This is a genomic window from Azotosporobacter soli, from assembly GCF_030542965.1.
In the GTDB taxonomy this organism is placed as follows: Bacteria; Bacillota; Negativicutes; order SG130; family SG130; genus Azotosporobacter; species Azotosporobacter soli.
In genome coordinates, this window is record NZ_JAUAOA010000011.1 from 1 (window position 1) to 57,671 (window position 57,671).

The window sequence follows — 57,671 nt, forward strand, 5'->3', positions numbered from 1 at the left end:
TGAACTGCACCCCCAAAGTTAGACAGTATAGTATACTGAAAATAACTTTGGGGGTGATTTTATGCCAAAAGGGATACCGAATCAAAAATACACTGGGGAATTTAAACTAAATGTTGTAGAAACAATGCATCGAGAGAAATTAAGTTATCGCGAGATAGCACTGCAATTTGGTATAAGTAGTCACAAGCGTGTCTCCAACTGGGAACGAATCTATCTGGAAGAGGGACCTGAGGGACTTTTCATAGAACGTCGAGGGCGTGGAAGCAAAGGTCGTCCTATCGGGTTACCAAAAAAAACAGAAGAAGACTTACTTGCTGAAGTCCAACGGCTGCGAGCGGAGAATGCCTATTTAAAAAAGTTGAAGGCCTTGGTTCTAGAAGAGGAACGCCAAAGCAAAAGGCGCAAGTGATTTGGGAACTGAGGCATGAACATAAGATTTCTCTGCTGCTTGAAGTATCCAGTCTGCCGCGCGCTACCTATTACTATTATGCGAAAAAAAGTACGGCAGTTGATAAGTATAGCGCGGTTAAAGAACAGATTACTGCAATCTACACGGAAAACAAAGGTCGCTATGGCTATCGACGTATCACGAATGAACTGCACAATCGCGGATATGTCATTAACCATAAGACAGTACAACGGTTGATGAAAGAACAGGGTATCGTCTGTCGGGTTCGGATGAAAAGATATTGCTCCTACAAGGGCGAGGTTGGCAAAATAGCTTTCAATCTTCTCGAACGGAATTTCGAGGCTGCAAAACCGAATCAGAAGTGGGTTACTGACGTTACAGAGTTCAAGTTATTTGGGCAGAAGCTGTATCTGTCACCGATACTGGATCTATGCAGTCGTGACATTGTCAGCTATGTTATTTCAGATCGCCCGGCACTCTCTATGGCACTGCGTATGCTGGATAAAGCATTTGCCAAGATTCCAAACAACTCGAATCTCATTCTTCACTCAGATCAAGGCTGGCAATACCAACACAAACGCTATCGGCACGCACTCAAAGAAAAGGGCATTTCCCAAAGTATGAGCCGAAAAGGGAACTGTCTGGATAATGCCGTTATGGAAAACTTCTTCGGAATACTAAAGAGTGAACTTCTGTATCTACAGGAGTTTGACTCAGTTGAACATTTCAAGTCGGAGTTGATCGATTATCTCGACTACTACAACAACCGACGCATCAAGACAAAGTTAAAGGGTTTGCCACCCGCTCTACACAGGCAGCAAACCCTTATGGCTGCTTAAAATAAATAGTTGTCTAACTTTTTGGGGTCACTTCACAAGTTTAGGGTTGTTTTTCAAAATACTTTTGAGATCACGGATATACGAGTGCGTAACTTGGTTCAACTTGCGTTGATGAAGTTGTTACCCGAAGCGGACAAGGCCTGCAAAGATCTTTCTAGGATGTTTTATGGTGGAAAAGAAGTGATTTTCCATGATTATGGGGCGACAATTGATGTTGCGCGGCTTCTTTTAAGTTTATGTGAATACTTGACTGTTAGCGATAATAAAAACTATGCGACCAGTATAAAGAGATTTTGCCAACGAATTGGCTTGGATATGTTGAATGGTTTACCTTATATTGAAATACTTTCAGATGAAGAAAGTAAGGAAATCCCACCTGAACTATATAAATATAATAGAAAAGTTGGCGTTTCCTTACAAAATGCAGAAGAACAAGTGGTTCTTCATTTTAATGAAAATCTTACTGAACTGAAAGCCAAATCGATGGGAGAAGGTAAGTTCGCTAAGGTTGATATTAATGCGAATGAGCAAAGTCGTAATATTATTAAGCATTTTGATTTTGCAAAGCTTTCGGAAAGATGCAGACTCTATGCGGAGATACGGAGTGGGGATTACTGGGGGTTCTATCCTGAGCTTTTTGGTCTTGCAACAAATCTGATGACTGTTGAAGGTGGAAAGACTAAATTTATGAATGCGATTGGCGCTCATCCTAACTACTATGATTTGCGCAAATGGGAATATACCATGACTTCTATAAAAAAGTTAGGTTATTTACCTTCAAATTGCAATAATTTCTGTCCTTTTAAAGATGACTGTGAGCATTCGAAAAATGTTATTGAAACTGTCAAGCTTATTCGGGGCAGAGTTAATATAGTTGAACCGCTCAAAGCAATGTCGCTAGAAGAGGCGGAACAAAAACTTAAAGAAGCGTTTGAGAAAGCGTTAGCGTCTCAAGACAATAAAGTGTTTGTTATAAAAGCACCGACAGGAATAGGAAAGACGGAGTTATATTTGACTCTTGAAAATACGACAATTGCATTGCCGAGACATGACTTAAAAGATGAAGTAGCGAAAAGGATGAAAGTAGAGCACAAGGTGATTCCTAAATTGTCGGAATCAAATGAAAATTTTATCGAAGAACTGGGAAAACTTTATGCGAAAGGCGATTATTGGGGCGCATCTGAATTGAAGAATAGAGTCGCCCAATATGATGATGAAGTAGCAGAATATCTGAAAACAATTGAGCTTTTTAAGAATGCGAAGGGGACTTTGCTTACAACACATGAGCGATTGATGTTTACTGATGATAATAATACCCAAGTGGTCGTAGATGAGGATGTTATATCAACGATGCTTAAAGTGACGACGGTTGATATTAAAGATATTGCAGAAATTGCAAATAAAATTGTCGGATTTGAAAAAGTCATTGAAATCATTAGGAGCAAAAAAGTAGGTGTGCTAAACTCGGTAGACTTGGAGTTTAGATGGAATATGTCGTTGTTGCCAGAAGAAAAGGCTGAATTTCTGAAAAGTCTTAAGACGATCAATTCAAATGTGGTAGATTTCTTAAGCTGTTGTTATTGGATGAAAAATCCTAATGAGACAATAAGCTATATCGTCAAGCGTGAGATGGGAAGAAGAAAAACGATTATACTATCTGCAACAGCGAACAAATTCATTTATGAAAAGCTTTTTGGGGATAGGCTAGTGTTCATTGATATCGGAGCGGTTGAAACTAAAGGAAAAATAGTTCAATACCCCCAAAGTTCTTTTAGCAGGTATCAAATAGAGCACGGAAAAGAACGCTTAAACCTAGCAAAATCTATCGTCGGGGATCAACCTGTGATTACGTTTAAGAGATATGCTTGCGAGTTTAAGAATTGTATTGCTAAATATGGAGCTCTTACAGGTACTGATGAATACGCAGGGCAAGATATGGCAATTGTAGGGACTCCGCACATAAATGCTAATGCCTATTTATTATATGCGGCGGCATTGTGTGGGGAAGAGTTTACTAATGCTGAAATGAGATATATTCCAATTAAGCACAAAGGAATGGAGTTTTACTTCAATACATTTGAGAATGAAGTGTTAAGAGAGGTGCAACTTTTTCTAATTGAAGCGGAATTGATACAGGCGATAGGGAGAGCAAGAATATTAAGGAAAGATTGCACAGTGACAGTTCTCTCGAACTTGGCGATTCCAGGGGCAAAGTTTGTTTATTTAGATAAAAGTCAAATAAAGGAACTGAGCGAGGCGTCATTCGAGGAGGTTGGTAAAGAAGAAATATGCGAATCCCCCAAAAAACATGAACGAAAACAGTTGAATTGAAAGATCTGAAATCAATAGTTTCGATGAGCGCCTCAGAAAAAACAAGTGTAAATTGTCGTGAGCAAATTACGATAGGGGTGAAGGTTATGCTGATGACAAAAGAGGTGATTGTAAAATGGACTAATAGGGTAAAAAGACATTATGAAGAAAAAGGGTACTTGTTTTCCGCGATAGGCAAGGAGTTTGTTTGCAAAGTAGAGCATCTGTCGCAAGGATCGAACGCAGGTGTTATTGTTAAATGTTCTGTTTGTGGAGATGATTGTGAAGTTAAGTTTTCCAGATATAATCAGATAGTTCAAAACCAAAGAACATATAGATGTCACCGTTGTTCTGCTCGCAGAGTTGGCAAAATGAAAAAAACCCCAATACTGATAGTAGAAGAAGCTTTTAAAAGCATGGGATATATTCTTTTGGATAAGGGGTACAAAGGAAATAGTCAAAAAATCAAATATATGTGTCCTCAACATGGTGAACAAGTGGGAACTTACGCAGGGATCAAAAAAGGGCATGGTTGCATCCGATGTGCTAGTTCTTTGCGTGCAAACAGACAAAGAGCGCCATTTAGTGAGGTTCAAAAGCTATTTGACGTTAGAGGACTTATCTTAATCTCAAAAGAGTATTTTAATGAAGATACACTGATGATATTTATTTGTCCTAAACATCCTGAAAAGGAGCAGGTAACAAATTGTGCAAAACTTCGAGCTGGCTGGGGTGGGTGTCGACTTTGCTCTAATGAAGGGCGAAGAGGCGAGAACTCATATAGATGGAAAGGTGGCATATCTAAACTTCAGGAAATTGCTAGGCATACAATGATTTATTCTTGGAAATTAGAGTCACTAGCAAAAGCGAACTATAGGTGTGATGTTACTGGTATGAATGGAAAATTAGACATTCACCACTTATACCCATTTTCAGATATCTTTGAACAGGCATTGAAAAACACTGGAATTCCCATATATGACAAAGTCAATCAATACACAGAAGCAGAATTGGAGGTGTTTTCAAAAGAACTTAGTAAAATACATTTTGAAAAGGGGTTAGGAGTGTGCTTGTTGCCTAAAATACATAAGGAGTTCCATAATATTTATGGAAAAATTGATAATAATCCAGAGCAGTATTTTGAGATAAAGCCATATTTAATGAAAAAGTATAAAGTGAGATAGAAGGCTGAAAAAGAGCATGAAGCTTATTAAGCACTAATCGAAATGTTGGAGTTATATAAAACAAGTGACTGAATGAAGGCCAAAATTGCAAATAAATTGCTTAATAGAGCGTGTTATATGAGAAGGACGAAAAGGAAATATAGACGGACTTCCTTGAATTTTAGTGGCAAGGCATGTTGAATGTTACGGTTGTGGAATAAGGACATAGCAAATGAAAGTAAACACAATCATAGCAGTGAAATTGTGATATAAAGAATGTTTTTTAACCTAGGATTACCCTCTTTTTTCATATGGATTTGATGTGTTTTGAGTCTGCTTTAGTTAAGAAAAGAAGCTTTGAGTTCTCAATGTTTTTAATAAAAAGATTGGTCAAGTGTAGTGCAAATAAGGATTTTGGTCGAACATCAGGAGCAGGTTTGTCTGTGAATGTTGGTTTGACGTTTGGATTAAAGCAACAAGTGAGGTTGTTTTGATAATCGTAAGGGGGGCGAAACACCGTAACAGGAGAAGTAAAGCCTGACTCTCCGTAATATTTTGGAGCAGTAGTGTGGAGTATGAGGGGAGGGGGTGGGGCTTCTATATGGGGCTGCCCTGTGGCTTGATGGTAGGCAATAATTAATTAGTAAGCTTTTTGCTTTTGCATTAAAAAGTCTAAAAAAGAAAGTCTAAAAAAATTTTTTTGAATTTTTAAAAGTCTCCTACAGCAATGTCATGAAGAAGTATAAGCTAAGAGGGAGCATCATTGAAGCTGAGAAATCCTTGGGGCTCAAGTCCAAAGTATTAAAGAAGAACATAGATGATCAAAGAAGTGCAGAGTGCTATATTCAACTGAGCTAGCTAACGTACATAAGAGGGGGTTGAATTATGTTAGTAATGAATGCAACAACAGCAAGGAAAAATTTATTCAAGTTGATAGATGAAGTGATCTTAACGCATGAGCATATCTGTATTACTGGGAAAAACGGAAACGTAATAATGATCTCTGAAGAAGATTGGAAGTCAATTCAAGAAAGACTATATTTATCATCTGTGTTAAATATAAAAAGGAAAATATTAAAAGGATTAAACACCCCTTTAAGTGAATGCGTGGAGGATAATGAATGAGACGGGAAGATATACTGCTATTATCATGAAGAAAATGGCTGTACTCAGATGGGCAGTAAGCAACGATAGAGAGGCTGAAAAGTTGTGTAAGATATATTGAAAGCACAAGGGGGCAACGACCTTGTGCTTTTTTGGTAGGGTAGTATGAAAATAAGGTTTTCAGAGGGTGTAAGAGCATTTTAGTCGGATAACTATATTAGAACAGGGGATGTTCACGACAAATTAATGTGGTATGAAAAAAAGATAATGCATAATAATGGAGATCGTTTTGGAGAGAAATCATTGGAAAGAGAAGGGAAATGATGATTATTAGAAGAAATGCTTAAAAAGATGCTTTGTGTAAAACAATGACAATGAAAATATAGAGAAATGATTGGGGCTTGTAAATATGAGATTAATCGGAGAAAAACCAAATGTATTTTCAGAGGATATTTTAGGAAGAGAATCAATAGCAGATGGGTTGGAGGCTGTAATTCAAGCAGGCAAAAAAAGTATAGTCCTTAGTATTGATGCGGGTTGGGGGAAAGGGAAGACTACATTCATAAATATGTGGATTAATAGATTAAGTGAAGCGAAAACATACGAAGTGCTACATTTTAATGCTTGGGAAAATGATGATAGTGGCGATCCATTGTTGGCGCTTATTTGTGAGTTTGAAGAACAGTTAAAAGGAGAAAGTGAGAAAAAGTACATAGATAAAATTAAGACGTGTGGTAGAATGCTTTTTAAAGCATCTTTATCTACAATGTTAAAGATTGTAACCAATAATACGATAAATGCAAGTGACCTAGGCATAGGCGAAGCAAATAGCAAACACCTAGTCGATGGGGCAGGAAAGCTTGGAGAAGTAGAACTGTTTCAGGCACAGAAAAAGACCAAGCGAGAGTTTAAAAAAGCTTTACAAGAATATCAAGAACATAAAAATAAAAAGATCATAATTTTTATTGATGAATTAGATAGATGTAGACCCACCTTTGCGATAGAAACACTAGAAACAATTAAGCATTTGTTTAACATTGACAATTTTATTTTTATACTTGCATTAGATAAGTCACAATTATCGTGTTCTGTGCAAACTTTATATGGAAAAGAAATCGATTCAATTGGATATTTGAGACGATTTATTGATGTGGATTTTATACTTCCAGAAGCAAATAGGACTATATATACAGATTTTCTATTTGAAAAATATAGTATGACAGGAGAAAATATTAAAATATTTAAGGATTACCTGAAATTATATATTGAGGAGTATGATTTGAGTTTGCGTGACTTGGACAAATTGTTCTACCATCTATCTTTGGTACTTCCGATGACGCCGCTAATGAATGAAACGAAATATACACATATCTATCTAGAAATGTTTAGTGTTGTTTATGCTCTTTTATCAATAGTGAAAATTAAAGAGCATAAAGGTTATCAAAGGCTGTTAAAAAAAGAAATGTTATATGGTGGTGAGCTTAAAACGCTAAGAGGCGATATGTCAAGAACAAACTATAATGAGATCATGAATCCCTTTGTAGCTTTAGTTAGTGAGCTTGCTTCAAATAGTAAAGAGTTTAATTATGATAAGCTTGAAGTCGGAAAAGGTAATTTTGGAGAAGTGATTTCTGTGATAAGTTTACTAGACACAGAGAAAAAAAACATAGTTTTCTTAAAGCAGCTTGAATTTTCCGACAATTTCAGATCTGGATGAGTGATCGAAGTACGCGTGATATGAGAATATGAGAGAAATTTAGAATGGTTTAATAAAATTGAGAGGTGTAATGAATGCTGAGCAGTGATGAAGAAAAAAAAGAGATAGATGAGATGTTTGAGAATGAAAGTGAAGAAGACCTAATAGAAGATGAAATAGCGGAATCGGATAGACGTCTTGTTACGACAGCTTATGATTTTATTGTTCGGTCACTGAAAGACCAGATTGCTGATGAGACTATTATTGTAGATGCAACATGGCAAAGGAAGTACGTATGGGATGATATTAAAGCGAGTAAACTAATAGAGTCATTAATTTTAAATGTTCCAATACCAGTATGTTATTTTGCGGAAGAAGAAAAGTCGGGGCAATATTTGGTTATTGATGGACAACAGCGCTTATGGTCGATTTTTCGTTACTTGAACAATGAATTTTCACTTAGAGGATTAATAACGCTAGGCCATTTGAATAAAAAACGATTCCATGAATTGGACACGAAATATCAACGATTAATAAGTACTAGAGCAATTCGTTGCATTATATTAACAAGTGAATGTCATCCAGAGTTGCGTTTTGATGTTTTTGAACGATTGAATTATGGGTCTGTTCCATTAAATCCACAGGAGTTAAGGCATTGCATTTATCGCGGAGCCTTTAGTGATCTATTGGCAAAATTAGTGGAAGATAGAACATGGCTTAATTTGATTGGAAAAAAAGAAAGTGACGAAAGACTTCGAGATCAGGAGTTAATTCTACGATTTTTAGCATTGCATTTCAGGCTATCAAAGTATAAACCATCCCTCAAGACTTTTCTAAACTCGTTTATGAGAGATCATAAACGAATGTCGAAAAAAGATGAGACAGACTACAAGGCTCTTTTTGATCGCACAACAAGCAACTTGTGGAAAATGTTTGGTGAAAACGCATTTAGGCGACACGTGAAAAAAAGTGGTGAGGAGAGTTATGATAAAAATATAAACAAGGCATTATTTGATTTGCAAATGCTTGTAGCAAGCCATCTTGAAATAAATTGCAGTGATTTAAAAATTGCTAAAATAAGAGACGTATTTTTCCATCTAATGCATGATGATAAATTTATTGATCTGATTTTACGAGCGACGGATCACCGAACTCGTGTTGTAAGCAGATGTGAAATGCTTAGAGAAAAATTAATTGATAATGGGATAAAGATGGAAGAATTGTTTGAAAAAATTGAATCGATGTCAAAGTTGAGCGTGGAGGCCAACTAAAATGTTTTATAAGAGATCATATGCACTGCAAAAGTATCGCGGAAGACAGCGAGAAGTTTTTGGACTATTAAAGGTTTCCAGAAAAGCATATCCTGAAGTAACATTAAGAAACTTATCTGCGCTGAAACCAATATATCGTGGTGCAATAGTGTTACTTTATAGCCATTTAGAGGGCTATATTGAAGATGTGATTGAAGAAAGTGTGGAATATCTGAATCGTGCTTGTATAAAATCAAATCAATTACCTGGACGGTTAAAGATTGCAAATTGTGAAAAAGTAATTGCAGAAATTAGCGCAACTACCGATCCAGTAAAAAAGGAACAATTAATCGAAGCTTTGATAATAAACAATTATCCTTTTTGGAGCGATGGAGAATTGCCACCGGCAAAGCTAGAGGCTGATTTTTTAACATCTGATTTTGCAAACCCATCGCCGAGGAAAATCGAAAAGCTGTTGAAGAAGATGGGGATTGAAAAAATTTTCAGTGAGATGTTTAATTTGGGTTTTAACAAACGTCGTGTAGGAACTTTAAGTACAAAGATAGAAGCTCTTGCAGAGATTAGGCATGATATTGCGCATGGGAATTTTGCTACGGCATGCACAGATGATGATTTGATTGATTACTTAAAAAGCGTTAAACTTTTTTGTAGGTGCTTAGATGCGAAAATTGGATTGCATTTGGAAGAAATAACAAAAGAATTTCCTTGGAAAAACTAAAGTCTTTATATAGTGTATTGGTAATTCAAGAAGATGATATAAAAGTAGGAGCGATTCCCAATTTGTTTTAAGGTTGGGTCGCCAGAACTCGCATTAATATGGTATAATAAACATGGACGTAGGTTAAGAAACGCTAGTGTTTATGCGCGTAGCGAGGTTTTTGTTCCCTGTTAACTCATGGCTCTTCCCAAGCCGTGGGTCGAGGGTTCGAATCCCTTTGCCCGCTCCAGGAAAATGCAGACGTGACAAGAGTCGCGTCTTTTTTATTAGGAGAGAGAAATGAGCAGACAACGACAAATTGCAAAGAAAGCCCAGAGCAAGAAACCGCAGGCGACCGACGAACCGCGTTCCTTCAAACAGACGATCGACGAGATGGAACCGATGCCGCTCTGGGCAAAGATCGTCGTCGTAATCTTGCTGGCGGGGCTGGCGTATAAGTTTTATTGAGAACGGGAAAAGACATGGCGCAGGGGTGCGGCCATGTCTTTTCTGTTTAGCGAAACGCAAAAAGGCGGAAAAAAGGAATCGGGTGGGAATGGGTGGAATGAAGAATTTAGGAGAATAAATCACTTAAAAAGATGTTTGATAGGAGACGAGACTAAATTGAATTCTTTTCTTTGTTTTCTTGAAAAATACCGCCTGCCGTATGATCTATTCATGGCTGCCTTAGCTTGTGTGATTATCACATCAATGTTTGCGCAAAACCGCATAGAACTAAGCGAACAGGAACTGTTGTTGCTTAAACGGGCGGACTTCGTTATCTTACTGATCTTCACAGTGGATTACATCGTTCGTCTGCTCCTTGCAAAAGGCAAGATTACCTTCGTTCGAGAAAATATCATCGACCTAATATCGATCATTCCGTTTGATATGATGTTCCAGGGCTTGCGTGCTGTACGTCTTTTACGTGTTCTTTATATGTTGCGTCTGTTTGTTTACACGACGCGCTTGTTCAAACGCATAACCGTCGTGATCAAAACGAATGACTTTCATCACATTATCTGGTTCACCGCATCAACGATATTTTTTGGCGCGGTTGCCATATCGTATATTGAAGACATGGCGATTGATGACGCGCTGTGGTGGTCGTTTGTAACCACCACCACAGTTGGTTATGGCGACATCGCGCCCCAGTCAGGAGCCGGACGTCTTGTCGCAGTTTGCTTGATGCTGATCGGCATCGGCTTTCTCAGCACCTTGACCGGCACGGTTGCCACCTATTTTTTATCTCAGACAAAGAAGACATACAAACATGAAGCGGTCCAAAATGCTATTGAACGACTGCACGATTTTAATTCACTCTCTGCTTCCGATCTACGAGAAATGAGCGCAGTTTTGATTGCCTTGAAAGAAAATGAAATGGAAGGGGAGGGTCAATATAAAAATAGGTAGGAGAGTTTAATAAAAAAGAGACGACTTCGATGTGTTTCCCAAGGAATAAAGCTAAAGCGAGCAAGATAATCGAACGACAGAAGCGTCCATTAACACTAACGAAAGGAACGATAAAGCAAATTGAATCTTGAAAAGCATCTAATACTTGTAAAGGGCGAGGATAAGACAGAATCGATAAGCCGTTGCGTATATGAGAAGGGTAAATGGAAGATTGAATTTGGCAAAGAAAAGACGTATTCCTATGGCTATCAGAACGTTCAGTGGTATAGAAATCCCAATTCACTCGATCCGACAACAAGTGTTGTGTTTCAAAGCAATCAAGCTTTGAAAGGGATTGAAAAATTATTCGTTTTTGAAAAGCATGTGAGAATTTTTTTCGAGACAGGATTGAAAAAAATATATGAGCGGCATGAAATAACGCTTGAGCAAAACATCATTAGCAATCCTAAAGCTGGCAATTGCTTGGAATACCTCAAACAACTGGCGAAGATTGTTGGTGTTGCCAACGGGGAAGAAAGCAGCTTTCTATATAAGCAGTATGAAAAAATAACCTGCGTAACTTCAAACAGCGTATTGGCGCAATACCTAAATCCTGCCGCAATGAACAGGCCCTCAGGTGGGAGAATGCCGATATTCCCCTTCGGTTTTAATTTAAGCCAGAAAACTGCGACAGAAAATGCCTTGAACGAACAAATTAGTGTCATTGAAGGGCCGCCTGGAACCGGGAAAACCCAGACCATCCTAAACATTATCGCCAATGCAGTTGTTAATGAAAAAACAGTTGCCGTTGTTTCCAACAACAATGCGGCAACTGCAAATGTTTTAGAGAAACTGGAAAAATACGGCGTGGCTTTTATAGCTGCATACCTAGGCAACAAAGAAAACAAAGAGAAATTTTTTGAAGGTCAACAACAGAACTATCCGGAGATGGCGACTTGGCTGATGGCTTCTCAAGAGTATGATGCCTTAGAAAAAGTGCTTGAGGCAAGTGGAAAAAACCTGATGAAGATGCTTGAAGTAAAAAACACGCTGGCCGCTTTAAAACAAGAACGATCAGCATTCGGTGTAGAAAAAGAATATTTTAATACCTATTTTAATGAAACAGGAGAAGAAATTTCAGCCTATCGTTCTTTATATAAGCACAAAGCAGACACTGTCATGGCGTTGTGGCTTGATTTTCAACAGCAGATAGAGAAAGATACGGTTATAAAGCTGAAATATAAACTGAAAAATTTGCTGCGGTACGGTATTTTAAGTTTTTCCTTTTATGATAATTCAAATGAAACGATTATCGCTTTTTTCCAGAAGTTATATTATGAACGTAAGATGGCGGAATTAAACGAAAAAATTCAGGCGCTAACGGGGCTTCTCGATAGCTATCGCTTTGACAAAGCGATAGAAGAATACACAATGAACTCAATGCGGTTGTTCAAAGCAAAATTAGCGGAACGATTCTCCAAGAATACGCAGCGAAAATTGTTTTCCAATGAATCGTTAGGGAAATATTTCGGCGCTTTCGTTAAAGAATACCCGGTTGTTTTGAGTACGACACATTCTTTACGAGGCTGTGCCTCTCCGAACTATCTGTTCGACTATTTGGTTATCGATGAAGCGTCGCAGGTGGATATTGTTTCAGGAGCGTTGGCCCTGTCGTGTGCAAAGAATGCCGTCATCGTTGGTGATGTAAAGCAATTGCCTAATGTCGTATCGGGTGAAATTTCCGAAGAAACGGATCGGATTTTTGAAAGATATGAAGTAGACCTTGCATACCAGTATTCTGCGAACAGCATGCTTTCATCAATTACGACGTTATTCAATACAGTTCCCAAAACATTATTAAGAGAGCATTATCGCTGTCATCCTAAAATCATTGGTTTTTGTAATCAAAAATTCTATAATAAGGAACTTATTGTGCTGACGGAAGAAAAGGCGCAGCAAAAACCGCTGATTGTGTACAAAACAGCAAAAGGAAATCATGCAAGGCACAATTATAATCAAAGACAAATTGATGTGATAATGGAAGAAGTCGTGCCGGATCAGATTGCAAACAATACAGACCAATCCGTGGGAATCATTTCACCGTATCGACTGCAAGCGGATAAACTTAATGAGGCTATTGGAAAACGGGACATTGAAGTGGATACGGTGCATAAGTATCAAGGACGCGAGAAGGATGTCATTATCCTTACAACCGTAGTAAATGAAATTAATGATTTCGTTGACAACCCCAATTTAATAAATGTAGCCGTTTCTCGCGCAGTGGATAAGCTGATTGTTGTTGTGTCAGACAATGAAAAAAATAGTAATTCTAATATTGGCGATCTAATAAGATACATTGAATACAATAATTTTGAGATTATTAACAGCAGCATCTACTCGGTGTTCGACTTGCTATATCATAGCTATTCTGAACGACTGCTTGCAATCAGGAAAAATAAAAAGAACGTGTCTGCCTATGAGTCAGAAAATCTAATGAATGTCATAATCGAAAAGGTTTTAAATTCGCCAGAATTCCGCGAACTCGACCATGTAATCCATCAGCCCTTAAAAATGCTTATCCGAGACCTGAACAAGCTTGATGACGCTGAGCGTAGATTTGTTATGAATGCTTTAACGCATACTGATTTTGTCATCTTTAACAAGTTGGACAAAAGCCCTGTATTGGTTGTTGAGGTCGATGGATATGCATTCCACGCCAATAATCCCAAACAGCTGAAGAGGGATAAAATGAAGGATACTATATTAGAGAAATACGGCATCCCGATTTTAAGAATCAAGACCAATGAAAGCGGCGAGGAAGGAAAGTTGCGCAACAAACTTATGCAGATTTTGAAGTTTAATGAAAAGCAGTAGGTTTGTAATATTCGCAAGCGTGAACATCGCATTGACAAATGAAAAAAGAATGGTTTCGACCGTTTCCTAAAGCATAAAGTTAAAGCAAGCAGGAAAATCGAACAACGGAGCCGTCCCATTGTTTCTGGAGCAAATGAGTTTTGGGTAGCAAAGAGCGCCGAGCGTAAAAGTTAGGCGCTTTATTTTGCATGTGCGAGAGAGGAATATCGGCACAGAGCGGGAACTTTTAAACAGTGGGAATGTAAACGGCGATAGGGGGAAGAGATATTTGCAACGGTATATATCGAAGGAACTGACTCATTTTGTAGGGCGTGGATTGCCGACAGAAGAGGATAAATACAATTTACTGGTGAAGATAATTCGCGGTGGCTGGCTAACATATCCTCCCCATGATAAGCAGGGGAAGCCACCGAAACTCACTTTTAAAAACGCCGTTCCTATTAATGAGAAGGCATCTGGAGAGGGAAAATCGTTTGAGAAAGAATTAAGATTAAGGCGAAATATAAAAGCCACGAGCTTTGAAGACAATAACTTGTATAACGCGAATATGGTTTGTTTTTGTGATATTCCGGTTGGCGACCTAGCGATACACATGAAAAAATATAGTGGATTTGGTCTTGCTTTCAATAAAGAACTGCTTGCGAAGAAAGGTGTAAGACCTGTGAATTACATTCCAATAGGGGCTAGAAATGTAGGAACAAGAGAACCCCTAGGGGGTTATTTAAATGAAATGGCGCGATTGGTGGAAAGTACAGCGGATCAATCTTCTTATCTAAGTAGAGCTGAAAGTGATTTTCCGGTCCAAGGAACAGAAATAAGTCTAGATCAAATAAAAGAAAACATTGAGAAAGGACGGCAACTGCTGCTATGGGAATGGTTTTCTTTTATCAAGTTTTTCGACGAATTACTGCCAGATGATGACGAGGGTAATTACTACTTTGAACGTGAGTGGCGTTCGCTGTATGATGTGGATTTTGCCTTTGCGGATATTAGGCGGATTATATTGCCAGAGGAATATGCAACCCGGTTTAGAGATGATCTTCCCGAGTACTGCGGGGAACTGGTTTTCAGCCATGTGCCGTAAACTATGCTGAGGACAAACAAGGAGACGGTTCCGCTGTTTCAAACGTTCTTTTCTCTTCCGTCTTATGAAAAATAATCTCGACCAATAAAAATGCGGCAAACGGAGAAAAATCGTCTGCCTCATTTTTTTGCGTCTTCGAAATCAGCGGCGTCCCTAATTCCCCGTCGTTGCGGTTTTTTCAGAACATGGAGTCCGAGGAAAGGCGGACATGGTTTGGCGGGCAAGAGCGTGGAGACGTACGACAGGGAGGTCGTACGCCGGTGGAGCAACAGGGAGGTTGCTTTCACCGGGAATGTCCGCGATCGCCGACCGCCAAGCCTTGGCCGATCCGACGGACGTGGTCGCTTCTGAAAAAATCGCGACGACGAAAGGGGCATAGCTGTCGATAGAGGGAGGCAAAATCAAGTTGGATTTGCCGAAGCAAGCAAAATCGGTTTTGGTTTAAGCAGCATCGTTTACGAAAACGGGCAGCAAGATTTCCAAGTATGGCACTCTTGCTGCTTTTTGCGTTGTGTGCGTAAAGATGAACGTGAGGAAGAATTTAGACTTTTTAGATTTTAAAAATTAAATAATATTGACGAAAAAAGCAAACCGAATATAATACAAGTACGCAATACACTTTTCTTAAAGCAGCTGTATGTTTTGCCTAAAAGGGTAATTAACGATTGCGGCAGTGTGCTTTGAAATCGCCAAGTTTTTTCTGTGAAAATTTTGATGCGGACGCGATGAATAACGATCTATATTTGGACACTTGGATCGTTAGGAGTAAATAGTGTAACCGGCCATACCATGACTAGTCATGGAGTGACCGGTTTTTTTATATTTGATGAAGTGTTTCACGGGATAACAGAATTTTATTTTCAAAGGATTAATGAAGGGGGAAGGTAACATGTTTTCGTTGCTGCATATCGATAATAATTTTTTTTACAAGGAAATTCTGCGTGATTTATCTGAACAGAATGATTTTCGATATTTCTCAGCCAAAACACCGCAAAAAGCATATGAGATTTTAGTTGCCCATGATATTGATCTTATTGTGACCGGACTGGAATTTAAAGGAGAAAATAAAGAACGCTTCATTTCCACGCTGATGCGCAAAAAAAGGGAGACGACACCGGTAATTGTTCTTTCGGCAATCAATGATATGAAGCTTAAAGCAGAGCTTTTCCAAAAGGGTATTTCCGATTATCTAACAAAAGATCACTTCATGGAGTATTTAATGACGCTGATCAAAAAAAATAAAGGGGGGGATGCGATTGCCGCAGAACTGCGAAACCTTTGGATTGCCGTTTTAGATGACAGTGTGATGCATCTGAATGGGATGCGCGCGTTTTTTGAACATAATGCGATGCCGCAGGTCGATTATTTTATAAATCCGGCTGCACTTTTGACGACAGCCAAGACATACAATATTTATTTAATTGATAACGTTTTGCCGGATATTTCAGGTGAAGAAGTGATTCGCGAAATTCGGAAACGGGATGAGTATGCGGTAATCATAGCGGTTTCATCGGTTAATAGTCATGCGGTTATTTCCAACATTTTAAGTAATGGTGCGGACGATTATATTGTAAAACCATTTTCGGAAAATCTTTTTATGGCGCGTCTTAAAGCAAATGTTCGAACCTATTCGTTAATGCAGCAGTTAAAAGAAAAAAACAGGCTTTTGGCTCAAGTGGCGCAAGAAGATGGTCTTACCGGTCTTTATAATCGTCGTGCAATAATGGAAAGGTTAAACAGGGAAATCGATTTTGCGACACGCAGTAAAGAACCGCTTACGGTGCTGATGTTTGATATTGATCGCTTTAAAATGATTAATGATACCTATGGGCATCATTTGGGCGACGAGGTGCTCAGACAGTTGGGGCAGTATTTGAAGAACGCGTTTCAGAAAAATGTCATTACGGGACGGTATGGCGGAGAAGAATTCATTTGCGTTTTTCCAGGGCTTGCGCTTTCTGGCGCGGTCGTTTACGCGGAACGTCTTCGACGCGAATGTGGCGAAATGCGTTTTAGTGAAGACGCTCTTTCCATTACTGTCAGCGGCGGGGTTGCGGCATATTCGGATGAAAACGCAGATGAATTTTTAAAACGGGTGGATGAGCTTTTATATAAGGCCAAAAAGAACGGGCGCAATCGAATGGAATACTAAAGCGATTCTTTTTTCGTTGCTCGTATGAAAAATAATGTCGATTAATAAAAGGAGGCAAACGGAGAAAAATCCGTCCGCCTCCTTTTTGCGTCTTCGGATGCAGCGGCGTTCCCTGACTCCCCGTCGTTGCGGTTTTTTCAGAACATGGAGTCACAAGGCATGGCGGACATGGTTTGGCGGGCAAGAACGCGGAGACGTACGACAGGGAGGTCGTACGCCGGCGGAGCAACACGGACGTTGCTTTCGCCGGGAATCTCCGCGAGCGCCGACCGCCAAGCCTTGGCCGGCCCGAAGGACGTTGTCGCTTCTGAAAAAATCGCGACGACGAAAGGGACGTAGCTGTCGATAGAGGGCAGCACAATCAAGTTTGATTTGCCGAGGTAATCAAAATTTTGTTTGATCGGCGGCGATCGGTATCAGCGAGTACAACAGTTGGCAGCAAGGATTCCAAGCGTGGAAACCCTGCTGCTTTTTACGTTGCGCAAGCGAGCGGAGAAGCAAGGTAACGGTTCGAAGCCACTGAAAACGATCTGATTGGCATTCCTAAAGTCAGGGGCCATTTAAATTATCGTGGATGATGAACGTATCTACGTGAATGCCGATACACAGGAAATGCACAATGGAAATAAGCGTTCCTTGGCTATGTCGGCCAAAATAAAATTTAGGGGGAATTTACATGTCTTACAATTCAAATTTACCAGTGGACAATACAGCCGATATTCGGGAAAACTTTCGGGCGCTCAAAGATGACAAGATTGTTGCGGCGGCTACGGCGATTACTGCTGAGAGTGCTGAAAAATTAGCAAATGCAAGAAAAATATCTCTTAAGGGGGATGCTACGGGTAGTACAAATTTTGATGGTTCGGCAGATGTGACGATCAGCGTAGATGTAGTTAGCGCGGATGTTTCGTCTTCATGTACCGGCAATGCTGCAACTGCAACAAAGTTAGAAACAGCACGAAATATTAATGGCGTATCCTTTGATGGCACAAAGGATATTACGATTAGAGCAGAAGCTGACGGTGGGAATGCGGATACTGTAGATGGGAAACATGCGAGTGATTTTGTATCCGCTGGATATGGTGTCCCGGTTGGTTCGGTGGTATATCTTGCACAGCAATCCGCACCAGAGGGGTGGTTAAAAGCTGATGGCTCAGCGATTTTAAGGACACAGTATGCTGATTTATTTACCGCAGTTGGTACTATGTTTGGCGCTGGTGATGGCAGCACTACATTTAACTTGCCAGACCTTCGTGGTGAATTTGTACGCGGATTTGATGATGGACGTGGAATTGATGGTAATAGAGCATTGGGGAGCTGGCAGAATGATATGTTGCGATCACACCAACATACATTTCCAGCAGGCGATGTGTCTGGCGGACCTGCATTGCAGGCTAATAGGACAATTGGATATAATACAGCGCACACTACTTTTGTTGGTGGTGAGGAAACGCGTCCTCGTAACATAGCACTGCTAGCTTGTATTAAATATTGATCAAAGAACGGAACACAACTGTCAAAAGGGCAAACAAGGGGATGGTTCCGATGTTTCAAACGTTCTTTTCTCTTCCGTCTTATGAAAAATAATGTCAGCCAATAAAAGGGAGGCAAACGGAGAAAAATCCGTTTGCCTCCTTTTTGCATCTTCGGATGTAGCGGCGATCCCTGACTCCCCGTCGTTGCGGTTTTTTCAGAACATGGAGTCCGAGGAAAGGCGGACATGGTTTGGCGGGCAAGAGCGTGGAGACGTACGACAGGGAAGTCGTACGCCGGCGGAGCAACATGGACGTTGCTTTCGCCGGGAATCTCCGCGAGCGCCGACCGCCAAGCCTTGGCCGACCCGATGGACGTTGTCGCTTCTGAAAAAATCGCGACGACGAAAGGGGCGTAGCTGTCGATAGAGAGAAGTACAATCAAGTTTGATTTGCTGAAGCAAGCAAAACCGGATTTGTTACAAGTCACAGCCTTTATAACAAAAAGCAGTGAGGCTTCCAAGCGTGGAAACTTTGCTGCTTTTTACTTTGCGCAAGCAAATGAATAATACTTGCTGCATCTCGGCAGGAGATCGGGAGTATAAATGCAATTAATAACTGTGGAATGAAAAATCGATGAAAGAGGTGACGCAGTTGAATCGATCGGCCTTTATGCTTACTTTTTCTGCAATCTGTTTGGCGATCAATCTGGTGCTTGGGATGGTGATGCAGAGCTTGAAAATTCCGCTTCTGTATCTCGATACGCTGGGGACGATGCTGGGCGCAGCTGTCTTGGGTCCTTGGTATGGTGCGGCGATCGGCGGCTTGACGAATGTGGTGCAGGGCGTGTTGACCAATCCGGTCAACATCCCCTTTGCGCTTGTGAATGTGGCGATCGGCCTGACGGTGGGCTGGGTTGCGCGGCGCTACGGTTTCGGCTGGAAAGTGGCCTTGCCGACCGGCCTTTTTCTTGCGGTGGCCGCACCGCTGGTCGGGACGCCGATTGCCATCTGGATTTTTGGCGGTTTGGGCGGCAGCGGCACCGACTTTTTGGTGTTGTGGTTATTAAAGAGCGGGCAGGGGATTTTTTCGGCGGCGTTTTGGCCGCGGATTGTCGGGAATTTGGTCGATAAGATCGGCTGTGCGCTGTTGACGGCCTTTTTGTTGAAGCGAATCCCGCTTGCGCAGCTGTTGCCCGGCAAAAGGATGCTGTGAGCGAAATGAAAAGAGGCAAAGAACTGGCGCTCGTCTGTCATTGTATATTGAATCAAAACAGCGTGGTTCATCCATTGGCGAGAAATCGCGGCGCGATGGTTGATGTGATGGCTGGATTGATGCGTAGAGGCTTCGGCATCTATCAGCTGCCCTGTCCGGAACTCTTGTACGGCGGTCTGCAGCGCTGTCCGAAAACGTATGCACAATACGACGCGGCGGAGTATCGTGCGCTGTGCGGCGAACTGGCAAAGCGTAGCGGGCAGGAACTGGAAGGTTTTGCGGCAGACGGCTGCCGGATCGGCCTCTTGGTCGGCGTTAGCGGCAGCCCAACCTGTTCGATCGGCGGACGGCAAGGGCATTTTATGGAAGCCTTATTGCCGCGCCTTGCAAAATGGGAAAAGGAAATGCGTCTGCTCGAAGTGCCGCAGGATTATGAAGAGGGAAAAGATAAACCTGTTTGGCTGCGCGACGCGCTGGGCGAAGTGTGAAAAGAAGTGTCTAAAAATTGTTGAATACGAAAAGAGGGCGGTCTTGAAATAGCGGTAACAGGCTATTTCAAGACCGCTTTGTTTTATCTCCATGCGTTGTGTGAAAAAGCTCTCGCAAAAGTTATCGACGTTTTCAATTTTAGCGTTTAATAATAGGCCTGTGCGAAATATATGTAAATGAGATCAATATCATAAATGGCATAAGAAAGTAAAAGATATTGATGATGAAAAATGGAGGAGGTAGTTATAATGGCTATTAAATGGGAAAGTCGCGAAGGCTGTGCGGTGACCGACAATGGATTGACAGCTACAACAACAGGTTATCTAATTCCGGCGGTAAGTGACACGAGTAAAAAAACAGGAAAGTGGTATTTTGAACTGAAATGGAACAATGGTTTGGCAGAAGATTTTATTGGAATTGCCGCGGCTGGGGTTACTTCGTATCATGATGCGAAGACGGTGTTGCTATACCGCAGAAACGGAGTGATCTATTCAGGGTATGTCAATGAAACAGGGCCGCTTGTTGAGTTTTCGACGTCTGATATAATGGGGATTTCGGTTGATATTGATAACAATTTGGTGACGTTTTATAAGAATGGCGTACTGTTGGGCAGTTGGAATCAGACGAATATTAAAAGCTGGGACGGCGTATATGCGTATGCGCAAAGCGGAACATCTTCTTCGGGGACTTCGGTAACCGCGAATTTTGAAGGGCCGTTCGTGTATCCGAATCCAAATGGAACTCCCCTGGAAGCGCCAAGTTTGACGGCGGTTGACGGAGATGGGAACGTTGCTCTGAAGTGGAACTCTGTGAGCGGCGCAACCGGTTATAACGTTAAACGAGCCCTAACGGCTGGCGGTCCGTATACGCTGATTGCCGGCAATGTAGCAGACGTAAATTATACCGATACGTCTGTAACAAACGGCACAAAGTATTACTATGTGGTCACTGCATTGACAAGCGGCGGAGAAAGCGCTGCTTCGAACGAAGTTTCGGCTACGCCTGCTAAGACGCCGCCGCTGACAACAAAAAGCGAACTGCTGCGCGTTACGATGCTCGATTCGAGTGAGCGCATCTATAATGTGACGTCGGCGGAGGCCGAAGGGTTCGTCGCCTGGTTCAAGCGTCCGCTGAATACGGGCGACAGTTGTTACGCGATCAGTGATGCGGTCGAGGGCGGCAAGGAATATCTGGCGTTCGACAAGATCATTAGTTTTAAGGTCTGGTCGATGAAGAAATAAGAAAATGTTCACATTTTTGACACAAAGTCGCCAATATACCGTCATGAACCCTCGCTATAATGAGATCATAGACAAAACTACAAGGGGGAATTGACATGGTAAAGAAGAGTTTGCTTGCTGCATTGGCGGCAGGAACAATTTTGGCGACGGCGGCGATCGGGTTTGCCTCTCCTCCGATGGGGCGCGATATGGGCCCGGGACCGGGCGGTGAGCGACCTTGCATGATCGATAGTGCAAACTGGACCGCTGCGCAAAAAGCGGAGTTCCAGCAGGATATGTTGCAGCAGCAGGAAAAGATGATGGAACTGCAAAAAACGTTCCTGAACCAGGAAGTGGCCAAAGGGTTAGTGTCGCGCGACTGGGCCGACCAGCAGATCAAGTGCATGCAGGAGCGCCTAGACTGGCAAAAGGCACATCCGGGCGAAGCGGAACCGCGCCCCGGCATGAAACCGGGCGCGCCGCAAAAAGCGCCGCTGGAATAAAGAAAGACAGCGCGGCCGCCTTGCGGCAGAGCCTCTCTGCTGCAAAAAAGGGGACTGTAGACAAAACGAAATCAAGTGAGACGTTTTTTTTACACGAAGAGTCGAAGAAGGGACTGTCATCAAAGGTTTGATGACAGTCCCTTTTTGTCTTACGGGGCGGCATCGGCGCGTTTCCATTTCGCGCCGACATTGACCGACCAGGCTTTGCTTTGGTCTCTGGAGATGAAGGAGCCGACGCGGACGTGTTTTTCGTTCGGCTGCATCAAGAGGATGCCGGAGATCAGAGCGCCGTTCACGTTTTCTTGCGAGATGATGTAGGGACTGACGTAGATTTCTGCATTGACGTCACTGTCGACAAAGAATTCTGCGCCATAGTCATAGCCGCTTGCATCGGTCAGATAGACGCCGTAGATCGTGACGTTCTCCTCTGCGCTGGCTCTGGCAAAACTGCCGAAAGCCAGTGCGGTCAGCAAAAAAAGAAAGAACAGCTTTTTCATCGCGAGATCCCTCCTTATCGCTTTGTCTGAAATGCAAAACGGAAGCAAAAGGTTGTCGCCGCGCTTGATTTTATATACTAAGGATACTTTCAGTGTACAAGAGTGGGGGAAATATTTCAAGATAAATTGGTAAAAAAAGGATGATGGTGTGTTCGATTTGTCGCTGGACAAGAAAGGGCAGGCAGGTTAAAATCGAGCGTATAACGTAAAAAAATAAGCTGCTCTGCGGCGATGAGAAAGAAGGTTGGTGTATGCAAAAGTTGCTGGACGGGCTGGTTCGTTTTCGCAGCAAAGATTTTGAAGAGCATCGCGACTTGTTCAAGGGGCTGAAATCGCAGCAAAAGCCGCATACGCTTTTTATCGCCTGTTCGGATTCGCGCGTCGATCCGAATCTGATCACCGGTACGCTGCCCGGCGAGCTGTTCATCGTCCGCAACATCGCCAACCTTGTGCCGCCGTATCGCGATGCCTCAGAGTTTTTGGCGACGACGTCGGCGATCGAATATGCGGTGCTGGTGCTCGGCATTGAAAATATCATCGTCTGCGGGCATTCGAACTGCGGCGGCTGCGCGGCCTGTCTTGGCCCGGCGGAGAAGCTCGATGAGCTGCCGCATACGAAAAAGTGGCTGGAACTGGCGCATCCGGTGCGAAACCGGATCCTGCGCGAAATACCGGCGGATGAACCGGAGGCGCGCGAATGGATGATGGAGCAGGCCAACGTGGCGGAACAGCTGAAGCATCTTTTGACCTATCCTTGCATCGCAGAGCGGGTCGAGGCAGGGACGCTTGCGATTAGCGGCTGGCATTATATCATAGAGACCGGTGAAGTGTTCGTCTATGACAGCGCGGGCGGCGAATTCCGGCTGGCGAACAGTTTGTGGTGAGGAAATGTTTAAAGATTGTTTAATCTCTCGCTGCGTTTTTTATGATACAGTGAAGAAAAACGAAGAGGCGGGATGAGAGCATGAATCATCATTTGCAAATGTTGCGACGGGCAGCGCTGTTTTGCGCCGTGTTGCTGTCGTTTTTCTTTTCCGCTTCGGCCGCGGAGCCGGTCGAGGTGCTGAAATATCCGTATCAGGTGCAGGCCGGCTATGTGCTGCTGCCTTGGGTCGAAGGCATGGCCGACAAGGACCTGCAGGGATTCGTCAATCGGCAATTGTTGCAAAGCGTGCTGGAATTGGCTGATTCGGCGTCGGAAAGTTCGCTGAATGGAAATTTTGACGTCTCTTTTTACAATGAGAATATGATCGGCATACGTTTCAGCGGCTACAGCTATTTGCCGCGGGCCGCACACCCAACGAAACTGGAACGCGGCATCCATGTGGATCTGCGCAGTGGAAAACGTTACTCTCTGGCGGAGCTCTTTAAAGCGGACGTTGATTATCACGCCCGGATTAAGGAACTGTGCGGACAGGAAGGCGAGCCGTACCGCGTGACGACCGGACTGCCGGAAGCGGCTTGGACGTATCGCTCGTTTGCCGCGGCCTGGGATGAACCGGAAGAGATATTTTTGCTGGGCAGCGACGGCATAAGGGTGTATGCGGTGCCGTCTTTCGCGCAAGGGGCCATCAGCGGGTATCAGATTCCCTATGAAAAACTGATGGACGTCATCGACCGTCAAGGCGAACTGTGGCAGGCGATCAGCAGTAAAAAAGCGCAGCCGGTCACCTGGGGGGCGAGCCGCCAGAACAACAAGTTCAATAAAGACCAGCTGCAGGTCGGCGATCGGGTAGCCGGACTGCTGACGCGAACGGTGGAGCGAAACGGTGCGTATTTGAGCAAGGCTGTTTTCTTCGGCGAGATTGAGCTGAGCGGAACCGGTGCATGGAGCAATGACAGCGGCGACGGCCGGGCGTATCTGCTCACTGTCGACCGCGCGTATGAGCGGCGCTTGCCGCGCTGGGACGACTGGCAGCAGGAAAGCGTGATACGCTTGGATGCGGGCAGCGATGCGAAGCTGCTGGCGCAATTGCCCGAGAGCGCGCTTCGGATCAAAGTGGTTATTGCAGATTATTCGCTCGGCGAGCGTCAGATTTTGCGTGTGGCGAGATTGGTAAAAGTGCGGGAAATAGGCTTGCGCTAAGCGGCGGAATGGATTATGATAAAGACCCGCCGCAGTGTGCGGGAAATAAATGAAATGAGGCTGTAATTGATGTGCTGTTCATGTAATGAAACATATACGATTTTTTCACTTTCGTTTGTCGTCGCCGAACCGGTCGAGAACAATATGGAAATGTATCATGCGATTGCCAATTGTTTATTTAAGAACAAGGTGATCTCCAATATCAATGTGGCGAAGAACCGGGCGCTAACAGAGGACGGCAAGAATCTCTTCTGTTTTGAGCTGCATTTGAGCAATACAAACCATGCAGAGGCTTTAACGCTGGAAAATGTGCAAAAGGCCTTAGCCGACCTGACTGCGCAGTTTCCCGGCTATTCCGATATGCAGATCAAGCCGCATGTGCATGTGCACGCATAAGGCGACTGCGTAAAAAGACTGTCTCAAACAAGCGGAGGGATGCTTGCTTTGCGACAGTCTTTTTCTTTGCTTTATCGTTTTTTCGTTTATTTTTCTTCTGCACACATCATGCTGTGCGCCAAAAGGTGCATGACGCGGCGCTGCGCAGGAGAGACGCTGCCCTTCTTGCGCAGCAGATGAAGCGTTCCGACCTCTTCTTCGAGGCAGGCGGTACAGAGCGAAACGGCGTCGGGTGCACCGAAGGCCGAGCCGCAGGCGCGGCAGGTCAGTTTGGGTTTGGCGCGGCCGTCGGCATAGCCCTGCTGCCAACTCTTAGTGTCCAAATCGTCAGGGCACGCAGCGTCTTCTTCGTTAAGACCGGCAATGAATCCGGCATGCCAAGCGGCGGCATTTATGCTTGCACTCATGAAAAGCCTCACTTTCAATAGAATTTTGCGAAAAAGGTAGAGTAAAAGGAGATATGGTTGCTAGATTCTTCTTTTTGCGAAAAAATCCTTTGTAGAAGCAAGCGATTCAGAGAAGCAATGCGCAAAGACAAGGAACTGACGCGTTTTTGTCGAAGTAATACCGTTGTGAAAAATGTGAGCGATGCAGGCGAGAAGGCAGGTGTGCGAAGAAATGACGGCGCAGAAAAAAACGGAAATAAAAGAATGGGTAGAAAAAATCGCAGCAGCAAACCAGGAACAATCTTCGCGCTGCTTTGGCATTGATTCGGTGCAGGAGTTATATCCGCCCTGCCCGGAGGCGGAACTTCGCCTCTATGAACAGTCGCTTGGCCGCCCGCTGCCGCCGAGCTATCGCAAGTTCTTGCGGCTGCACAACGGCTGGGGCGGTTTCAGCCGCAACATCTCCTTGCTGGGTACGCGTTATCGTCAGGAAAAGGATTTGCTCGCGGCGATCGAAGAGTTTCAGGCGATCGAGGCGTTGGACGGAAAAATGGGCGCGGCTACCGGAATTTTTGTCGCCGCTGCGCCGGACGGACGTTATTTCTTATATTATGATATCCATACGCGGCGTAAAAACGGCGAGATGGAACTGGTCGAATATATCTATCCGAAGGGCGAGGTCTGCTGTTATCCCGATCTCACGACCTATCTGATGAAACATTTCGAGACCTATTGCGGCGGAGGCGGCGAGACGCTGGTACCCAGCCTGAACGAAGAAATGCGCATGGTCCTGGTCGATGCGGCGCATGGCCAGGAACTTTTGGCGCAGCGTGACCTGAAAGGGTTAAAGGCGCTCTGGGCGGAGAAGGAATGGGTGCGCAGCAGTCTGCTGCAGTCGATGGCGATCAATGTTCCGCCCTGGGCGGCAACGGACCGGAACCTGCTCCTGGCGTTTCAGGAAGAGCTGCTCGGCGAAGCCGGGCCAGTCGATCTGCGTGGCTTGGCAATCGCGGCGTTTCTCGAATATGACCTGGAGCTGTTTGACAAAGTGGCGTTGACGATGGGCGACAATGTTGCGGGACTCGAGTTTTTTGCGCAGGACTTACTGGCGCAAAAGAAATATGCAGAGGCGCTCAAGGTGCTGATTGCGGTCGTGAACAGTTCCAAAGCATCGCTCGATGCGTGGAGCCAGCTGGTCGATGCGCTGCTCGAAGTCGAAATTCCGGAGTTTGATACCAGCGCGCTTTTGCTCAGGGCGGAGGCCAGAGGGCGCAGCCGGGGCGAGATCTTTCACAAGGTGGCGCGCGTTTGGCTGAAACTGGGCAAAGAGGATCGCGCGTTGGCCGCGATTGCAAATGCGGTGCGCAGCGGTCAATTGAAACTCGAGGACTTGCACAAGGACGGCCTCTTGGCCGACCTGCATCAGGATCCGAAATTCAACCGCTTGTTTTTGGAGGCGTACCAGCGGGAAACGCCGAGCAGCAAGCTGAACCGGCGCGTTTGACGCGAAATGATAAGAAGGAGAGAGAAGCGGCAGCGCTTCTCTCTCCTTTTCAGCGTATAGACAGGGGAAAAAATCTTGCGGCCTTCCCTTCTTCAACTCTTCTTGTAAAAACGTCCCGCTTGCTTCCGTTTTGTCGACAGTCGCAAAGGATCAAGGTATGTTTTTCAGGAGATTTGCGACCGCGGTCTGTCCGGCGGACTGCCATTTTTCCGTGCCGAGCTTGTTGTTTTCGCTGCCGAAGCTGAGCGTGATGTAATAGTCGCCTTTTAGGATATGAAGACCGGGCGGCGCGAGGAAGTTGTCGTCGCCGACGTTTTCAAGCTGTTTGGCGTTCGGGAAATTCTTCTTCAAGGCTTCAAAGATGGCTTTGGGGGATTGCCCGGCGGCGAGGTTCTCGGCGGTCATCGCGCCTTTTTGCGTGAGCGTGACCTGGCAGAAAGCATCTTCCTTCGCATAGACGCAGAGCTTTTGTCCGACGACCGGTTGGCTGCTGAGTTTGCCGGGCGTCAAGATGCGGTTGAGCAAGTGTTCGGCGTCGGATTGCGTGAAGACCGCGCTGGCTTCAATGACCTTGGCGTCGAGCGGTGGAGAAGCGCTCGGCGGTTTCGCCGCTGCGGGCGCTTCGGTCGGAGGCGGACTGCCGCCGCAAGCGGCTAAGAGCAGACAGGCGGATAAGGCAAGTACGAGTAAAAACAGTTTGTGCATAAAAGAGCCTCCTTATATTCGGCGGAAATCTGGTGCAAGAAAAAGGACTTCAGTGCTAGGGCTGCAAGACTTTCATGCCGGTTTCGATGCCGTCGGCTAAGCCGGAGACGACGGAGCAGATCGACAATTTTTCTTTTACCGTCGTGACTTCAAGCGTGGCTATTTCACTGAGCGTTTCATCAAGCACTTCTTTGCTGATCGGGTCGCGCAGCACTCTGGTCTGTCCGACGATCAGGCGCTGGCCGACGCTGACGCCTTCCCGCGAGCCGCGGTTGATGTAGATGCTGCCGTTTTCATTCAGCACGACCAAACCGGACCATTTGATCGCCGGCAGCTGCTGGTCCATCCAGACGACGGACTGCGCGATCGCGTTTTCCACCGCTTTGCCCATGTTGTCCTTGTGCTGCGTGCCGAACACCGCGCCGCCGCCGCCAATCAGGACGCCGCCGCCGCTCGATTTGCCGACGATGCTTTTCGAGGCGAGCACACGGCCGCTGGCGGTATCGACGATATACATTGTTACGTTGATTTCGGATTCCGACTGCGCGCCGCCGAACAGGACGCCGCCAAAGCTGATGCCGCCGCCGCTGTTCGAGGTGTTTTGCACATGCGTAATCACGCCTTTAACCAAGAGCTGCGCGGCGCTGCCCGCCTGGCCGCTTTCGCTGGCCGCATCGCTGCGCATGTCTTTTTCGCCCAGCACGATGTATTTGCCGGATTGATTGAGTACATCGGTGAGAACCGCGCCGTACGCGTCGCCGAGCTGATATTGCCCGCTCCAGTTGGAACGGTTTTCAAACTGGGAAACCGCAATCGTATAGCGCAAGCCGGCAGCAAAGGCGCTGCTGCTTGCCAGAAGTCCGAGAAGTAGAACGAGGCTGCAGAAAATGAGCGCGCGAAACGGTTTCGACGTTGCCATCATGATCATGTCCTCCCTTATGCCGATTTGAATGAACTAGGGTATTCTTTCTGCATCAGAAGAGCAAATCCTTTCCGGATAGAAGAAGATCCTTGCTGGAAAGAAAGTTCAATTTTTCCTATGAGAGGATTTGGCCTTTTGCAGTCGAATAGAAGGAACAGGGAGTACTGGGAGGGATGCGGTTGTGGCTAAGATGATAGGGACGGTCTACATTGAGACGGAATTGAACGAAGCGTTGCTATTGCAATCCGTACGGGAAAAATGGCAGACGAATCCTGGTTACGGCATTGCGGTACCGATCGAGTGGGCGCGGAATGAAAAATACTGTCATATCTATGTGGAGGATATATCGGATATCGAAACGGTCGAAGCGAAAGTAGCCCGTTTTTTTGCCGAGTTCAGCAACGTTAAGATCCGACAGGTCTCCTGGGGCAAGGAAAAATCGTAAAGAAGCATGGCTAGCCGCTCGCTGGGGGCGGCTTTTCTTATGAAACTTGTTCCGTGGCGCGAAAATACGCTTCACTGGTTTACAGAAAGAGAAGAAGCTGTTCGAGTTATGGTTGACAGATTGAGGACGATGCATGCAAAATGAAGGGAAGACATTCGGAGCAAATAAAGCGAAGATTTTTGACGCTGCAGGGAAGTTGAAGGGTGGTAATATGATGGTAAACAATATGACTCTGTCTTTACTTACTGATTTTTATGAACTGACCATGGCGAACGGCTATCTGAAAAGCGGTCTGGCGGAAAAAACGGCGTACTTTGACATGTTTTTTCGCAGGATACCGGATAATGGCGGTTTCGCGATCATTGCAGGCGTTGAACAATTGATCGCCTATTTGCAGGAACTGAGCTTTACGGAGGCGGACATCGAATATTTGCGCGGCAAAGCGCTTTTCAGTGAAGAGTTTCTCAATTATCTGAAGGACTTTACCTTTAGCTGCGATATCTGGGCGATTCCGGAAGGGACGCCGGTCTTTCCGAACGAACCGATCGTGACGGTGAAAGGGCCGGTGATCCAGGCGCAGCTGATCGAGACGATGCTGCTCCTGACGATCAACCACCAGAGCCTGATCGCGACGAAGGCGAACCGCATCGTCCGAGCGGCGAAAGGACGCAGCGTGATGGAACTCGGCACACGCCGGGCGCAGGGCGTCGACGGCGCACTGCTCGGCGCGCGGGCGGCCTTCATCGGCGGCTGCATCGGTACGGCCTGCACGGCGGCGGAAAGCGAATTCGGCATTCCGGCGATCGGCACGATGGCGCATAGCTGGGTACAGATGTTTCCGAGCGAATACGAAGCGTTCAAGGCGTATGCCGAGACGTATCCGGAGGCCTGCACGCTGTTGGTCGATACGTACAATGTGTTGAAATCGGGGCTGCCGAACGCGATCCGTGTCTTTAATGAAAACGTCGTGCCGAAAGGCTTTCGTCCGCAGGGCATTCGGATTGACAGCGGCGACATCGCCTATCTGTCGCGCGAAATCCGCAGCCAGCTCGATGCGGCCGGGTTTCCCGACTGCAAGATCATCGCTTCCAATTCGCTCGACGAGTACATCATCCGCGAACTGCTGCTGCAGGGCGCGAACGTCGACTGCTTCGGCGTCGGCGAGCGTTTGATCACCGCGAAGTCGGATCCGGTTTTTGGCGGCGTATATAAATTGGTCGCAGTTGAAGATGAAGGGGTTGTGATCCCGAAGATCAAGCTGAGCGAAAACGTGGAAAAGATCACGAATCCCGGCTTCAAGCAGGTTTGGCGTCTCTTTGACCGGCGCAACAATAAGGCGATTGCCGACGTGATCACGCTGGCGGACGAAGAGATCGATGAGCTGAAAAGCTATGAACTGTTCGATCCGGAATTTACCTGGAAACGCAAGCGGGTAAGCGGATTTTACGCCAAGAAGCTGCAGGTGCCGCTCTTTGAGAAAGGGCGCTGCGTTTATGAAAGTCCGTCGCTGACCGCCGTGCAATCGTATTGCCGCGAGCAGGTCGATAGTTTATGGAGCGAAAGCCTGCGCTTTGAAAATCCGCATAAATATTATGTGGATTTGTCGCAAGCGCTCTGGGAGATCAAGAACGAACTGCTGCGCCAGTATACGATGGAGTAAGGTCTGGCAAAAGAAAAGGCTCCTGAGAAAAGGAAGGGTGCGCGATGACGGAAAAAAGCGAAGGCAAAAGCGCCGCGTTGACGGTGGAAAGTGCGGAAGAAGCCAAATTAATGCTGGAAGCAATCATCGATGCGACGCAGGACATCATCTCGGTCGCAGGGCTTGACGGCCGGCTGCTTTTGGTCAATCAGGCGTATACCCGCGTGATCGGACTGAGCAAGGCGGAGGTGATCGGGCAACCGGCAACGGTCGATATCAGCGAGGGCGAGAGCATGCATCTGCATGTCATGCAGACGCGCGAGCCGGTTGTCGGCGTACCGATGCAGGTCGGGCCGCAAAAGCGCGAGGTCATCGTCAACGCCGCGCCGGTGCTTGTCCAGGGCGAACTGAAGGGCAGCGTGATCGTTGCGCATGACGTCTCGGAAATCCGTCGCCTGACCGAAGAACTGAAACGGATAAAATCACTTGTGCGCAAGATGCAAAGCCGCTATACGTTCGCGGACATCATCGCAGTCGGCGCTGAAATGAGTGATGTCGTCGCCGCCGCAAAGCGCAGCGCGGAAAGTTCGGTGACCGTGCTTTTAAGCGGTGAGAGCGGCACCGGCAAGGAACTGTTCGCGCATGCGATTCACCACGCCAGTCCACGCCGCAACGAACCGCTGATTCGCGTGAACTGCACCGCGATTCCGGAAACGCTGATTGAAAGCGAACTGTTCGGCTATGAAGCGGGCGCGTTTACCGGCGCGCTGAAGCGCGGCAAAAAAGGCTTGTTTGAAGAATCGGGGCATGGCACGATTTTTCTCGATGAAATAGGCGAGATACCGCTGCATGTGCAGGCCAAGCTGTTGCGCGTTCTGCAGGAAAAGGAAATTATCCGGGTTGGCGGGACACGGTCGATCCCGGTCGACATCCGGGTAATCGCGGCGACGAACCGCAATCTCTGGGAAGCGGTTCAGCAGGGCTCGTTTCGTGAAGACTTATATTACCGGATTCACGTTTTCCCGATCGCGATCCCGCCGCTGCGTAAACGGCGCGATGAATTCGCCTATCTGGTGCGTCATTTGCTGACGAAACTCAACGGCGAATACGGCCGCAACGTGGCGAAGGTTTCAAATGAAGCGATGGCGCTGTTGCTGCAGCATGACTGGCCGGGAAATGTGCGGGAACTCGAAAATGTTCTGGCGCGCAGCATGATCAGCATGCAGTTTTCGGAAACGGTGCTGCAGGCGGCGCATCTGCCGCAACTTGCGCAAACGGAACGCCGTCCGGCAAAAACGACTCCGGGCGCGCCAGCCTGCGCCGCGCTGACGCTCGCGGCGGCAGTAGAAGAGACGGAACGTGCGGCCATCCTCGCCGCGCTGCAAGCGGCGGGCAACAATAAGACGCTCGCGGCGAAACACCTTGGCATCACGGTGCGCAATCTATATTACAAACTGGAAAAATATCGCATCACGACCGGCGGACACGATATCGAGTGTGAAAAATAAATCACTGAAAAAAACGACAGGGAGTCTGAAAAATATTTCAGACTCCCTGTCGTTACGTGCGACAAACGGCGGTTAACAACAGAGCCGATTTTTGGCATGCATTTTGCGTATTAATAAGAGAAAGCGTAAATGGTTTTGCTAAATTGAGGAGGTACGAAGGAATGCGTGACATTAAGACAGCCGGATTCAATACGCAGATGGTGCATGCCGGGCAGAAGCCGGACCCGTTGACGGGGGCATTGAGTACGCCGATTTACCAGACGTCCACTTTCGTGTTTGACAGTGCGGAGCAGGGGGCGGCCCGTTTTGCCTTGGAAGAACCGGGCTATATCTATACGCGTCTGGGAAATCCGACGCAGGATCAGCTCGAAGAAAAGATGGCGGTCTTGGAACGGGGCGAGGCTGGGTTGGCGGTCGCTTCCGGCATGACCGCGATTGCTGCGCCGCTCTGGACGCTGTGCAGCGCCGGAGACCATATCGTCGCGGCGAACACGCTCTACGGCTGCACGTTCGCCCTCTTGTCGCATGCGATGCCGAAGTTCGGCATCGAAGTCACGTTTGTCGACGCGACCGATCCGGAGAATGTCGACAAAGCAATGAAGAGCAATACGAAAGCGGTCTATATCGAAACGCCGGCGAATCCGACGATGACGATCATGAACATCAAGGCGCTGGCCTCGATCGCGCATCGTCACGGTGCGCAGCTGATGGTCGACAACACGTTCATGTCGCCGTATTGCCAGCGCCCGCTTGAACTGGGCGCCGACATTGTCGTGCACAGCGCGACGAAATATCTGAACGGACACGGCGACGTCATCGCCGGTGTTATTGTCGGACGCAAAGATTTTGTCACGCAGGTTCGTTTAGAGGGCGTTAAAGACATCACGGGCGGCTGCATCAGCCCGTTCAACGCCTGGCTGATTCTGCGCGGTTTGAAGACCCTGGGCGTCAGAATGGACCGGCACTGCAGCAATGCGATGCAGGTGGCGCAGCACCTGGCGCAGCATCCGAAGGTCGAAGCGGTCTATTATCCGGGTCTTGAAACGCATCCGCAGTATGCACTGGCCAAACAGCAGATGACCTCGTTCGGCGGCATCATCAGCTTCGAAATAAAAGGCGGCGTAGCCGCCGGACGCAAGGTGATGAACAGCGTGGAGCTTTGTTCACTCGCAGTCAGCCTCGGCGATACGGAAACGCTGATCCAGCATCCGGCCTCGATGACGCATTCGCCGGTTCCGCCGGAAGAACGCTTAAAGGCGGGCATCAGCGACGGACTGATCCGCCTGTCGGTCGGTTTGGAAGATGTCGCGGACATTATCGCCGACTTGGATCAGGCCTTGGCCAAAATATAAGCAGGAAAAAGCCGCTCCTTACGGGAAAATACGTAAGGAGCGGCTTTGTTTTGCGAAAAGCGAGCGAGCTTGCAGGAAAATGGCAAAAGATGTAAAATAAAAACAATAGCAAGCGGTAAGTAAAGGAGGCGGCGAGTGTGGATGAGCAAGTGGTTGCCTTTATGCTGGGCAGTGAGGAATATGGCATTGAAATCAGCCGGGTCAGGGAAATCATTGTTTATAAAGGCGCGACGCCGATGCCGAAAGCGCCCGCTTACATGGACGGCATCGTCGACATACGCGGCATGATTATCCCGGTCATCGATCTTGGCGTCAAGCTGGGCGTTGCAACGCAGCAGGAAGAAGAAAAGCATGCGCTGGTGGTCGAATGCGGTACGCAGCAGGTGGCGCTTCGCGTCGATCGGGTGACGGAGGTGCGATTTATCGCGGATGAGCAGATCGACTGGACGGACAAGATTGAAATGCCGGGCAGCAAAGGGGATCGCTCAATTCGCGGCATCGGCAAGATCGACAGCAAACTTTGCATTTTACTTGATGTGGATCGGATCTTCTCCGCTGACGAGTGGACGAAACTCGGCGAAACGAGTGCAGGGTCACAGGCCCTATAAACGGGCGGGGTGACGCAAAAGAGGTACATACCTTCTTTTGCGCCACCCCGCTTTGCTTTTTTCATTTCTGTTGCAAAAGGTCACTTAAGCGCCGGATCTCGGCGTCTTTTTTCTGCAGGACCGCGTCATACTGATCCTGTATTTCAATCAGGTTTTTGTTCAGCAGATGGATGAAGGAGGCCATCTCGTCCGAACTGCCTGCGATGCGGTTGAACAGCAGGAGATTGGAGGCGAGAATTTCGGGGATTTCCTTGTGGCAATAACGCAATTGATGATCGATCTCGCCGTAGCCTTCCTCGAAGATCGTGCGGACTTGAATTTCGGCGATGACGCGCTGGTTCGTCGGAAAAAATTCGATCAGATAATGTACCGAGCGGTAGCCCGATTTACGGGAATGAAGTTTGATCGAAAGTTCTTCAAAGCGCGTAGTGTCGTCGCCGTCACGGACGTTGGCCGTGATTTCCATGACATGCCAGGTCGCTGTGATGAAATTATGAATCTCTTCCCAGTCTTCTTTGAATAAATGAATGATGCGGATACCGATCAGGTCGGTGATCTCATCTTTGTAGTTTTCGAGCGTGAATTGAAAATCGGCTGCGCGCGTCAGCTGGCGCTGCGGCGTTTTGCGAATGATCTTTTCCAAAAGACGGTCAGGTTCTTTGATTCTCGATTTAACGGAGTGAATCTGGGGATGCGTGCGCAAGGTGCTGGCGATAAACTCTGCCTGCGTTTGGTAAGTCGCAGCGTAATCAATGAAATCAAAGTAGATCGCCTCGAGAACATTCCAGTCGAGCGCGCAACTTTCCAGATCCTGTGCGGCCAAACGGTGTTTGGCCAAAAAATCGTATTTGTCTAACTTCATACTAAGCCTCCCGTTGCAAGGGTTTTAGTCGCAGAGCGTGATTTCAATGCGTTCCTTGTCTTTGCCGAGTCCCTTGCCGCGTTTCAGGTGCACGCTGCCGACCTCGCCGGTTCGGCGAGGGTGCGTGCCGCCGCAGTCGACCGTGGCAAAGCCGTCAATCTTCCAGGTGCGCAGCTCCGCAGCCCGGTCGCGAAAGGAACTGACGATCTCGTGATCGGCGGCGATCATGAGATCGAGTTTTTCGCTGAGCAGCGGCAAAATGGATGTGATATTGCCGGACCAGGAAAAATCGAGACGTGCCTTGTCGGCTGAGATGTTGGCGCCCAATTTTTCCGGACGGTCAAAGAGCTGATTAACTAGCTCGAGAACGAGTTCGGCGGCGAAATGCAAACGCATTAAGCGCAGGCGTCGTGCGCCGTCGATCGCGACCAGCACCGAATCGCCAGCGGCGAGACCGGCGGCAGAGTCCAGCGTATAAAAAATCTCAAGGCCGTCCTTGCGCGCTTCGAGGACATGGCGTCCGCCGATCGTACCGCTGTCGGAGGCCTGGCCGCCGGAAAAGGCGAAGAAGATCGTCCGGTCAAGCGTGATGACGGAGCCGTCAAGCGTCTGAATACGAGCCTCAAGTGTCGTGGCATAGGGATCCTGCCAGAAAAGTTTGCTAACGGACATTGGATACCTCCAACGCTAATTAGTTTTTGCCTCCGGATCGGCGCGGAACAAGGGGCCGCCGTCTTCGTCACGCAGATTGGAGCCGACGGAATACTGGCTGCCGCTTGGCAAATGGCTGCGGATCAGATAGTCGAGTTCGCGCGGCAACGACGCCTTGTTTTTAAAGTCGGAAGCCTGGATAATGATCGTCGGCGTTTCGGAAAAACGGTCTTCGCAGTCGAGTCGCCCGATCTTGCGACTTACGGCCATCGCAAGCAGCAATGTTTTAACCTGCAAATCCTCGGTATCGAGCAAGTCGATTTGCAGCGAAGCAAAAACGATATCCGTATCGTCGGTAATGGGCGCTTCCAGATACCGTTCCAGTTTGTGGCGCAGTTCCAGGTCGGTCATGACGGAGCCCCCCTTTAATTGCATATCCACTCATAGAGGTTTGATTCGCTGCCGAAGAGAAAAAAACCTTGGTTGGCGCAAGAAAAAATACTGCAGCATAGAGAGAAAAAAAGCAAGTGTTTTTGTAGGCCTGAAAAATAGTTACGCACAGGCGTCTAATAGTTTGTGGATAAAAAAGCGAAGAAAAACCGGGCAACGGACAAAGTTAACCACAGGTTGTTAATAGTTTGTGGATAACTTTGTGGAAAATGATGAAATGTTTTCAGCAGATAACTAGAAAGGGAATTGGAAGAGTAAAATTCGCCTGAAAAAAACATCTTGCGAAAGCAGCAGAAGCATTCAACAGAATCTATGCTCCGGCATATTCCGCGCAGGGTCATTTTTTTGAGTATATGCGCATTGATTCAAGGTAACAGTGAAGGAGAACAATGAATTTTGCCGAATAAAAAACAAGTTTAAGCATAAAGAAACGGTGCGATAGATTTTGCTAAGGAGAGAAAGAATGGGCGTTTTTTCAAATAAGAACATGACGACGTCGAGCGAAGCGAGCGCGGGAGGCTGGATCAGCGTTTTGGCAAAACTCGGCGTGGCGATAGAGACTTTTAAAATTGCGTTGGCTTCGGGCATTTCCTGGTGGATTGCATCGAGCGTCACGGAAAACCCGTATCCGGTGTTTGCGCCGCTGGCGGCAATTTTGACGACGCAGGTAACGATTGCCGATTCGCTGGAAAAAAGCGTGTACCGCATTGTCGGCGTAATTTTTGGCGTGACGATCGGCGGTTTTTTCGGGAACTTTTTTACGGTAAATGCGCTGAGCGTTTTTGTTGTGATTGGCTTGGGTCTTGTGCTGGGGAATCTTTTACGGTTGCACCCGCAGATTACGTCGCAGATCGGCGTCAGTACGCTCTTGGTGCTGCAGTACGGCCACAGCCAGGGGTATATGACGGGGCGGATTGTGGAGACGATCATCGGCGCGATGGTTGCCGTGGCGATTAATCTGCTGATCAGTCCGACGCAGTCCGGTTTTCTGGCGAAAAAGACCGTCATGCAGTCGATTCTCCAGCTGACCGCTATCGTGGATGGCATGTCCAAGGCGGAAAAAACGGACGATTTGGCTGCGGGACTGTATCAAGCCAGGCAGGCGGTGCAACAAATTCGCAGCGAACAAACCGGTATCATCCAACTGGTGCAGGGGCTTCGCTTTACGCCGTTTCGCCACGCCGAGCGAAATAAGCTAAAAGAGCTGGCGCTCGTTATGAACCGCATCGAGCATATTAGCGTGCAGGCGAGGGGGATTGCCCGCAGCCTCTTTGACCTGGCGGAAGCCGAGGGACAATGGAAGCAGTTTCAGCAGGTGCTGCATGATGTGGCCGTATGCCTGACCATTTTTGGCCGCTGCATCGAGGGCGAGCGCAACGAATTGCTGCAGGAAGCGCTGCAAATGGCGGTGCGGGAAATGCGCGGGAATTTTTCGCGCTATTTCATTGAGATGCAGCAAAACGCAGAATATCTGGTGCCGGAAGCGGGAGCAATCTTCTCCGATTTGGGCCGGATTTTAGATGAAATTGAAGATAAATTTCCCGATTTAAATGAAAAAGATGTGCAGTTTCGTAGTCAGCATTTGGGGAAAAGTGAAGTGAGCGCCAATGAATGATGCGAAATAGCTGCAAAAGAGAAGGACAGGCTGTTTCAAACGAAGCAGCCTGTCTATGTTATTTAAAATTAAAAAGGGGCAGATGCTGTGCTGAACGGATGAAGGAGAACGGCTTTGTGAGTGAACGAGCTGGGCCTAAACCGGAGATACAAGGCATAGAGCTAAAAAAAGTGCAGTCGCGCTCCAAATGGGATATAATGGATATAAAAGAAGGCGACGCTATACGGCCAAAGCGCGCATCAAAAAGGGGGCGATCAAAGTGACGGTCAAGCTCTTGGGGCCATTGGCGAAAAATGAAAACTGGAAAAGCGTAGGCAAGGAGATCGAAAGGCAGATGGAAGCGGGCGGACTGGCGGAATATACGATCGCAGTTCGCATTGCAACGCCGGAAGAAGAGGAAAAGTTTGAACTCGACCGGGAAAGCGTTCAGTGTGAATATGACGCCGAAACGAAGACGATGGAGTATTTGCTGGGCATACGGATGCCGCGCGATTTGCCGCCGGTCTATGAAGACGAAGTGGGTGAGGCGGCGGAAGCGGAGCGGATTTGTTTCGCGATCGACGGGATCGCTTCGGGCATGCTGATTGAAGCGAGTGCGGTCGTCAGGGCCAATTTCATTGAGACGCTGCGCGAATTGGTCGAAGACGAAAGAGAAAGCCAGTTCATCTGAAAAAAGATCTGCGGCAAAGAAGCGTTTCTTTGCCGCAGATCTTTTCTAGGCGCTATTCGTCCTGTTTTTCTTTGTCTTTATCCTGGATGGCCTGAACGCCTTCTTCGATGACGCGCTGCGTGGTATAATGGCGCTTTTCCGCTTCGGTCAGACCGTCGCCAGCGTCTTTTACCGCCCAGTACCCTTTTAGCAGGCTGAAGCCCGTTTCGACCAAAGACATGGAAAGGCCGCAAGCCAGGAAAACGGCGAGGTTCTCGATCTCGCTGCTGATCGGCATGGAGAAAAGTACCGCCATGACCAAGACCGTGAAGAGGCCGCGTTCCCAGAACGCCAGGTTCGGCGCGCTGACGAACGAGCGCAGCAGGGTCGAATTCTGGCTGCGCACCGCCCAGTTAAACAGAGCGGAAAATAACTTCTCGCCGATGAATCTGCCCAGAGAAAGCATGGCAAATAACAGGGCAAAGTAAATGATCGTGTTCATAGTACCTCCTAGATGTTGCTGCTTGGGCTTACGGCATTGCGGCCAAGCATGCGAAAAGATATCTTTCTCCTATTCGGCAAGAAGTGAATAAATCCTGCTGCTAAAAAGGCGGTCGAGGGAGTGGTTAAGGTTTGGGGAGCGGCTTTGCCAGCCAATCGACATAGTTTCTGTCGTCCACATTGATGTGGGTTAGCCACCAATCTTTAAGGAAGTGAAGCGCTTTATCCGGTTCGTGATGCAGCGCCGCAGACGCCAATACGGTCTTGGTTTGATTCGTCAGTTCGCAGTGGAGGCGATGATGACGCTCCAGACCCGGATAGCGGGCGTGTTCCATAATTCTTTCTTCTGTTTCAAAATGAAGAATAGAGTATTGCTCCATGATGCGCAAGGTAGGCAGCAGTGCGTCATAGCCCTTGCCCTGGCTGACGAAATAATACAAGGAATTGATGGTGGACACGATGCCGCGATGCTGTTCATCAATGATCGGGATGCCAAGATTGCAGCTGTCCGTCCAGATGATGTACATGGGCTGATTCATGACCATTCCTCCCCAATTTTGTTGTCTGTCGTATATATTGCACAACGCGGCCGGGAATCCCTTTCTTGTCGCAGCGGCAAGAAGATTTTTAAAGAGGAAGACGGCGCTATACGGCGAAAGAAAAAAGAAAATGATAACGGGGATGTGACGGTGAATGCGGGAACTTGAAAAAGTGGCGACGCTGGAAAATGAGTTTGAGACGCAATTATTGGAAGAGATCCTCAAGGAAAGAGGCGTCGACGCCTTTTTTAAACACTATCATGATATGGCGTACGACGGTCTGTATACGAACACGCTCGGCTGGGCCGGCGTTTACGGGGCGAGAGAAGATGCCGCGGCAATCTGCGCGGCGCTGGCGGAAATCAGGCAAAGCGCCAGGCAGGAATAAAACAGAGGCCTTCACGATGCTGGCGTGAAGGCCTCTGCGTTTCCCCGCGTTCAAATCCGAAACGAGCGTCTGCTTCGGCGTATGAAAACGTTGTGGAGGGACAGGGTTAAAAGTTGAGCAGACCGAAGAAGATATAGCAGGCAACGGCGCCGACAACTGACATCGACAAGCCCCAGAAGAGCAGACGCCGGAAGAGTACCGACTTGTCCTCATGTTCACCGGCGCAGGCAATGCAGAGCGCGCCCAAGGTGGATAAAGGAGAGGTGTCGACGAGATGTGCGCCGACATTGATCGAAGAGATCATCGCGATCGGGTTGCCGCCGCCGATTTCCTCGATCAGACCGGGAACCATCGGCAGGAACATCGGCATGACGACGCCGGATGAGCTGGAATAGGCGGAGATTGCGCCGGTGATCAAAGCCAGCCAGCCGTTGATCGTGGTCGGATTTGAGATGACGGCCAGTACTTTGACCAGTGCGAGCAGGCCGCCGGAGCGGTCGATGATGTCGATCAAAACGGATACGCCGCAGACCATCATGATGACGCTCCAAGGCACTTTGCCGATCGCGGCTTCGCTGTCGCCGGCTCCGACCAGCATCAGCAAACCGCCTAAGATGAAGGCGATCGTGCCGACATTGGCGAACATGCTCATCGCGACCGGGCCGAATAAGGCTTTCGTGGCCGGCAGGCCGGGCAGGACGACGAGGAGAATCAGGACGCCAATCGAAGCGAGCGTGATCCACTGGTTACGATTGAAGGGTTCGGGTTTCGGAGCCAGTTCTTCGATGTCGAGTGAAGAGCCTTTTTGTTTTTTCATCCAGGCCCAACCGCCGAGGACAAAGAAGCCGCCGATATTGACGAGGCCTTGACCCAATTCGGAGTTGAAATGGATTTTCCAGGCAAGAGCGTTAAGGTCGGTGATGCCGAGCATCGGAGCCATCTTGGCGATGATGCCGTTCGAGATGATGCCGGTCGGGGCGAACGGTGAGAATGCCGCGCCGTTCGACGCGCCTACGACCAGCAGCGTCATCAGGAATGCTGATAAGCCGACGCGCGAGGCGATCGCCATCGCGACCGGAGCCATCAGCGCGGTGCCGGCGATGTTGCCGGGGCCGATGCTGGTGATGATCGTGGTCAGAAGATAGATGATAATCGGCACGAGCGCGGTATTGCTTTTGCAAAGACGGATCGAATACGCGGTGAGTTTTTCCATCGTTCCGTTGGTCTGCGCTATGCCGAACAGGAAGGTGACGCCGACCAAAATCATAAACAGGCTGGTCGGAAACGATTCTACAAGGATCTTAGCGCCGGACAAGCCGCTCCAGATTGCGCCGACGATAATGGCGAAACCGATGCTGAGAAAACCGACGTTAAGGTCTTCGTTGACGCAACTGATGAGGACGACGATGCCAAGCGCCACGATTGAGGCAATGGCGGCAGCGGAAATATCCACGACAGTACCCCCTTTATATTTTTGTCGGGCCGTTCGGAAAATTAATCGTCATCGCCTTCAAGTTCTTCGCTTTCCGCCGGAAACGCCTTGTGCAGCAGTTTGGTGGCCAGCATGAAGATGAGGATGACGGCGAACATGGTGGGCAATGCGATGCCCATCATGGTCAGAGCTTTTGCGGTTGCAGCCGTTAGCATTCAATTGCCTCCTTTACTTGGCCAGCGCCGGAATCAGTGCCAATACGAGTCCGCCAGCCACTACCGAAGCGACTTGGCCGGCTACATTGACGCCGATGGCATGCTGGATGATGAAGTTGGTCGGGTCTTCTTTAAGCGCCATCTTGGCAATGACGCGGCCGGACATCGGGAAAGCCGAGATGCCGCAGGCGCCGATCATCGGGTTCATTTTTTCTTTGCTGAAGATGTTCAACAGTTTGGCGAAGAGGACGCCGCCTGCGGTATCAAAGACGAAGGCGACAGCGCCGAGCGCCATGATCATCGCGACTTCGACCGTCAGGAACCGTTCGGCTGACATCGTGCCGCCGATTGTGATGCCGAGCAGCAAGGTGACCAGGTTGGCCAGTTCGCTTTGCGCGGCGTTGGAGAGATTGTCTACGACTCCGGATTCTTTCAGGATGTTGCCGAACATCAGCGAGCCGATCAGCGCGACCGAGATCGGTGCGACCATGCCTGCGATCAGGACGATCAGGATCGGGAAGAGGAATTTTGCTGTGCGCGAGACCGGTTCTTCATTTTCATAGCCCATCTTGATCTTGCGTTCGGCCGAGGTCGTCAACGCTTTGATGACCGGCGGCTGAATAACAGGGACAAGCGACATGTACGAGTAGGCCGCTACCGATAATGGGCCAAGCAGATCCTGGGCAAAGCGGCTGGCGACGTAGATCGTCGTCGGGCCGTCGGCTGCGCCGATGATGCCGATCGAAGCGGCATGTTCAAAGGAAAAGCCCATCAATGTGGCGAGGACCGCGGTCGCAAAGATGCCGAACTGCGCCGCCGCGGCGAAGAGCATGACGATCGGCCGCCGGATCAGCGGCGTAAAATCACACATCGCGCCGATCGCGACAAAGATAAGGACGGGAAAGAGTTCGTTGGCAATACCGCCCTGGTATAAGACCCAAAGAAAGCCTTCTTCGCCGACGACTTTGGAAATGGCCGACGAATGCGGGATGTTGGCCAGTACCGCGCCGAAACCGATCGGCAGCAGCAGCGCTGGTTCATAGTCTTTTTTCACGGCGAGATAAATCAAAGTTGCGCCGATCAGCCACATGACGACGTGCTTCCAGGATAGACCGAGAAAACCCATCAGCAGTTCATCAAGCCAGGGATATTGGATTAACATTGCTTCCATGGAAAATCCTCCTCATTATAGTGCTGTGTGAGATCAGGCGAGAACGAGCATGACTTGGCCCGGCTTTACGCCGTCGCCGGTACTGACGTTGATCGCTTTGACGACGCCGTCGACCGGAGAGCCGATTTCGTTTTGCATTTTCATCGCTTCTAAGAGCATCAGGACTTGGCCCTGTTTCACCTTGTCGCCGACCTTGACCGAAACCTTGCTGACCTTGCCCGGCATCGGAGCGGCGATGTTCGTTTCGCCGGCTGCCGCTGCAACCGGTGCGGCTTTGGGCTGCGCAGCCGGTGCGGCCGCGGCGACCGGCGCCGGAGCGGCGACTACCGTCGGCGTAGGCGCTGCTTTGACGGCGCCGCCCTGTTTGCTGACTTTTTCGACCTCTACGTTGTACGTTACGCCGTTTAGCGTGATATTGAGTTCAAAACTGCTCATTTGAAAAGCCTCCTAAAAATTTATTAACCGGATCGTGCATCCATTAACTGCTGCCTGCCTGCCATCGCCCACGAATTTGAAACGCGTACGATGCGGAAGGTGCTAAAATCAGAACCTCCTTCTAAGATCACGTAGGCTGCGGCGGCTGCCGACAACAGCGCTAACGTCTCTGGTGAAAGATTCGCGCTGAGGTCTGGCGCTGTCTCCGTTGGTGCAGTCGCCTGCTGGACGCGAATCTTGGTTTTTTTGCTCGGCTTCGCCTTGCTGCCGCTGAGAAAATCGAAAAATCCCACGTGTGGTCACCTCCTTGCTGCAAACTCTACTGTCGGAAAGTAGGAATGGTGTCATAGAGGAGTAATTTGACTTTGCAAAATATTCTTCCTATTTTGGTCAGTTTGTTGTGCTGTTTCGTAATTAAAGTAATTTTGCGCAATGAAAAAAAGAGGCATCGCCAAACAGGTTTTCTACCGGTTTGGCGACGCCTCGTCAGGAAACGCTTAAAAATAACGTGTGATTAGCGGACTGTTCGGATTCAGGCAACGGTACTTATAAATCGGTCGACCGACCGAACCGTAACTGATCTCATGTTCCAACAGATCGAGCTGTTTGATGAATTCGAGATATTTGCGCATTGAAATGCGCGTCAGACCGACGAGATTGGCCAGTTCTTCGGTCGAAAAACTCTGCCCGCCAGACTGCTTGATGCGATGCCATACCGTTTGCAGCGTCTTGCGGTCGATGCCTTTCGGGACTTGTTGAGGAAAGGATTGCTCTTTGCGCTGGCGCAGCTGATCGACGTCGGATTGACGGACCGTGGGTTGGCTGGTTACCGCGGTTGCCCACTCCCGGTAGGCGTTGAGCGATTCCTGCAGCCGTTCGAACTCAAAAGGCTTGATCAGATAATCGACTGCGCCGAGGCGCGTCGCGGCGAGGATGTGTTTTTGATCGCAGGCGGCCGAGACGACGATCGCGTCAGTCGGCAGCCCTTGCAGGCGAATGGCCGTCAGCAGTTCGATCCCGGTCTTGCCCGGCATGAAGATATCCAAAAGAACCAGGTCGATATCATGTTCTTTGAGCAGAGCGAGCGCTTCGTCGCCGGAACGGGCGACCGCGACGACCTGAAAGCCTTCGACCAGAGCGACATATTGTTTGTTGAATTCCGCGACCATCGGATCGTCTTCGACAATGAGTACGTTAATCAATCTCGGGACCTCCTTTTTCCGGATAAGGCAGTTGGACGACAAAGGTCGTACCGTTTGCATCACTGCGTTCGATCTGAATGTTGCCGCCAAGGCGAAGAGCGCTGTTCAGCGCCAGATGCAAACCGATGCCGCGGTTTGGCCCTTTGCTGGAAAAGCCATGGTCGAAGATGCGCGGCTGCATCGCAAGCGGAATGCCGGGGCCGCTGTCGGAAATACGAGCGGTCAGGCAGGCGTCTTGATGCGTCAGTTCAAGGCGGATATTCTTTTCATCGGCGTCTTGCAGTGCTTCCATCGCATTATCGATCAGATTACCGAGGATTGTGATCAGATCATGCACGGTCTCTTCCGAGGCCGCCTCCGGCAGGCTCGACGCTTCCTGCAGCTGCAAAAGAACGTTGAGTTCGCGGCCGCGGCTGATCTTGCCCAGGATGAAACCGGCCAGGACAGGGTCTTTGATGCGCCGGATCACCGAACCGACTTCGACCTGATAATGCTGTGCGATCTGTGAGACATAGGGCTGGATATGGTCGAATTTTCCTAAACGAACCATGCCGAGAATGACATGCAGTTTGTTCATGAATTCATGCGTCTGCGAGCGCAGCGCTTCGGCGTAGTTTTGAATGCCGACCAGTTTCTGCGCGAGCGTTGTGATCTCGGTCATGTCGCGGAAGGTCGAAATCGCGCCGACGATCCGGCCGGAAACGCGCACCGGAACGCGGTTGGTCAGCCAGGTCACGCCGTGCAGATTCTGTTCATGATCATATTCAGGATTCCCGTTGACCAATACTTCATACAGGCGGGTATTGGGGATGCATTCCTCGACGTTTTCACCGCGAATGTCATGCCGGATGCCGACCGCGGCGAGCAATTTCATCGCGGCCGAATTGACCAGCGTAACGCGCCCCTCGCCGTCGATCGCGATCATACCTTCACGCGTAGCCTGCAGCATCGCATTTCGTTCTTCGAGCAGCTGTGCGATTTCCGAAGGTTCCAGACCGAACATCGCTTTTTTGATATGGTTGGCCAGCAGCAATGCGCCGCTCAGGCCGACGAACATGCCGAGATAAATGCCGACAAAGACGCCGGCCCGGCTTACGTCGACGGCCTGCTCGACTTCGTTCAGCAGGATGCCGACCAGAACGACGCCGATCTGGCGTCCGTCCGGGCCGAAGACCGGAACGAAGGTGCGCAGCGAAGGGCCGAGCGAGCCGCTGGCGGTGGAGATGGTTTCCTGGCCGGCGAACGCGGGATCGGCGTCCGACAGTTCATAGACCTTGCCGATGTTTTCCGGATCGGGGTGCGATTTTCGCACGCGGTTCATGTCCATGACGGTGACGAACTGGACATTGGCCTTCTTAAGAATCCGGTTGGCGAAAATTTGAATATCCCCTTCGTCGTCAAGTCCCGAGAGGCACTCGATGACGGTGATGGAATTGGCCATGATGCTGGCCACCATCCGGGAACGGTCGACCAGTTCCTGATGCGTGTTGGCGGCGACCTGTTTGGAGACGATCAGGTCGGTGACCATCAGCGAAAAGGCGACGACGAGGCAGACGAAAAGACCGATCGTTACATTCAGCTTCAGGCGTTTCTTATGGTGCGGCATCGATGCGTCCTTTCTTCGTCGGCATGAAATTGCGCGAGTCGCTCGTTTGCGCGGAAACCGACAAGTGGAGAATAATGGCGAAAAACGTCAATATAGGCAAAAAGCTTCGCCGCATAAAAGCGAAATCCTGCTGCGATGCTTGGCATGCCGTTTGACGACGTCTTAAAAGGAAACGGGCAGACAATGGCTGTGAAAGGGTGAATACGGCGTTCAAACGGATTCGACAAAGTGCAGAAATTTGTTTTACAATGGAGATAGTCTTGGCAACAGTCGAGACGAAAAAGGAGGAGTTTCATGAAACGATATTTGAAATACGGCATTGCAATGGTGCTGGGCTTATTGCTATTTATCCCGGCAACATCGCAGGCCAGTGAAGCGAAGACGATCACGGTGCAGGGACAGGCGCAGTTTTATCTGCAGCCGGATCGCGCCGACATCGAGATTGCGGTGCAAAGTAATGGCGCGACGCTTGCGGAAGCGCAAAACGAAAACGCGAGAATCGCGCAAGCGGTGCAAAACAAGCTGCTGGCGCTTGGCGTAGAGCGCGACCAGATCCAGACCTCGCACTTCAATGTATACCCGGTCTATAGCGATGCAAATGGCCACCGGCCGGGCGAAATTTCCGGCTATCAGGTCAGCAATGCCGTGTCGGTAAAGCTACAGGATGTTGCTTTGGTAGGGCCTGTCATTGACGGTGCATTGTCTTCCGGCGCTACGCAAATTTCCAATTTGCGTTTTGGCAAAAAGGATGAAATGCATTGGAAGCAAAGCGCGCTGCAATCGGCAGTGAAGGATGCGATGGGCAAAGCGGAAGCAATTGCCGGTGCACTTAATCGGCCGATTATTGGGCCGCTCTCAGTAAGCGAATCGTCGGTTCATTTCGGCGGCAATGAAAACACGCGAGACTATATGATGTTTAAGGCCAGTGCCATGCGTGAAAGAACTCCGATAGAAACCGGTTTGATTCAAGTGCAGGCTACGGTGAATCTGGTAGTTGAAATCTAGTTCCTGTCAAGAGAAGAATCCTGGGGAGGATGCCAGGCTTCTTCTCTTTTTTTGCGAGCGGACGGAAAACGAATGAAAAGAGCAGGGAAAAAATGTCAGATGTCGAAGTGCTCTAGGAAGAAAGTGGGAGGATGATCGAGAGAAAAAGGAGGTTTACGCATGGGGAGCAAGATGAGTCTGATGAAGAAGATGTTGCTTTGTTTTTCTGCAGTGGTGTTGGTGAGTCTTCTGGCCTTTGCTTTTGTGATATACAGTACGGTTCAGATCGATAAGGCCGTAAACGAGACAAGACAGGAAGCGCTGCCGCGTCTGTTGCAGACGGCGGCGATTGCACGGAACACGGAAAATATGTTTGCGTCACTGCGCGGCTTTCTCCTGTCTGCGGATGCCGTATCGCTCGAGAACTACCGGCGGGTGACCGCAGAGAATGAGAAATTCAGTAAAGAACTGTTGGAAGCGGCGCGGACTGATGAAGGCAAGAAGGTCGTCGGCGAATTGATTGCGATGCAAAAAAGATATGCCGATATCGCGGAAAAACAGGTCATCGTCTTAAAGCAGGCCGGAAAAGACCAGGAAGCAATCGTGCTGATGAATGGCGAACTGACGACGTTGGGACGGGGGCTGCGGCAAAAGGCGAAAGAGTATATGGACCTGCGGGAGAATCAGATCAATAGTGCGATGCTGGCTTCTACGCAGGCCTGCAATGTGGCCAAGAGCGTCGCTTTGGGCGGCGGTGCGCTCAGCGTTCTCTTGGGACTGAGCATCGGCGCGTATACGGCGCGCAATATAGCAAGGAAGATCAGGAGCATGGCGGAGGCGGCAGAACAAATCGCCAAAGGCGATCTGACCGTCGAGATCGAAGCGAAGAGCGGAGATGAGATCGGTCTGCTGGCCGGCTCGCTCGGTTTGATGGTGCACAGTCTGCGGACGCTGGCGAAGGAGATGCGAAACAATGCGGATCATCTGGCGGCTTCTTCACAAGAGCTGATGAGCAGTGCGGAACAATCGGCGGACGCCGCAAACCAGGTAGCGCAATCCGTCACCGATGTGGCGGCCGGCGGCGCGGTGCAGATGACGCGGTCGGCGGAAGCGACGGAAACGGTGCGGCAGATGTCGGGCGGTATCGAGAGCATCGCGGTCAACACCACCAATGTGGCGGAAACTGCCGACCAGACAGCCGGTGCGGCCTATGAAGGAAAAATGGCGGTGGAAAAAGCTGCTGCGCAGATGGACAATATTGAAAAAGTGGTCAATGAATCCGCGCAGATGGTCGGCAGACTGGGCGAGCGTTCCAAGACGATCGGCAAGATCGTCGATACGATTTCCGGCATCGCCTCGCAAACGAACTTGCTCGCGCTCAATGCCGCGATCGAAGCGGCGCGGGCTGGCGAACAGGGACGCGGTTTTGCCGTGGTGGCGGACGAGGTAAGGAAACTGGCGGAACAGTCGCAGGAAGCGGCCAAGCAGATCTCGGATCTGATCAATGAAATCCAAGGCGACACCGAGCTGGCGGTTTCGGCGATGGGAAGCGGAACGCAGGAGGTCAAGCGCGGCACGGAAGTCGTTGCTGCTGCCGGCGTCAGTTTTGAAAAGATCCGGCAGTTGGTCGAAAAGGTTTCGGACGAGATGCGCGACGTGTCCGCCGCGATCGAGGAATTGGCTGGAGGCAGTCAGGCCGTGGTGCAGGCGGTGAGTGAAATCGGTGAAGTGACAAAGGATACCGCGTTGCAGACGGAGACCATCTCCGCGGCATCCGAAGAACAGTCGGCGACGATGGAAGAGATCGCGATCGCCAGCAAGACGCTGGCGAAGATGGCGGAATCGTTGCAAAGCGCTGTCGGGGTGTTCAAGACATGACTGTTTAAAGGAGGGCGCCGGGAGGCGCCCTCCCTTTTTGCGATGCAAAAGGAACGACGCAAGGGGCGGAAGGAAATCACTGGTTTTATATAGAATAGGAAACAAATAAGTTCCTGGGAAATGCCAGGAGAACCGGGCCGACGGGAATCGGTTCTTTTAAGGGGAAATCAGAAACCGGTTACAGCTTTAGCGTGGATCAAACCCGCCATGCGAAAAACGAAGTGAGAGAGAAAGTTCTGCGATGACGCCGTCGTGCAGGCGTCGTCTTTATTATTTGTCATATGATTTTAAAACTTGGCAAGAAAATTGCTTAACATAGCAGCAGAAGAAAAAAGGAAAGCCGGTTAGAGGAGGCTCCTGATGAAGCAGCAATTGATTTTGATTAAAGGAGCGGGCGACATGGCGAGCGGCATCGCTTGCCGCCTGTTTCATAGCGGTTTTTCTGTTGTAATGACGGATCTTGCCGCACCGACGGTCATTCGACGTACGGTCAGTTTTGCTCAGGCGGTATTTGAGGGCAGCATGACGGTGGAAGGGATAAGGGGACGTTTGGCGGTCTTAAGCGAGATTGAAAAAGTAATCAGGGCGGGCGAAATTCCAGTCGTTGTCGATCCGGATGGCGCTGCTGCTGCGCTTTTAAAGCCCTGGGCGGTGGTAGATGCCATTTTGGCAAAAAAAAATCTGGGTACGGAGCGGATGCAGGCGGAGATTGTGATCGGCGTCGGGCCGGGGTTTACGGCCGGTGAGGATGTCGATGCCGTCATCGAAACGAAGCGGGGCCATTATCTGGGGCAGGTTATTCTGGAAGGCAGTGCGATTCCCAATACCGGCATACCGGGGGAAGTCGGCGGCTACACGATTGAGCGGGTGATTCGTTCGCCGCGCGCCGGCGTCTTCAAAAGCGACAGGAAGATCGGCGCTTTGGTGCAGGCGGGCGACGTGCTTGGCTGGGTGGACGAAGAACCGGTATTGGCGACAATCAGCGGCGTGCTGCGCGGCTTGCTGCAGGACGGACTGAGCGTGCCGGCCGATTTCAAGATCGGCGATATCGACCCGCGCTGCGCAGTGGAACATTGCTTTACCGTCTCGGATAAAGCGAGAGCGATCGGCGGCGGCGTATTGGAAGCGCTGCTGCGTTTGGCAAGAGAGAAACGAACGAAAAATTGGGGCGTAAAACAGGACGGGAGATAGAAGGATGGCGCAAATCTGGCGGGATATCCTGGCGGCGCTGCCGCAGCCGAGGCTGGTCACGCTGGTCGGCGGCGGCGGCAAGACCTCGCTGCTTTATCATCTGCAGATGGTCTGTCGGCAAGAGGCTTGGCCTGCCGTGGCGACCAGCACGACGAAAATGGCGGCCGCGCCGTCACCCTGGCGTGCGTATCGCCCGGTCGGCAGCGAAGAGGAATTATGCGCGGCCGCCGCGCAGGCGGAAGAAAATGCGCTGATCGCCGAAGGCCAAGCGGCTCTGCACGGCAAAGTTGACGGCTTGCCGCAGGAATGGATCGCCAATGCGGCTCGGCGGATGCCGGACACCTACTTTCTTGTCGAAGGAGACGGTTCTGCCGGACGGTCGCTAAAGGGACACCTGGCGCATGAACCGGTGATTCCGGGCAATAGCAGCCTGGTCATCTTCGTGCTCGGGCTCGATGCGATCGGTCAGATTCTTGATGAACGTAGCGTGCACCGGCCGCAGCGCGTGGCGGAACTCGCCGCCCTGTCGCTCGGCGCGATCCTTGATGAGGAGCGGATCTGCGCCCTCTTGCTGCAGCCCGAGGGTTGGCTTAAGAACTGCCCGGACGGCTGTGCGCTCGTGATCTACTTGAACAAGAGCGATTTGCCGGGCGCGCAGGCAAAAGCCGCGCGTCTGGCGGCGCTTTTGAAGAAAACATGGGGCGCGCGTTTGCAGCAAGTGGTCTCCGGCAGCCTGCGCGAAGGGACGTTTTGTCTGGAATGAGATCGCTAAGCGGACATTGCATTTTCTCGTGCGCTGTGAAGCTTGAAAATAAATGCGTGAATCTAGGCGTGAACCTCGCTGCTGCACCAGAGAGTGCCGCAGAAGTAAAACGTTGCATAAGTTTATACCTTGGCAGGAGGTAGCAGAAATGAAAAAAGTGAAAGTCGAAGATGCGGTGGGGATGGTGCTCGGACACGATCTGACGAAGGTCGTGCCGGGCAGCTACAAAGGGCCTGCGTTTCGCAAAGGTCATATCGTGCGTGAAGAAGACATCCCGCACCTGAAAGATATCGGCAAAGAGCATATTTATCTCTTCGAACTGGGCGATAAGAAACTGCATGAAGATGATGCGGCGCTGGCGATCGCGCAGGCGGCGGCCGGGGCAAGGATCGAATGCGCGCCGCCGTCGGAAGGCCGCGTCAATCTCAAGGCGCAGGCGGACGGCTTGCTGAAGGTGAATCGCAGCGCGGTCGATGCTGTCAATAATGTCGAGCACATCGCGCTGTCGACGCGGCACAGCAACCAGCTGGTCAAGGCCGGGGACGTAGTGGCGGCGGTGAAGATCATTCCGCTGGTCGTCGATAAGGCCGCGGTGCAGGGCGTCGAGGCGAACCTGAAACGGTACGGCGAAGTGCTGGCCGTGCATCCGTTGGCAAAACTGAAAGTGGCGGCCGTGATCACCGGCAATGAAGTCTTTTACGGGCGGATCGAGGATCGTTTTGCAAAGCAGATCGCCGACAAGGTCGCCTTCTACGGCGGCGTGCTGCAGGAGACGCTGTATCGGCCGGACGATCCGGCGCAGATCGCGGAAGCGATCGTGAGCTGCCGCGCCAACGGGGCTGAGATCGTCATCGCTTCGGGCGGCATGTCGGTGGACCCGGATGATGTGACGCCGGAGGCGATCCGCGCGACCGGCGCGGATGTCGTGACGTATGGCACGCCTGTCCTGCCGGGTGCGATGTTCATGCTGGCTTATCTGGAAGAGATCGCGATCATCGGTCTGCCGGCCTGCGGCATGTTTGCGAAGACGACGGTGCTCGATCTCGTCCTGCCGCGCATTTTGGCCGGCGAACGGCTGAGCAAAAACGATATCGTCTCGCTCGGTTACGGCGGACTGTGCAGCCAGTGCGAGCAGTGCGTCTATCCGCATTGCCCGTTCGGCAAATAAATGAAGATCTATGCTGTGATCCTGGCGGCTGGGCAGGGCAGCCGGATGGGGGACGTAAAGCAATTATTGGAACTGGGCGGCAAGCCGGTGATTCGCTGGGTGGCCGAAGCCGCCTGTGCTGCACGCCTGGACGGCGTCATCGTGGTGCTTGGCGCAGAAGGCGCGCAGGTTGCGAAAGCGCTCACCGGCTTACGTTTGACGGTCGTGCAGAATGAAGCCTGGCTAAGCGGGCAGGCCAGCAGCCTGCGTTGCGCGCTTGACGCCTTGCCGGACGATTGCGCTGCGGTGCTTTTTCTGTTGGCGGATCAGCCGCTGCTCGACGCGTCGCTGCTTGAACGCCTCGTAAAACACTACCGGAAAAGCGGCGGTGCGACCGTCGCCCCGGCCTATCAGGGGCGGCGGGGCAATCCGGTGCTCTTCGACCTGAAACATTGGCGTACGGCGCTGCTCGGACTTTCAGGCGACGAAGGCGCGCGTGCGTTGCTGGCGGACCAAGAGGCGATTGAACTTGTCGAGGTGGAGGACGAAACGGTCTTTGACGACCTCGATACGCCGCAGGATTACGAAAGAATGAAGCTTATCTGGCGCCGCTGGCGCAGATCTTAGGAGAAGAGCGGGGAGTGCAGAATGAAAGCATCGATATTGCAAGAGATACAGGCATCAGTGCTTCAATACGCCGAGATCATTGCGCATGTGATCAAGGTCGACGTCGAGATCGTCGACAGCGGCCTGGTCAGGATCGCGGGAACCGGAGTCTATAAGGATCGGATCAATGAAGACATGTCGCACGAAGGCTTTGTCTACCGTCAGGTAATGCAAAGCGGCGAGATGCAACTGATCGAAGAACCGGGCCAGCATGAGCTGTGCACGAATTGTCCGCGGCGCGGTTGCTGCGATGAAAAGATGGAACTCTGCACGCCGATCAAGCTGAAAGAGGAGATCATCGGCGTGATCGGTCTGATTTGCTTTGCCGATGCGCAAAAAAAGCGGCTGCTCGAAGATCTCGAAGTACAAAAACTTTTTTTGCTGCAGATCGCCGAATTCATCAGCGCCAAGGCCTACGAACACCGCGAACTCGAGCGGAACCGGCGGCAGATGGAACTCTTGCTGCTCGTCATGAACAACGTCGACAAGGGCGTCTTGGTGTTGGATCAGGACAAGCACATCCTGCAGATCAACCAGAGCGCGCAGAAGCAACTGCAGCTGAGCGAAGATTGCCTCAACAAGAAGGTGACGATCGAAAGCACCGGCGACTCATTATTGGGCTCGGAAGAATACCGCGTCACGATCGGCAGCAAGACCTCGTATCTGATGGGAGAGCTGCTCCGCGTGGAACCGGAGATCAAAGAACAGGATCAGGTCTTTATTTTCAATGAGATCAAGAGCATCAAGTCGGGCATCTATGATCTGACCAATGTTTCGACAAGCGTCACAGTTGACAATATCTTAGGTCAGTCCGAGGTGATTCGGCAACTGAAGACGAAGATCGCCAAGATCGCCGAATCCAATTCCACCGTGCTGGTCACCGGCGAGAGCGGTACCGGCAAGGAACTGATCGCGCGTGCGATTCATGCAGCGAGCAACCGGCGAACGCAGCCGTTCATCGGCATCAACTGCGGCGCGATCCCGGACACGCTGCTGGAAAGCGAACTCTTCGGCTATGTGAAGGGCGCCTTTACCGGTGCGGATCCGCGCGGCAAGATCGGTAAGTTCGAGCTGGCCAATAAGGGAGTGCTCTTTCTCGATGAAGTCGGCGACATGCCTCTTTATCTGCAGGTGAAGCTGCTGCGCGTCCTGCAGGAAAGAAAGCTGGTGCGCATCGGCTCCAACCAGCTGATCACGCTGAACGTGCGCGTGATCGCGGCGACGAATAAGGATCTGAAAGAGCTGATCAAAGAAAAGAAGTTTCGCGAGGATCTCTATTATCGCCTCAACGTCATTCCGATGGAAGTGCCGCCGCTGCGTCAGCGCATGGAAGACGTCGATCTGCTGGTCGATGCGATGGTGCAGAAATATCGTCAGCTGTTTCGCAAAGAGGTTTACGGGACTGATAAGGAGACCGCGCAGCTTTTGCGCTGTTATCCGTGGCCCGGTAATATACGCGAACTCGAGAACACCGTCGAGTTCATGATCAACATGGCTGATCCGCAGGGGTTTCTGACGAAAGAGACGTTGCCAGGCAATATCCTCAGCTATGCGGAGAACGGGCCGCGCGCAGGCGACGTCGGCGTTAAGACGCTGCGCGAAGTGGAGCGCGAACACATCCAAAAGACGATCCAGATGTACGGCGATTCGACAAAGGGCAAGCAGGCAGCGGCGCGTCAGCTTGGCATCGGCATCGCTACGCTGTACCGGAAGATCAACGAACTGTTGTAGCATTTTATCATTTTGATAAGGAAAGCGAAAGAAATAAGCGTAATTTTTTTAAAAAGGCTTTGCAGACTTTGTGTTTGCAGGTCTTTTTCTTGTAAAAGAAGAAAAAGAAGGTGTCTTATCAAAGTGATAGAATTTATCGTTTTGATAAGGGTAAATCGCGCAGGAAGTCGCAGCGAGGCGGAAAACGGAGCGAATCGGGAAAATAAATGCGGCGTGCAAAAAAAATATGGGCCGCCGAAAAGAAAGATTGCGCAGGCAATACCAGGAAAGGTTGGAAAACGCAGGTTGCCTGCCCCGAAAGCAAAGCAGCCTTGGCATCTTTTTTGCATGATAAATAGGCAGGAGCAGCCATAAAGAGAGGTGACGCATGAAAAGCATCCTGATTCAAAATATAAAAGCCATTGTCACACTCGATAAAGAGGATCGTGTGCTGGAAGGACAGCATCTTCTGATTGAAGACGGACGGATCGCCTATCTCGGTACGGAGCAGAGGAATGCCGAAACGGTGATCGACGGCAAGGGGCTGTTCGCCTATCCGGGATTGATCAACACGCACCATCATCTCTATCAGACGTTCACGCGCAATCTGCCGCAGGTGCAGAACATGGAACTGTTTCCCTGGCTGAAGACGCTTTATGAGATCTGGCGCGGTTTGACGCCGGAGATGATTTATTACAGTTCGCTGGTCGGCATGGCCGAACTGCTGAAATACGGCTGCACCACCTGTTTCGACCAGCATTATGTCTTTCCCCGCGCTCGCGCGAAGCATCTTATCGATCATCAGTTCGCGGCTGCGACGGACCTTGGCATCCGCTTTCACGCGGCGCGCGGCAGCATGGCGCGCGGCAGAAGCGATGGCGGCTTGCCGCCGGACGATCTGGTGCAGACGGTCGATGAGATCCTCGCGGACAGCCAGCGTCTGATTGAAGAGTATCATGATCCGAAACCGGGTGCGATGCGTCAGGTGGCATTGGCGCCCTGTTCGCCGTTCAGCGTATCCGGCGAACTGATGCGTGAGACGGCGCTCTTGGCGCGCAGCAAGAAGGTGCGTTTGCATACGCATCTGGCTGAAACCAAAGATGAGGAAGAATATTGTCTGCAGCAATTCGGCCTGCGGCCGCTCGCGTATATGGACAGTCTTGGCTGGCTGGGCAGCGATGTCTGGTATGCGCACGGCATCCATTTCGACGATACGGAACTGGAATTACTGGCTGCGACGCAGACAGGCGTCGCACATTGCCCGAGCTCGAATCAGAAGCTCGCGTCCGGTGTGGCGAAGATTCCGCGCATGCTCGAACTCGACGTGCCACTCGGTCTTGCAGTCGACGGTAGCGCCAGCAATGACGGCTCGAACATGCTGCAGGAATTGCGCAGCGCGTATCTGATGCATCGCCTGCACTACAGTTCGACAGCGCCGAGCGCTTATCAGCTTTTGCAGCTGGCGACGCGCGGCGGCGCAAGATTGCTTGGGCGCGACGACATCGGCAGCCTCGAGGTCGGCAAGGCGGCGGATCTGTTTTTGATCAATATGGAAAAGATCGAATATGTCGGCGCGCAGTTTGATCCACGAGCGGTTCTGAGCACGGTCGGAATCGCGCGGCCGGTCGATTATACGATTGTCAACGGGCGGATCGTCGTTAAGGACGGACGCATCGAGGGTTTGATCGACGAGGACAAGGTGGCGGAAGTGGCCAACAAATTGGTTCGGCAGTTGAATGAGCGATAAGATCATCTTAGGGAGGACTGCATCGTGGCTAATGTAGGAAAGAGCGTAAGACGGGTCGACGCGTTCGACAAAGTGACCGGACGCGCCAAATACACCGACGATCTATGCGACAAGAGTGCGTTGATCATCGTGGTCGTGCATTCGACGATCGCGCATGGCTATGTGAAAGCGATTGACGTTTCCGAGGCGAAGAAGATACCGGGCGTCATTGACGTCATCACCTGTTTCGACGTGCCGGAGATTGATTTTCCCACCGCGGGTCATCCCTGGTCGACCGATCCCCGCCATCAGGACGTTGCGGACCGTCGTCTGCTGAACCGCCATGTCCGCTATTATGGCGACGATGTCGCCGCGGTCGTGGCCGAGGATGAAGTGGCTGCGGCGCAGGGCGCACGTGCCGTTAAGGTAGAATATGAGGAATTGCCGTTCGTGCTTGATCCGCAGGCGGCGATGCAGGACGGCGCGCCGCTCATTCACAAAGAGTTTCCGAACAACATTCTCAAACATACGAATATCAACATCGGCAACTATGAAGAAGCGATAAAGGAACCGGGACTGATCTGCATCGATAAGTGGTACGATACGCCTGTCGTGCAGCATTGCCATATTGAGAATTTCATCACCTATGCGTACGGCGAGAACGGCAGGACGGTCGTGGTCAGCTCCACGCAGATTCCGCATATCGTACGGCGCACGATCGGTCATGCGCTCGGCATACCCTGGGGCAGCGTCCGCGTCGTCAAGCCTTACATCGGCGGCGGCTTCGGCAACAAGCAGGACACGCTCTATGAACCGCTGGCCGCCTATCTTTCGATCCGCCTTGGCGGCCGCCTCGTCAAGCTTGATGTGCCGCGCGAGGACACCTTCGTCAGCAATCGCGTTCGTCATGCGATCCGTTTCCATGTCGTTTCCTGGGTAAGGCCGGATGGGAGCTATGTCGCCCGCAAGATCGAGTGCTTTTCCGATCAGGGCGCATACGCATCGCACGGACATTCGATCGTGGCCAAGGGGATGGGAGCGTTTCCTCAAATGTATCCTTGTCCCAACGTGCAGGGCGACGCCTATACGATCTATACGAACAAATCCGTCGCGGGTGCGATGCGCGGCTACGGCATTCCGCAGGCGATGTTCGCGGTGGAAAGCCATACCGATGATGTCTGCAAGGCGCTCGGTCTTGACCCGGAATCGTTCCGGCGCAAAAACATCATGCCGGTAGGCTACAAGGACAATTTCTCGAAGAACGAGAACTACTTCGACAGTTTCAATCAGTGTCTCGACAAGGCGATCGCGTATATGGACTATCGCAGGAAAGCCGAAGAATACAAAAAGCAGAGCGGACCAATCCGCAAGGGGATCGGCATCTCCTGCTTATGGTACAACACGGGCGTATGGCCGATCGCTTTGGAGCATTCGTCCTGCCGCATGGTCATGAATGAAGACGGTTCGATCCAGTTGCAGGTGGGAGAAACCGAGATCGGTCAGGGCGCGGATACCGCATATGCGCAAATGGCGGCTGATGTGATCGGCATCAGAGATTACGAGGATGTCCATGTCGTGTCCTGCCAGGATACCGACGTCACGCCGTTCGGTCTCGGCGCGTATGCCTCAAGGCAGACTTACGCCTGCGGCTTTGCGATCTGCCAGACTGGGCGCATCCTTAAGGCAAAGGTTTTGAAGCACGCCAGCGCGCTGACCCGCGTAGATATCGCTGATTTGGATGTGGAGGAGAGCAACATCATCCGCAAGACCGACAAAAGAATCCTGATGTCGCTTGGCGATCTGGCGACAGAGGTGCTTTACAGTCTTGAGAACAGCGAGCATATCACCGCAGAATCGAGCTATCAGATCAAGAACAACGCCTACTCCTTCGGCTGCTGCATCGCGGAGGTCGAGGTCGATATCCCGATGTGCAGGGCGCAGCTCGTGAAGAT

General features: G+C 49.7%; 58 protein-coding genes and 1 riboswitch (1 of these 59 running past the window's edge). Of the genes, 42 read left to right on the forward strand and 16 right to left on the reverse strand.

The genetic code is table 11. From position 1 onward, the window contains the following. Positions 1-61: 61 nt before the first annotated feature. From QTL79_RS10830 to QTL79_RS10930, 21 genes are all read left to right on the forward strand, one after another. The gene (locus QTL79_RS10830) at positions 62-409 is read left to right on the forward strand and encodes a helix-turn-helix domain-containing protein (protein WP_346354983.1); all 348 of its coding nucleotides are present in this window, start codon (positions 62-64) and stop codon (positions 407-409) included. Further along, positions 406-1,248, forward strand: coding sequence for an IS3 family transposase (locus QTL79_RS10835; protein WP_346354984.1), 843 nt, complete (start codon positions 406-408; stop codon positions 1,246-1,248). Before QTL79_RS10830 ends, QTL79_RS10835 begins: the two co-directional genes overlap by 4 nt. Positions 1,249-1,341: 93 nt before the next feature. Then, positions 1,342-3,579 (forward strand): hypothetical protein, encoded by a 2,238-nt coding sequence (locus tag QTL79_RS10840; RefSeq protein WP_346354985.1) that lies wholly within the window; start codon positions 1,342-1,344, stop codon positions 3,577-3,579. Positions 3,580-3,665: 86 nt separating this feature from the next. After that, a complete protein-coding gene (locus QTL79_RS10845) occupies positions 3,666-4,742 on the forward strand; it encodes a hypothetical protein (protein WP_346354986.1) in 1,077 nt (358 codons plus the stop codon). Positions 4,743-5,606: 864 nt separating this feature from the next. Beyond that, the gene (locus QTL79_RS10850) at positions 5,607-5,846 is read left to right on the forward strand and encodes a type II toxin-antitoxin system Phd/YefM family antitoxin (RefSeq protein WP_346354987.1); all 240 of its coding nucleotides are present in this window, start codon (positions 5,607-5,609) and stop codon (positions 5,844-5,846) included. Positions 5,847-6,234: 388 nt separating this feature from the next. Next, positions 6,235-7,542, forward strand: coding sequence for a KAP family P-loop NTPase fold protein (locus QTL79_RS10855; RefSeq protein WP_346354988.1), 1,308 nt, complete (start codon positions 6,235-6,237; stop codon positions 7,540-7,542). A 74-nt stretch (positions 7,543-7,616) separates the two neighbouring features. Then, entirely contained in the window at positions 7,617-8,792 is a 1,176-nt protein-coding gene (locus QTL79_RS10860) for a GmrSD restriction endonuclease domain-containing protein (RefSeq protein ID WP_346354989.1), read from the forward strand. 1 nt (position 8,793) lies between these two features. After that, entirely contained in the window at positions 8,794-9,510 is a 717-nt protein-coding gene (locus tag QTL79_RS10865) for an MAE_28990/MAE_18760 family HEPN-like nuclease (protein ID WP_346354990.1), read from the forward strand. A gap of 279 nt (positions 9,511-9,789) precedes the next feature. After that, entirely contained in the window at positions 9,790-9,957 is a 168-nt protein-coding gene (locus QTL79_RS10870) for a hypothetical protein (RefSeq protein ID WP_346354991.1), read from the forward strand. A gap of 33 nt (positions 9,958-9,990) precedes the next feature. Continuing rightward, the gene (locus tag QTL79_RS10875; protein ID WP_346354992.1) at positions 9,991-10,902 is read left to right on the forward strand and encodes an ion transporter; all 912 of its coding nucleotides are present in this window, start codon (positions 9,991-9,993) and stop codon (positions 10,900-10,902) included. Between the two features lie 120 nt (positions 10,903-11,022). After that, a complete protein-coding gene (locus QTL79_RS10880; RefSeq protein WP_346354993.1) occupies positions 11,023-13,755 on the forward strand; it encodes an AAA domain-containing protein in 2,733 nt (910 codons plus the stop codon). A 268-nt stretch (positions 13,756-14,023) separates the two neighbouring features. Further along, complete coding sequence (locus tag QTL79_RS10885; protein WP_346354994.1) at positions 14,024-14,839, forward strand: abortive infection system antitoxin AbiGi family protein; 816 nt, start codon at positions 14,024-14,026, stop codon at positions 14,837-14,839. Between the two features lie 208 nt (positions 14,840-15,047). Beyond that, positions 15,048-15,218 carry a hypothetical protein gene (locus QTL79_RS10890; protein WP_346354995.1) on the forward strand — a complete coding sequence of 57 codons (171 nt, stop codon included), beginning with the start codon at positions 15,048-15,050 and terminating at the stop codon, positions 15,216-15,218. Positions 15,219-15,548: 330 nt separating this feature from the next. Next, positions 15,549-15,632: riboswitch (cyclic di-GMP riboswitch) on the forward strand. A gap of 96 nt (positions 15,633-15,728) precedes the next feature. Then, complete coding sequence (locus QTL79_RS10895) at positions 15,729-16,991, forward strand: GGDEF domain-containing response regulator (RefSeq protein ID WP_346354996.1); 1,263 nt, start codon at positions 15,729-15,731, stop codon at positions 16,989-16,991. Between the two features lie 159 nt (positions 16,992-17,150). Then, on the forward strand, positions 17,151-17,330 hold the full coding sequence (locus QTL79_RS10900) for a hypothetical protein (protein WP_346354997.1): 180 nt from the start codon (positions 17,151-17,153) through the stop codon (positions 17,328-17,330). A 337-nt stretch (positions 17,331-17,667) separates the two neighbouring features. After that, positions 17,668-18,486: a tail fiber protein gene (locus QTL79_RS10905; protein ID WP_346354998.1), complete on the forward strand. Its 819-nt coding sequence runs from the start codon at positions 17,668-17,670 to the stop codon at positions 18,484-18,486. A 225-nt stretch (positions 18,487-18,711) separates the two neighbouring features. Further along, entirely contained in the window at positions 18,712-18,882 is a 171-nt protein-coding gene (locus QTL79_RS10910; RefSeq protein WP_346354999.1) for a hypothetical protein, read from the forward strand. Between the two features lie 217 nt (positions 18,883-19,099). Next, a complete protein-coding gene (locus QTL79_RS10915; RefSeq protein WP_346355000.1) occupies positions 19,100-19,678 on the forward strand; it encodes a CD3073 family putative ECF transporter S component in 579 nt (192 codons plus the stop codon). A gap of 5 nt (positions 19,679-19,683) precedes the next feature. Beyond that, a complete protein-coding gene (locus tag QTL79_RS10920) occupies positions 19,684-20,166 on the forward strand; it encodes a hypothetical protein (protein ID WP_346355001.1) in 483 nt (160 codons plus the stop codon). A 249-nt stretch (positions 20,167-20,415) separates the two neighbouring features. Then, entirely contained in the window at positions 20,416-21,408 is a 993-nt protein-coding gene (locus QTL79_RS10925; RefSeq protein WP_346355002.1) for a fibronectin type III domain-containing protein, read from the forward strand. Positions 21,409-21,503: 95 nt separating this feature from the next. Beyond that, on the forward strand, positions 21,504-21,890 hold the full coding sequence (locus QTL79_RS10930; RefSeq protein ID WP_346355003.1) for a hypothetical protein: 387 nt from the start codon (positions 21,504-21,506) through the stop codon (positions 21,888-21,890). A gap of 149 nt (positions 21,891-22,039) precedes the next feature. Here QTL79_RS10930 and QTL79_RS10935 read toward each other — a convergent pair whose 3' ends face one another. Continuing rightward, positions 22,040-22,387, reverse strand: coding sequence for a hypothetical protein (locus QTL79_RS10935; RefSeq protein ID WP_346355004.1), 348 nt, complete (start codon positions 22,385-22,387; stop codon positions 22,040-22,042). A 251-nt stretch (positions 22,388-22,638) separates the two neighbouring features. Here QTL79_RS10935 and QTL79_RS10940 point away from each other — a divergent pair, with 251 nt between their 5' ends. The 3 genes from QTL79_RS10940 (at position 22,639) to QTL79_RS10950 (ending at position 24,869) form a co-directional block, all read left to right on the forward strand. Then, a complete protein-coding gene (locus QTL79_RS10940) occupies positions 22,639-23,271 on the forward strand; it encodes a carbonic anhydrase (RefSeq protein ID WP_346355005.1) in 633 nt (210 codons plus the stop codon). 80 nt (positions 23,272-23,351) lie between these two features. Next, positions 23,352-24,473 (forward strand): hypothetical protein, encoded by a 1,122-nt coding sequence (locus QTL79_RS10945; RefSeq protein WP_346355006.1) that lies wholly within the window; start codon positions 23,352-23,354, stop codon positions 24,471-24,473. Between the two features lie 69 nt (positions 24,474-24,542). Beyond that, positions 24,543-24,869: a hypothetical protein gene (locus tag QTL79_RS10950; protein ID WP_346355007.1), complete on the forward strand. Its 327-nt coding sequence runs from the start codon at positions 24,543-24,545 to the stop codon at positions 24,867-24,869. 86 nt (positions 24,870-24,955) lie between these two features. Here the strand turns inward: QTL79_RS10950 and QTL79_RS10955 are convergent, their stop codons facing one another. Next, the gene (locus tag QTL79_RS10955) at positions 24,956-25,276 is read right to left on the reverse strand and encodes a hypothetical protein (protein ID WP_346355008.1); all 321 of its coding nucleotides are present in this window, start codon (positions 25,274-25,276) and stop codon (positions 24,956-24,958) included. Between the two features lie 211 nt (positions 25,277-25,487). On the opposite strand from QTL79_RS10955, the gene QTL79_RS10960 reads away from it, so the two are divergent. Further along, complete coding sequence (locus QTL79_RS10960; RefSeq protein WP_346355009.1) at positions 25,488-26,759, forward strand: SMI1/KNR4 family protein; 1,272 nt, start codon at positions 25,488-25,490, stop codon at positions 26,757-26,759. A 150-nt stretch (positions 26,760-26,909) separates the two neighbouring features. On the opposite strand, the gene QTL79_RS10965 is transcribed toward QTL79_RS10960, so the two are convergent. Together QTL79_RS10965 and QTL79_RS10970 are read right to left on the reverse strand one after the other, a co-directional pair. Continuing rightward, positions 26,910-27,464 (reverse strand): hypothetical protein, encoded by a 555-nt coding sequence (locus QTL79_RS10965; protein WP_346355010.1) that lies wholly within the window; start codon positions 27,462-27,464, stop codon positions 26,910-26,912. A gap of 55 nt (positions 27,465-27,519) precedes the next feature. Continuing rightward, positions 27,520-28,386, reverse strand: coding sequence for a CsgG/HfaB family protein (locus tag QTL79_RS10970; protein ID WP_346355011.1), 867 nt, complete (start codon positions 28,384-28,386; stop codon positions 27,520-27,522). Between the two features lie 181 nt (positions 28,387-28,567). On the opposite strand from QTL79_RS10970, the gene QTL79_RS10975 reads away from it, so the two are divergent. From QTL79_RS10975 to QTL79_RS10995, 5 genes are all read left to right on the forward strand, one after another. Continuing rightward, the gene (locus tag QTL79_RS10975; protein ID WP_346355012.1) at positions 28,568-28,831 is read left to right on the forward strand and encodes a hypothetical protein; all 264 of its coding nucleotides are present in this window, start codon (positions 28,568-28,570) and stop codon (positions 28,829-28,831) included. Positions 28,832-29,042: 211 nt separating this feature from the next. Further along, entirely contained in the window at positions 29,043-30,491 is a 1,449-nt protein-coding gene (locus QTL79_RS10980) for a nicotinate phosphoribosyltransferase (protein ID WP_346355013.1), read from the forward strand. A 44-nt stretch (positions 30,492-30,535) separates the two neighbouring features. Beyond that, positions 30,536-31,978, forward strand: coding sequence for a sigma-54 interaction domain-containing protein (locus QTL79_RS10985; protein WP_346355014.1), 1,443 nt, complete (start codon positions 30,536-30,538; stop codon positions 31,976-31,978). A gap of 161 nt (positions 31,979-32,139) precedes the next feature. Then, positions 32,140-33,330, forward strand: coding sequence for a methionine gamma-lyase (megL, locus tag QTL79_RS10990; protein ID WP_346355015.1), 1,191 nt, complete (start codon positions 32,140-32,142; stop codon positions 33,328-33,330). Positions 33,331-33,467: 137 nt separating this feature from the next. Then, entirely contained in the window at positions 33,468-33,938 is a 471-nt protein-coding gene (locus QTL79_RS10995) for a chemotaxis protein CheW (RefSeq protein ID WP_346355016.1), read from the forward strand. 61 nt (positions 33,939-33,999) lie between these two features. On the opposite strand, the gene QTL79_RS11000 is transcribed toward QTL79_RS10995, so the two are convergent. From QTL79_RS11000 to QTL79_RS11010, 3 genes are read right to left on the reverse strand one after another with little or no spacing between them, the layout of a single operon-like run. Continuing rightward, positions 34,000-34,800, reverse strand: a complete 801-nt coding sequence (locus tag QTL79_RS11000) for a RelA/SpoT domain-containing protein (protein ID WP_346355017.1) — start codon at positions 34,798-34,800, stop codon at positions 34,000-34,002. Between the two features lie 24 nt (positions 34,801-34,824). Beyond that, positions 34,825-35,472, reverse strand: a complete 648-nt coding sequence (locus QTL79_RS11005) for an alanyl-tRNA editing protein (RefSeq protein ID WP_346355018.1) — start codon at positions 35,470-35,472, stop codon at positions 34,825-34,827. A gap of 15 nt (positions 35,473-35,487) precedes the next feature. Beyond that, entirely contained in the window at positions 35,488-35,862 is a 375-nt protein-coding gene (locus tag QTL79_RS11010) for a hypothetical protein (RefSeq protein WP_346355019.1), read from the reverse strand. 502 nt (positions 35,863-36,364) lie between these two features. Between QTL79_RS11010 and QTL79_RS11015 the strand changes: the two genes are divergently transcribed. Beyond that, a complete protein-coding gene (locus QTL79_RS11015) occupies positions 36,365-37,516 on the forward strand; it encodes an FUSC family protein (protein WP_346355020.1) in 1,152 nt (383 codons plus the stop codon). A gap of 187 nt (positions 37,517-37,703) precedes the next feature. Beyond that, on the forward strand, positions 37,704-38,186 hold the full coding sequence (locus QTL79_RS11020; RefSeq protein ID WP_346355021.1) for a hypothetical protein: 483 nt from the start codon (positions 37,704-37,706) through the stop codon (positions 38,184-38,186). 52 nt (positions 38,187-38,238) lie between these two features. On the opposite strand, the gene QTL79_RS11025 is transcribed toward QTL79_RS11020, so the two are convergent. Together QTL79_RS11025 and QTL79_RS11030 are read right to left on the reverse strand one after the other, a co-directional pair. After that, positions 38,239-38,667, reverse strand: coding sequence for a hypothetical protein (locus QTL79_RS11025; protein ID WP_346355022.1), 429 nt, complete (start codon positions 38,665-38,667; stop codon positions 38,239-38,241). A gap of 124 nt (positions 38,668-38,791) precedes the next feature. Beyond that, the gene (locus QTL79_RS11030; RefSeq protein WP_346355023.1) at positions 38,792-39,205 is read right to left on the reverse strand and encodes a bacteriohemerythrin; all 414 of its coding nucleotides are present in this window, start codon (positions 39,203-39,205) and stop codon (positions 38,792-38,794) included. 154 nt (positions 39,206-39,359) lie between these two features. Between QTL79_RS11030 and QTL79_RS11035 the strand changes: the two genes are divergently transcribed. After that, positions 39,360-39,593, forward strand: a complete 234-nt coding sequence (locus QTL79_RS11035; protein ID WP_346355024.1) for a hypothetical protein — start codon at positions 39,360-39,362, stop codon at positions 39,591-39,593. 106 nt (positions 39,594-39,699) lie between these two features. On the opposite strand, the gene QTL79_RS11040 is transcribed toward QTL79_RS11035, so the two are convergent. From QTL79_RS11040 to dcuS, 7 genes are all read right to left on the reverse strand, one after another. Beyond that, the gene (locus tag QTL79_RS11040) at positions 39,700-41,046 is read right to left on the reverse strand and encodes an SLC13 family permease (protein WP_346355025.1); all 1,347 of its coding nucleotides are present in this window, start codon (positions 41,044-41,046) and stop codon (positions 39,700-39,702) included. Positions 41,047-41,087: 41 nt separating this feature from the next. Continuing rightward, the gene (locus QTL79_RS11045; protein WP_346355026.1) at positions 41,088-41,240 is read right to left on the reverse strand and encodes a hypothetical protein; all 153 of its coding nucleotides are present in this window, start codon (positions 41,238-41,240) and stop codon (positions 41,088-41,090) included. A 13-nt stretch (positions 41,241-41,253) separates the two neighbouring features. Continuing rightward, positions 41,254-42,411 carry a sodium ion-translocating decarboxylase subunit beta gene (locus QTL79_RS11050; RefSeq protein ID WP_346355027.1) on the reverse strand — a complete coding sequence of 386 codons (1,158 nt, stop codon included), beginning with the start codon at positions 42,409-42,411 and terminating at the stop codon, positions 41,254-41,256. Positions 42,412-42,444: 33 nt separating this feature from the next. Beyond that, entirely contained in the window at positions 42,445-42,846 is a 402-nt protein-coding gene (locus QTL79_RS11055) for a biotin/lipoyl-containing protein (protein ID WP_346355028.1), read from the reverse strand. A 23-nt stretch (positions 42,847-42,869) separates the two neighbouring features. After that, positions 42,870-43,139: a hypothetical protein gene (locus QTL79_RS11060; protein ID WP_346355029.1), complete on the reverse strand. Its 270-nt coding sequence runs from the start codon at positions 43,137-43,139 to the stop codon at positions 42,870-42,872. Positions 43,140-43,343: 204 nt separating this feature from the next. Next, positions 43,344-44,048 (reverse strand): response regulator, encoded by a 705-nt coding sequence (locus tag QTL79_RS11065; RefSeq protein ID WP_346355030.1) that lies wholly within the window; start codon positions 44,046-44,048, stop codon positions 43,344-43,346. Continuing rightward, a complete protein-coding gene (gene dcuS, locus QTL79_RS11070) occupies positions 44,041-45,654 on the reverse strand; it encodes a DcuS/MalK family sensor histidine kinase (protein ID WP_346355031.1) in 1,614 nt (537 codons plus the stop codon). Before dcuS ends, QTL79_RS11065 begins: the two co-directional genes overlap by 8 nt. A gap of 294 nt (positions 45,655-45,948) precedes the next feature. Here dcuS and QTL79_RS11075 point away from each other — a divergent pair, with 294 nt between their 5' ends. The 9 genes from QTL79_RS11075 to xdhA all read left to right on the forward strand — a co-directional run. Beyond that, positions 45,949-46,659: an SIMPL domain-containing protein gene (locus tag QTL79_RS11075; RefSeq protein WP_346355032.1), complete on the forward strand. Its 711-nt coding sequence runs from the start codon at positions 45,949-45,951 to the stop codon at positions 46,657-46,659. Positions 46,660-46,818: 159 nt separating this feature from the next. Beyond that, the gene (locus QTL79_RS11080; protein WP_346355033.1) at positions 46,819-48,516 is read left to right on the forward strand and encodes a methyl-accepting chemotaxis protein; all 1,698 of its coding nucleotides are present in this window, start codon (positions 46,819-46,821) and stop codon (positions 48,514-48,516) included. A gap of 360 nt (positions 48,517-48,876) precedes the next feature. After that, on the forward strand, positions 48,877-49,707 hold the full coding sequence (gene yqeB / locus QTL79_RS11085; protein ID WP_346355034.1) for a selenium-dependent molybdenum cofactor biosynthesis protein YqeB: 831 nt from the start codon (positions 48,877-48,879) through the stop codon (positions 49,705-49,707). A 4-nt stretch (positions 49,708-49,711) separates the two neighbouring features. Continuing rightward, positions 49,712-50,470 (forward strand): selenium cofactor biosynthesis protein YqeC, encoded by a 759-nt coding sequence (gene yqeC / locus QTL79_RS11090; RefSeq protein WP_346355035.1) that lies wholly within the window; start codon positions 49,712-49,714, stop codon positions 50,468-50,470. A gap of 148 nt (positions 50,471-50,618) precedes the next feature. After that, positions 50,619-51,638, forward strand: a complete 1,020-nt coding sequence (locus QTL79_RS11095) for a molybdopterin-binding protein (protein ID WP_346355036.1) — start codon at positions 50,619-50,621, stop codon at positions 51,636-51,638. Then, positions 51,639-52,244 carry a nucleotidyltransferase family protein gene (locus tag QTL79_RS11100; protein ID WP_346355037.1) on the forward strand — a complete coding sequence of 202 codons (606 nt, stop codon included), beginning with the start codon at positions 51,639-51,641 and terminating at the stop codon, positions 52,242-52,244. 21 nt (positions 52,245-52,265) lie between these two features. Continuing rightward, a complete protein-coding gene (locus tag QTL79_RS11105) occupies positions 52,266-54,014 on the forward strand; it encodes a sigma 54-interacting transcriptional regulator (RefSeq protein ID WP_346355038.1) in 1,749 nt (582 codons plus the stop codon). Between the two features lie 367 nt (positions 54,015-54,381). Beyond that, positions 54,382-55,740 (forward strand): 8-oxoguanine deaminase, encoded by a 1,359-nt coding sequence (locus tag QTL79_RS11110; protein WP_346355039.1) that lies wholly within the window; start codon positions 54,382-54,384, stop codon positions 55,738-55,740. 24 nt (positions 55,741-55,764) lie between these two features. Further along, positions 55,765-57,671, forward strand: the 5' portion of a protein-coding gene (gene xdhA, locus QTL79_RS11115; RefSeq protein ID WP_346355040.1) for a xanthine dehydrogenase subunit XdhA. Its footprint extends 409 nt past the window's final position; 1,907 of the gene's 2,316 nt are visible here — the first part of the coding sequence; its start codon is at positions 55,765-55,767; its stop codon lies off the right edge, out of view.

Excerpts from the sequence above, each read along its gene's own strand:
- QTL79_RS10890 (WP_346354995.1), top strand. The coding sequence starts at position 15,048 with ATGGTTTGGCGGGCAAGAGCGTGGAGACGTACGACAGGGAGGTCGTAC.
- QTL79_RS10945 (WP_346355006.1), top strand. The coding sequence starts at position 23,352 with ATGAATCATCATTTGCAAATGTTGCGACGGGCAGCGCTGTTTTGCGCC.
- QTL79_RS10920 (WP_346355001.1), top strand. The coding sequence starts at position 19,684 with ATGAAAAGAGGCAAAGAACTGGCGCTCGTCTGTCATTGTATATTGAAT.
- QTL79_RS11045 (WP_346355026.1), bottom strand. The coding sequence starts at position 41,240 with ATGCTAACGGCTGCAACCGCAAAAGCTCTGACCATGATGGGCATCGCA.
- QTL79_RS10850 (WP_346354987.1), top strand. The coding sequence starts at position 5,607 with ATGTTAGTAATGAATGCAACAACAGCAAGGAAAAATTTATTCAAGTTG.
- QTL79_RS11010 (WP_346355019.1), bottom strand. The coding sequence starts at position 35,862 with ATGACCGACCTGGAACTGCGCCACAAACTGGAACGGTATCTGGAAGCG.
- QTL79_RS11100 (WP_346355037.1), top strand. The coding sequence starts at position 51,639 with ATGAAGATCTATGCTGTGATCCTGGCGGCTGGGCAGGGCAGCCGGATG.
- QTL79_RS11095 (WP_346355036.1), top strand. The coding sequence starts at position 50,619 with ATGAAAAAAGTGAAAGTCGAAGATGCGGTGGGGATGGTGCTCGGACAC.
- QTL79_RS11025 (WP_346355022.1), bottom strand. The coding sequence starts at position 38,667 with ATGAACACGATCATTTACTTTGCCCTGTTATTTGCCATGCTTTCTCTG.
- QTL79_RS10830 (WP_346354983.1), top strand. The coding sequence starts at position 62 with ATGCCAAAAGGGATACCGAATCAAAAATACACTGGGGAATTTAAACTA.
- QTL79_RS10865 (WP_346354990.1), top strand. The coding sequence starts at position 8,794 with ATGTTTTATAAGAGATCATATGCACTGCAAAAGTATCGCGGAAGACAG.
- QTL79_RS10960 (WP_346355009.1), top strand. The coding sequence starts at position 25,488 with ATGACGGCGCAGAAAAAAACGGAAATAAAAGAATGGGTAGAAAAAATC.
- QTL79_RS11055 (WP_346355028.1), bottom strand. The coding sequence starts at position 42,846 with ATGAGCAGTTTTGAACTCAATATCACGCTAAACGGCGTAACGTACAAC.
- QTL79_RS10970 (WP_346355011.1), bottom strand. The coding sequence starts at position 28,386 with ATGATGGCAACGTCGAAACCGTTTCGCGCGCTCATTTTCTGCAGCCTC.
- QTL79_RS10905 (WP_346354998.1), top strand. The coding sequence starts at position 17,668 with ATGTCTTACAATTCAAATTTACCAGTGGACAATACAGCCGATATTCGG.
- QTL79_RS11005 (WP_346355018.1), bottom strand. The coding sequence starts at position 35,472 with ATGTCCGTTAGCAAACTTTTCTGGCAGGATCCCTATGCCACGACACTT.
- QTL79_RS10915 (WP_346355000.1), top strand. The coding sequence starts at position 19,100 with ATGAAAGAGGTGACGCAGTTGAATCGATCGGCCTTTATGCTTACTTTT.
- QTL79_RS10860 (WP_346354989.1), top strand. The coding sequence starts at position 7,617 with ATGCTGAGCAGTGATGAAGAAAAAAAAGAGATAGATGAGATGTTTGAG.
- QTL79_RS11035 (WP_346355024.1), top strand. The coding sequence starts at position 39,360 with ATGCGGGAACTTGAAAAAGTGGCGACGCTGGAAAATGAGTTTGAGACG.
- QTL79_RS11015 (WP_346355020.1), top strand. The coding sequence starts at position 36,365 with ATGGGCGTTTTTTCAAATAAGAACATGACGACGTCGAGCGAAGCGAGC.
- QTL79_RS10925 (WP_346355002.1), top strand. The coding sequence starts at position 20,416 with ATGGCTATTAAATGGGAAAGTCGCGAAGGCTGTGCGGTGACCGACAAT.
- QTL79_RS11080 (WP_346355033.1), top strand. The coding sequence starts at position 46,819 with ATGGGGAGCAAGATGAGTCTGATGAAGAAGATGTTGCTTTGTTTTTCT.
- QTL79_RS10930 (WP_346355003.1), top strand. The coding sequence starts at position 21,504 with ATGGTAAAGAAGAGTTTGCTTGCTGCATTGGCGGCAGGAACAATTTTG.
- QTL79_RS10895 (WP_346354996.1), top strand. The coding sequence starts at position 15,729 with ATGTTTTCGTTGCTGCATATCGATAATAATTTTTTTTACAAGGAAATT.
- QTL79_RS11030 (WP_346355023.1), bottom strand. The coding sequence starts at position 39,205 with ATGAATCAGCCCATGTACATCATCTGGACGGACAGCTGCAATCTTGGC.
- QTL79_RS11050 (WP_346355027.1), bottom strand. The coding sequence starts at position 42,411 with ATGGAAGCAATGTTAATCCAATATCCCTGGCTTGATGAACTGCTGATG.
- dcuS (WP_346355031.1), bottom strand. The coding sequence starts at position 45,654 with ATGCCGCACCATAAGAAACGCCTGAAGCTGAATGTAACGATCGGTCTT.
- QTL79_RS11020 (WP_346355021.1), top strand. The coding sequence starts at position 37,704 with ATGGGATATAATGGATATAAAAGAAGGCGACGCTATACGGCCAAAGCG.
- QTL79_RS11075 (WP_346355032.1), top strand. The coding sequence starts at position 45,949 with ATGAAACGATATTTGAAATACGGCATTGCAATGGTGCTGGGCTTATTG.
- yqeB (WP_346355034.1), top strand. The coding sequence starts at position 48,877 with ATGAAGCAGCAATTGATTTTGATTAAAGGAGCGGGCGACATGGCGAGC.
- QTL79_RS10900 (WP_346354997.1), top strand. The coding sequence starts at position 17,151 with ATGGCGGACATGGTTTGGCGGGCAAGAACGCGGAGACGTACGACAGGG.
- QTL79_RS10855 (WP_346354988.1), top strand. The coding sequence starts at position 6,235 with ATGAGATTAATCGGAGAAAAACCAAATGTATTTTCAGAGGATATTTTA.
- QTL79_RS11000 (WP_346355017.1), bottom strand. The coding sequence starts at position 34,800 with ATGAAGTTAGACAAATACGATTTTTTGGCCAAACACCGTTTGGCCGCA.
- megL (WP_346355015.1), top strand. The coding sequence starts at position 32,140 with ATGCGTGACATTAAGACAGCCGGATTCAATACGCAGATGGTGCATGCC.
- yqeC (WP_346355035.1), top strand. The coding sequence starts at position 49,712 with ATGGCGCAAATCTGGCGGGATATCCTGGCGGCGCTGCCGCAGCCGAGG.
- QTL79_RS10950 (WP_346355007.1), top strand. The coding sequence starts at position 24,543 with ATGTGCTGTTCATGTAATGAAACATATACGATTTTTTCACTTTCGTTT.
- QTL79_RS10845 (WP_346354986.1), top strand. The coding sequence starts at position 3,666 with ATGCTGATGACAAAAGAGGTGATTGTAAAATGGACTAATAGGGTAAAA.
- QTL79_RS10870 (WP_346354991.1), top strand. The coding sequence starts at position 9,790 with ATGAGCAGACAACGACAAATTGCAAAGAAAGCCCAGAGCAAGAAACCG.
- QTL79_RS10935 (WP_346355004.1), bottom strand. The coding sequence starts at position 22,387 with ATGAAAAAGCTGTTCTTTCTTTTTTTGCTGACCGCACTGGCTTTCGGC.
- QTL79_RS10980 (WP_346355013.1), top strand. The coding sequence starts at position 29,043 with ATGATGGTAAACAATATGACTCTGTCTTTACTTACTGATTTTTATGAA.
- QTL79_RS10910 (WP_346354999.1), top strand. The coding sequence starts at position 18,712 with ATGGTTTGGCGGGCAAGAGCGTGGAGACGTACGACAGGGAAGTCGTAC.
- QTL79_RS11105 (WP_346355038.1), top strand. The coding sequence starts at position 52,266 with ATGAAAGCATCGATATTGCAAGAGATACAGGCATCAGTGCTTCAATAC.
- QTL79_RS10940 (WP_346355005.1), top strand. The coding sequence starts at position 22,639 with ATGCAAAAGTTGCTGGACGGGCTGGTTCGTTTTCGCAGCAAAGATTTT.
- QTL79_RS11110 (WP_346355039.1), top strand. The coding sequence starts at position 54,382 with ATGAAAAGCATCCTGATTCAAAATATAAAAGCCATTGTCACACTCGAT.
- QTL79_RS10985 (WP_346355014.1), top strand. The coding sequence starts at position 30,536 with ATGACGGAAAAAAGCGAAGGCAAAAGCGCCGCGTTGACGGTGGAAAGT.
- QTL79_RS10965 (WP_346355010.1), bottom strand. The coding sequence starts at position 27,464 with ATGCACAAACTGTTTTTACTCGTACTTGCCTTATCCGCCTGTCTGCTC.
- QTL79_RS10955 (WP_346355008.1), bottom strand. The coding sequence starts at position 25,276 with ATGAGTGCAAGCATAAATGCCGCCGCTTGGCATGCCGGATTCATTGCC.
- QTL79_RS10875 (WP_346354992.1), top strand. The coding sequence starts at position 9,991 with ATGTCTTTTCTGTTTAGCGAAACGCAAAAAGGCGGAAAAAAGGAATCG.